Annotated in this window: 48 protein-coding genes (2 of these 48 only partly in view); 26 read left to right on the plus strand and 22 right to left on the minus strand. The window is 71.6% G+C overall.

Going from position 1 to position 57,136, the window contains the following annotated elements; all coding sequences use genetic code 11:
* The 3 genes in view from H181DRAFT_RS16400 to H181DRAFT_RS16410 are tightly spaced (each overlapping or abutting the next) and all read right to left on the minus strand, a layout consistent with a single transcriptional unit that may run on beyond the window.
* Positions 1-314, minus strand: the beginning of a protein-coding gene (locus H181DRAFT_RS16400) for an SDR family oxidoreductase (protein ID WP_045865232.1). Its footprint begins 574 nt before the window's first position; 314 of the gene's 888 nt are visible here — the first part of the coding sequence; the start codon lies at positions 312-314; the stop codon falls past the left edge of the window.
* Positions 311-1,306 carry an alpha/beta fold hydrolase gene (locus H181DRAFT_RS16405; RefSeq protein WP_045865233.1) on the minus strand — a complete coding sequence of 332 codons (996 nt, stop codon included), beginning with the start codon at positions 1,304-1,306 and terminating at the stop codon, positions 311-313. The genes H181DRAFT_RS16400 and H181DRAFT_RS16405 overlap by 4 nt, the downstream gene beginning before the upstream one ends.
* Entirely contained in the window at positions 1,306-2,898 is a 1,593-nt protein-coding gene (locus H181DRAFT_RS16410) for a flavin-containing monooxygenase (protein ID WP_045865234.1), read from the minus strand. The genes H181DRAFT_RS16405 and H181DRAFT_RS16410 overlap by 1 nt, the downstream gene beginning before the upstream one ends.
* 215 nt (positions 2,899-3,113) lie before the next feature.
* On the opposite strand from H181DRAFT_RS16410, the gene H181DRAFT_RS16415 reads away from it, so the two are divergent.
* Positions 3,114-3,983: a MerR family transcriptional regulator gene (locus H181DRAFT_RS16415; protein WP_078895777.1), complete on the plus strand. Its 870-nt coding sequence runs from the start codon at positions 3,114-3,116 to the stop codon at positions 3,981-3,983.
* A 97-nt stretch (positions 3,984-4,080) separates the two neighbouring features.
* On the opposite strand, the gene H181DRAFT_RS16420 is transcribed toward H181DRAFT_RS16415, so the two are convergent.
* Entirely contained in the window at positions 4,081-4,569 is a 489-nt protein-coding gene (locus H181DRAFT_RS16420) for an ATP-binding protein (RefSeq protein ID WP_254666870.1), read from the minus strand.
* Positions 4,570-4,802: 233 nt separating this feature from the next.
* On the opposite strand from H181DRAFT_RS16420, the gene H181DRAFT_RS16425 reads away from it, so the two are divergent.
* On the plus strand, positions 4,803-5,987 hold the full coding sequence (locus H181DRAFT_RS16425) for a helix-turn-helix domain-containing protein (RefSeq protein WP_045865235.1): 1,185 nt from the start codon (positions 4,803-4,805) through the stop codon (positions 5,985-5,987).
* Positions 5,984-6,550, plus strand: coding sequence for a flavoprotein (locus H181DRAFT_RS16430; protein ID WP_045865236.1), 567 nt, complete (start codon positions 5,984-5,986; stop codon positions 6,548-6,550). The genes H181DRAFT_RS16425 and H181DRAFT_RS16430 overlap by 4 nt, the downstream gene beginning before the upstream one ends.
* A gap of 33 nt (positions 6,551-6,583) precedes the next feature.
* On the opposite strand, the gene H181DRAFT_RS16435 is transcribed toward H181DRAFT_RS16430, so the two are convergent.
* Positions 6,584-7,420 (minus strand): exodeoxyribonuclease III, encoded by an 837-nt coding sequence (locus H181DRAFT_RS16435; RefSeq protein ID WP_045865406.1) that lies wholly within the window; start codon positions 7,418-7,420, stop codon positions 6,584-6,586.
* A 23-nt stretch (positions 7,421-7,443) separates the two neighbouring features.
* On the opposite strand from H181DRAFT_RS16435, the gene H181DRAFT_RS16440 reads away from it, so the two are divergent.
* Positions 7,444-7,920, plus strand: a complete 477-nt coding sequence (locus H181DRAFT_RS16440) for a GNAT family N-acetyltransferase (protein ID WP_045865237.1) — start codon at positions 7,444-7,446, stop codon at positions 7,918-7,920.
* Here the strand turns inward: H181DRAFT_RS16440 and H181DRAFT_RS16445 are convergent.
* Positions 7,902-8,924 (minus strand): acyltransferase domain-containing protein, encoded by a 1,023-nt coding sequence (locus H181DRAFT_RS16445; RefSeq protein ID WP_074467899.1) that lies wholly within the window; start codon positions 8,922-8,924, stop codon positions 7,902-7,904. The two genes, H181DRAFT_RS16440 and H181DRAFT_RS16445, sit on opposite strands and share 19 nt — an antisense overlap.
* A 313-nt stretch (positions 8,925-9,237) precedes the next feature.
* On the opposite strand from H181DRAFT_RS16445, the gene H181DRAFT_RS16450 reads away from it, so the two are divergent.
* The 5 genes from H181DRAFT_RS16450 to H181DRAFT_RS16470 all read left to right on the plus strand — a co-directional run bounded on the left by H181DRAFT_RS16450 (position 9,238) and on the right by H181DRAFT_RS16470 (position 13,168).
* Positions 9,238-10,047 (plus strand): SAM-dependent methyltransferase, encoded by an 810-nt coding sequence (locus H181DRAFT_RS16450; protein ID WP_045865238.1) that lies wholly within the window; start codon positions 9,238-9,240, stop codon positions 10,045-10,047.
* A 71-nt stretch (positions 10,048-10,118) separates the two neighbouring features.
* Positions 10,119-10,805: a hypothetical protein gene (locus H181DRAFT_RS16455; protein ID WP_045865239.1), complete on the plus strand. Its 687-nt coding sequence runs from the start codon at positions 10,119-10,121 to the stop codon at positions 10,803-10,805.
* Positions 10,802-11,707, plus strand: coding sequence for a GNAT family N-acetyltransferase (locus H181DRAFT_RS30230; RefSeq protein ID WP_074467900.1), 906 nt, complete (start codon positions 10,802-10,804; stop codon positions 11,705-11,707). Before H181DRAFT_RS16455 ends, H181DRAFT_RS30230 begins: the two co-directional genes overlap by 4 nt.
* Complete coding sequence (locus tag H181DRAFT_RS16465) at positions 11,697-12,194, plus strand: HIT family protein (RefSeq protein WP_254666871.1); 498 nt, start codon at positions 11,697-11,699, stop codon at positions 12,192-12,194. The genes H181DRAFT_RS30230 and H181DRAFT_RS16465 overlap by 11 nt, the downstream gene beginning before the upstream one ends.
* Positions 12,195-12,289: 95 nt before the next feature.
* Positions 12,290-13,168 (plus strand): phosphatidylinositol-specific phospholipase C, encoded by an 879-nt coding sequence (locus H181DRAFT_RS16470; RefSeq protein ID WP_045865240.1) that lies wholly within the window; start codon positions 12,290-12,292, stop codon positions 13,166-13,168.
* Positions 13,169-13,265: 97 nt separating this feature from the next.
* On the opposite strand, the gene H181DRAFT_RS16475 is transcribed toward H181DRAFT_RS16470, so the two are convergent.
* The gene (locus H181DRAFT_RS16475) at positions 13,266-13,568 is read right to left on the minus strand and encodes a hypothetical protein (protein WP_045865241.1); all 303 of its coding nucleotides are present in this window, start codon (positions 13,566-13,568) and stop codon (positions 13,266-13,268) included.
* 238 nt (positions 13,569-13,806) lie between these two features.
* On the opposite strand from H181DRAFT_RS16475, the gene otnK reads away from it, so the two are divergent.
* The 6 genes from otnK (at position 13,807) to H181DRAFT_RS16505 (ending at position 21,217) form a co-directional block, all read left to right on the plus strand.
* The gene (gene otnK, locus H181DRAFT_RS16480) at positions 13,807-15,075 is read left to right on the plus strand and encodes a 3-oxo-tetronate kinase (protein ID WP_368073270.1); all 1,269 of its coding nucleotides are present in this window, start codon (positions 13,807-13,809) and stop codon (positions 15,073-15,075) included.
* A gap of 481 nt (positions 15,076-15,556) precedes the next feature.
* The gene (locus H181DRAFT_RS16485; protein ID WP_045865411.1) at positions 15,557-16,864 is read left to right on the plus strand and encodes an MFS transporter; all 1,308 of its coding nucleotides are present in this window, start codon (positions 15,557-15,559) and stop codon (positions 16,862-16,864) included.
* Positions 16,861-17,832, plus strand: coding sequence for a shikimate dehydrogenase (locus H181DRAFT_RS16490; RefSeq protein WP_045865242.1), 972 nt, complete (start codon positions 16,861-16,863; stop codon positions 17,830-17,832). Before H181DRAFT_RS16485 ends, H181DRAFT_RS16490 begins: the two co-directional genes overlap by 4 nt.
* A gap of 97 nt (positions 17,833-17,929) precedes the next feature.
* On the plus strand, positions 17,930-19,750 hold the full coding sequence (locus tag H181DRAFT_RS16495) for a bifunctional sugar phosphate isomerase/epimerase/4-hydroxyphenylpyruvate dioxygenase family protein (protein WP_045865243.1): 1,821 nt from the start codon (positions 17,930-17,932) through the stop codon (positions 19,748-19,750).
* Between the two features lie 90 nt (positions 19,751-19,840).
* A complete protein-coding gene (locus H181DRAFT_RS16500; protein ID WP_045865244.1) occupies positions 19,841-20,542 on the plus strand; it encodes a TetR/AcrR family transcriptional regulator in 702 nt (233 codons plus the stop codon).
* A 162-nt stretch (positions 20,543-20,704) separates the two neighbouring features.
* Positions 20,705-21,217, plus strand: coding sequence for a hypothetical protein (locus tag H181DRAFT_RS16505; protein ID WP_052708608.1), 513 nt, complete (start codon positions 20,705-20,707; stop codon positions 21,215-21,217).
* Between the two features lie 18 nt (positions 21,218-21,235).
* On the opposite strand, the gene H181DRAFT_RS16510 is transcribed toward H181DRAFT_RS16505, so the two are convergent.
* Both H181DRAFT_RS16510 and H181DRAFT_RS16515 read right to left on the minus strand, forming a co-directional pair.
* Positions 21,236-21,742 (minus strand): metallophosphoesterase family protein, encoded by a 507-nt coding sequence (locus H181DRAFT_RS16510; RefSeq protein WP_045865245.1) that lies wholly within the window; start codon positions 21,740-21,742, stop codon positions 21,236-21,238.
* A gap of 654 nt (positions 21,743-22,396) precedes the next feature.
* On the minus strand, positions 22,397-23,434 hold the full coding sequence (locus H181DRAFT_RS16515) for a GAF domain-containing protein (protein ID WP_045865246.1): 1,038 nt from the start codon (positions 23,432-23,434) through the stop codon (positions 22,397-22,399).
* Between the two features lie 1,140 nt (positions 23,435-24,574).
* On the opposite strand from H181DRAFT_RS16515, the gene H181DRAFT_RS16520 reads away from it, so the two are divergent.
* The 7 genes from H181DRAFT_RS16520 (at position 24,575) to H181DRAFT_RS16550 (ending at position 34,432) form a co-directional block, all read left to right on the plus strand.
* Complete coding sequence (locus tag H181DRAFT_RS16520; protein WP_254666872.1) at positions 24,575-26,572, plus strand: type I polyketide synthase; 1,998 nt, start codon at positions 24,575-24,577, stop codon at positions 26,570-26,572.
* On the plus strand, positions 26,569-28,218 hold the full coding sequence (locus H181DRAFT_RS16525; protein WP_045865247.1) for an amino acid adenylation domain-containing protein: 1,650 nt from the start codon (positions 26,569-26,571) through the stop codon (positions 28,216-28,218). Before H181DRAFT_RS16520 ends, H181DRAFT_RS16525 begins: the two co-directional genes overlap by 4 nt.
* 194 nt (positions 28,219-28,412) lie before the next feature.
* On the plus strand, positions 28,413-29,597 hold the full coding sequence (locus tag H181DRAFT_RS16530) for an NAD(P)/FAD-dependent oxidoreductase (protein WP_045865248.1): 1,185 nt from the start codon (positions 28,413-28,415) through the stop codon (positions 29,595-29,597).
* A gap of 662 nt (positions 29,598-30,259) precedes the next feature.
* A complete protein-coding gene (locus H181DRAFT_RS16535; RefSeq protein WP_158715448.1) occupies positions 30,260-33,028 on the plus strand; it encodes a sensor histidine kinase in 2,769 nt (922 codons plus the stop codon).
* Positions 33,028-33,453, plus strand: coding sequence for a roadblock/LC7 domain-containing protein (locus H181DRAFT_RS16540; RefSeq protein ID WP_045865250.1), 426 nt, complete (start codon positions 33,028-33,030; stop codon positions 33,451-33,453). Before H181DRAFT_RS16535 ends, H181DRAFT_RS16540 begins: the two co-directional genes overlap by 1 nt.
* Before the next feature lie 6 nt (positions 33,454-33,459).
* Positions 33,460-33,840, plus strand: coding sequence for a DUF742 domain-containing protein (locus H181DRAFT_RS16545; RefSeq protein ID WP_045865251.1), 381 nt, complete (start codon positions 33,460-33,462; stop codon positions 33,838-33,840).
* 22 nt (positions 33,841-33,862) lie between these two features.
* Complete coding sequence (locus H181DRAFT_RS16550; protein WP_045865252.1) at positions 33,863-34,432, plus strand: GTP-binding protein; 570 nt, start codon at positions 33,863-33,865, stop codon at positions 34,430-34,432.
* Between the two features lie 28 nt (positions 34,433-34,460).
* On the opposite strand, the gene H181DRAFT_RS16555 is transcribed toward H181DRAFT_RS16550, so the two are convergent.
* A complete protein-coding gene (locus tag H181DRAFT_RS16555; protein ID WP_045865253.1) occupies positions 34,461-35,393 on the minus strand; it encodes a LysR family transcriptional regulator in 933 nt (310 codons plus the stop codon).
* A gap of 396 nt (positions 35,394-35,789) precedes the next feature.
* Between H181DRAFT_RS16555 and H181DRAFT_RS16560 the strand changes: the two genes are divergently transcribed.
* A complete protein-coding gene (locus H181DRAFT_RS16560) occupies positions 35,790-36,416 on the plus strand; it encodes a TOPRIM nucleotidyl transferase/hydrolase domain-containing protein (RefSeq protein WP_045865414.1) in 627 nt (208 codons plus the stop codon).
* 1,506 nt (positions 36,417-37,922) lie between these two features.
* Positions 37,923-38,387 carry a hypothetical protein gene (locus H181DRAFT_RS16570; protein WP_254666873.1) on the plus strand — a complete coding sequence of 155 codons (465 nt, stop codon included), beginning with the start codon at positions 37,923-37,925 and terminating at the stop codon, positions 38,385-38,387.
* A 61-nt stretch (positions 38,388-38,448) separates the two neighbouring features.
* Here the strand turns inward: H181DRAFT_RS16570 and H181DRAFT_RS16575 are convergent, their stop codons facing one another.
* The 3 genes from H181DRAFT_RS16575 to H181DRAFT_RS16585 all read right to left on the minus strand — a co-directional run bounded on the left by H181DRAFT_RS16575 (position 38,449) and on the right by H181DRAFT_RS16585 (position 42,585).
* On the minus strand, positions 38,449-40,731 hold the full coding sequence (locus H181DRAFT_RS16575; protein ID WP_045865254.1) for an FdhF/YdeP family oxidoreductase: 2,283 nt from the start codon (positions 40,729-40,731) through the stop codon (positions 38,449-38,451).
* Positions 40,732-41,109: 378 nt separating this feature from the next.
* Positions 41,110-41,730, minus strand: coding sequence for a hypothetical protein (locus H181DRAFT_RS16580; protein ID WP_045865255.1), 621 nt, complete (start codon positions 41,728-41,730; stop codon positions 41,110-41,112).
* A 6-nt stretch (positions 41,731-41,736) separates the two neighbouring features.
* Positions 41,737-42,585 (minus strand): glycoside hydrolase family 16 protein, encoded by an 849-nt coding sequence (locus H181DRAFT_RS16585; protein WP_052708609.1) that lies wholly within the window; start codon positions 42,583-42,585, stop codon positions 41,737-41,739.
* 577 nt (positions 42,586-43,162) lie between these two features.
* On the opposite strand from H181DRAFT_RS16585, the gene H181DRAFT_RS16590 reads away from it, so the two are divergent.
* The gene (locus H181DRAFT_RS16590) at positions 43,163-47,038 is read left to right on the plus strand and encodes an nSTAND1 domain-containing NTPase (protein ID WP_052708610.1); all 3,876 of its coding nucleotides are present in this window, start codon (positions 43,163-43,165) and stop codon (positions 47,036-47,038) included.
* A 94-nt stretch (positions 47,039-47,132) separates the two neighbouring features.
* On the opposite strand, the gene H181DRAFT_RS16595 is transcribed toward H181DRAFT_RS16590, so the two are convergent.
* The 9 genes from H181DRAFT_RS16595 to H181DRAFT_RS16635 all read right to left on the minus strand — a co-directional run bounded on the left by H181DRAFT_RS16595 (position 47,133) and on the right by H181DRAFT_RS16635 (position 56,314).
* Positions 47,133-48,029: a hypothetical protein gene (locus tag H181DRAFT_RS16595; RefSeq protein WP_045865256.1), complete on the minus strand. Its 897-nt coding sequence runs from the start codon at positions 48,027-48,029 to the stop codon at positions 47,133-47,135.
* Positions 48,030-48,294: 265 nt separating this feature from the next.
* The gene (locus tag H181DRAFT_RS16600) at positions 48,295-48,936 is read right to left on the minus strand and encodes an HAD family hydrolase (RefSeq protein ID WP_045865257.1); all 642 of its coding nucleotides are present in this window, start codon (positions 48,934-48,936) and stop codon (positions 48,295-48,297) included.
* Between the two features lie 319 nt (positions 48,937-49,255).
* Complete coding sequence (locus tag H181DRAFT_RS16605; protein WP_045865258.1) at positions 49,256-50,266, minus strand: ABC transporter substrate-binding protein; 1,011 nt, start codon at positions 50,264-50,266, stop codon at positions 49,256-49,258.
* Positions 50,245-51,057 (minus strand): ABC transporter ATP-binding protein, encoded by an 813-nt coding sequence (locus tag H181DRAFT_RS16610; protein ID WP_045865259.1) that lies wholly within the window; start codon positions 51,055-51,057, stop codon positions 50,245-50,247. The genes H181DRAFT_RS16605 and H181DRAFT_RS16610 overlap by 22 nt, the downstream gene beginning before the upstream one ends.
* Positions 51,057-52,085 carry a FecCD family ABC transporter permease gene (locus H181DRAFT_RS16615; RefSeq protein ID WP_368073271.1) on the minus strand — a complete coding sequence of 343 codons (1,029 nt, stop codon included), beginning with the start codon at positions 52,083-52,085 and terminating at the stop codon, positions 51,057-51,059. Before H181DRAFT_RS16615 ends, H181DRAFT_RS16610 begins: the two co-directional genes overlap by 1 nt.
* 166 nt (positions 52,086-52,251) lie before the next feature.
* The gene (locus H181DRAFT_RS16620; protein WP_045865261.1) at positions 52,252-53,568 is read right to left on the minus strand and encodes an MFS transporter; all 1,317 of its coding nucleotides are present in this window, start codon (positions 53,566-53,568) and stop codon (positions 52,252-52,254) included.
* The gene (locus H181DRAFT_RS16625) at positions 53,565-54,410 is read right to left on the minus strand and encodes a Rossmann-like domain-containing protein (RefSeq protein WP_045865262.1); all 846 of its coding nucleotides are present in this window, start codon (positions 54,408-54,410) and stop codon (positions 53,565-53,567) included. The genes H181DRAFT_RS16620 and H181DRAFT_RS16625 overlap by 4 nt, the downstream gene beginning before the upstream one ends.
* Positions 54,411-54,511: 101 nt before the next feature.
* Positions 54,512-55,519, minus strand: coding sequence for a pyridoxal-phosphate dependent enzyme (locus H181DRAFT_RS16630; RefSeq protein ID WP_045865263.1), 1,008 nt, complete (start codon positions 55,517-55,519; stop codon positions 54,512-54,514).
* Positions 55,520-55,531: 12 nt separating this feature from the next.
* Complete coding sequence (locus H181DRAFT_RS16635; RefSeq protein WP_107068777.1) at positions 55,532-56,314, minus strand: methyltransferase; 783 nt, start codon at positions 56,312-56,314, stop codon at positions 55,532-55,534.
* 608 nt (positions 56,315-56,922) lie between these two features.
* Here H181DRAFT_RS16635 and H181DRAFT_RS16640 point away from each other — a divergent pair.
* A protein-coding gene (locus tag H181DRAFT_RS16640; protein WP_045865264.1) for a GHMP family kinase ATP-binding protein crosses the window boundary here: on the plus strand, positions 56,923-57,136 show its start. 725 nt of this gene lie beyond the right edge of the window; 214 of the gene's 939 nt are visible here — the first part of the coding sequence; it begins with the start codon at positions 56,923-56,925; the stop codon falls past the right edge of the window.

Raw genomic sequence — 57,136 nt, forward strand, 5'->3', positions numbered from 1 at the left:
GACTCCGGGTCGGAGTCGGCCAGGGGGCCGCCGGTCGCGACCCCGGCGTTCGCGACCACGATGTCGACACCGCCGAAGTGCTCCCCGACCTCCGCGGCGACCCGTGCCATCGCCTCGTGGTCCGTGACGTCGGCGTGCCAGTACTCGCACTCGGTGCGCAGGGAGCCGGCGACCCGCTTCAACTCGTCCGGCTCCAGCCCGACCAGCGCGACCTTCGCGCCCCGCGCGGAGAGCTTGCGGGCGAGCAGTTCGCCGACACCGCGGGCGGCGCCGGTGACCACCGCGACCTGTCCGTTCAGACTCCGACGGCTCACTGGGTCTCCTCCTTCGTCGCCGCGGGGGACTCCTGCCCGGCGCTCCGGGCGCCGGGCACCTTCCCCGCTTCCCCGGCGAGGTGCTCCCGCACCGACTCCCGCAGTACGCCGGTGACTTCGCGGGGGCTCTCCAGCGGCGTCATGTGCCCCAGACGCGGCAGCAGGTGCAGGCCCGTGCACTGCGGCAGCGCGTCGGCGATGTCGCGGGAGAGGTCCGGGGGCGTGAGCCTGTCGTGGGTCCCGGTGATGACGGCGGTGGGGCACCGCAGCCGGGAGGCCCTCTCCTGGATGTCCAGTCCGGCGAGGACGGAGCCCCAGGCGCCCCGCACCCGCGGCGGGCAGGCGTGCACGATACGCGCGACCACGGCGACCTGCTCGGCTGTCGCGTCGGGGCCCAGCGTTCCGTACTTCAGGGCCTTCCTGGAGAGCGGGGTGACGGGCCCCAGCGGCAGTTTCGAGAGGAGGAGCAACCGCTGCGCGCGAATGCGGGCGCTCTCGGAGCGGAAGGGGAGCACCCGCGCCTCGGCCAGCAGCCGGTGCGCGCCGGTGCTGCACAGGACCAGGGCCGCGGCGCACTGTGCGAGCTGCGGGCGGTCGGCCGCCGCGATGAGCGTCATCGCGCCCATGGAGTGGCCGCCGAGCACGGCCCGTTCACCGGGGGCGAGCGCCGCGTCCAGTACGGCGCACAGGTCGTCGGCGAGCACCTCGGGGCTGTAGGCCCGGGTGTCGGCCGCGGGTGAACGGCCGTGCCCGCGCTGGTCGTACGCGACGACGCGGTGCCCCGTGGACGTCAGCTCCCGTATGACGGGCGCCCAGAAGTCCGTCTTGCACGTCCAGCCGTGGACGAGGACGACGGCCGGGTCCTCGTCGCGCCCGTGCACCTCCACGTGGAGGCGGGCGCCGTCGGCGGACGTCGCCGTCAACTCCCGTGCCGCGGGCGGCGGATCGTACGGTCCGCGCTCCCTGCCCAGCGATGCCGTGAGACGTGCCATCAGCCCTCCTCCGCCGCGTGGAACGCGGCTGTCGCGGCGCCGCGTCCGTCCGGGACGGCGACGCTCCTCCTCGACGTTCCGCCCGTACCGCCCGAGCCGGGCGGCGCCTGCCGCAGCACCTCGTACTCCTCCAGCCGCAGCTCCCTGGTGACGTTGCGGAACTCGGACGTCGTCCCCGGCCAGACCGTCGTGTTGCGCCCGTTGGCGTCCAGGTACCAGCTGTCGCAGCCCGTGTTCCAGACGCTGCGGCGCATGCGGTCCTGGACGTGGGCGTTCCACGCCTCGACGGCCTCGGGGCGTGCGTCGAGGGCGACCCTGCCGGACTCGCCGCCGAGGGCCTCCAGCTTCCGCACGTAGTCGACCATGTAGTTCAGCTGCGCCTCGATGATGAGGATCATCGAGCTGTTGCCGAGGCCCGTGTTGGGCCCGATGACGGTCATGAAGTTGGGGAAGCCGCTGGCCGAGCAGCCGCGCAGCGCCTCCATGCCCCCGGCCCACTCCTCGGCGAGCGTCGTCCCGCGGGCACCTTTCACGCGGTGCGCGATCGGCATGTCGGTGACGTGGAAGCCGGTGCCGAAGACCACGGCGTCGACCTCGGCCTCCGTGCCGTCCGCCGCCACCAGTGTGCTGCCGCGCACCTCGGCCAGCCCCGAGGCGACCAGGTCCACGTTGGGCCTGGCCAGCGCCGGGTAGTAGCTGTTGGAGAGCAGGATGCGCTTGCATCCGATGCGGTAGTCCGGGGTCAGCTTGCGCCGCAGGTCCCCGTCCTTCACGGCGCGCTTCATGTGCGCGGTGGCCAGCGACTCGATGAGGCCCAGGACGTTCGGGTGCTTGGCGAACGCGGAGACCTGCAACTCCCTGACGGCCCACAGCAGTTGGCGCCGCAGATAGCGCGTCGCGGGCACCTTGCCGTGCAGTTGGCGCTCCAGTTTGCTGATCTTGCGGTCCGCCCTGGGCATCACCCATGCCGGGGTGCGCTGGAAGAGGGTGAGCCGCTCCACCTCGGGCTGGATGGCCGGTACGACCTGGATCGCGGAGGCCCCGGTGCCGATGACGGCGACGCGCTTGCCTCGCAGGTCGTAGTCGTGGTCCCACTGCGCGGTGTGGAAGACCTTGCCGCGGAACCCCTCGATGCCGGGGATGTCGGGGATCTTGGCGTCGGACAGCGGCCCGGTCGCGTTGACGACGAAGTCGGCCGTGTACTGGTGTCCCCGGCCCGTGGTGATCGTCCAGCGCAGCTCGTCCGGGTCCCAGCTCATCAGCTCGACCTCGGAGTTGAAGCGGATGTGCTGCCGCAGCCCGAAGTTGTCGGCGACGCCCTCCAGGTAGTCGCGGATGTGCTCCTGGCCGGAGAAGTTGCGCGGCCAGTCGGGGTTGGGGGCGAAGGAGAAGGAGTACAGGTGCGACGGCACGTCGCACGCGCATCCTGGGTACGTGTTGTCGTGCCAGGTTCCGCCCACCGCTTCCCGGCGCTCGAGGACGACGAAGTCCGTCACTCCGGCGCGGCGCAGCCGGACTGCCGCCCCGAGGCCGCCGAAGCCGGATCCGATCACCGCCACCCGTACATGCTCGTGTTCGCGCTCGGCCGCCATGGCGTCGCCTCCCGGGGGTCTACTGCTGCCGGCTCCTCAACGTGCCAGTAATCACTGGCACAGTTGGAGCGTAGAGCAGAGGCTTACCGATGGGTAGGGGTCGCGCGAGGAAAGTTACCGCCGGTTGCACCTGCCGCCGCCGGCGGGCCCGGACCCCGGAGCCCGTCCCCCGCACCGTCGTCTCCGCTGGTTGAGCCGCTGGTTAAGCTGCGACCGTGACCGACGACAGAAGGCGAGCAGACACCACGGGCCCGGGCGGCACGGACGACCACGACGGCGGCCCCCGCGAATACCGCACCGCCGAGCTGGCCGAACTCGCGGGCATCACCACCCGCACCCTGCGCTTCTACCGCGAACGCAAGCTTCTGCCGCCGCCCCGCCGCGAGGGCCGCATCGCCTGGTACGACGAGCACCACCTGGCCCGCCTGCGCACCATCTCCGGGCTCCTGGCCCGAGGTCACACCCTCGGCGGCATCGCCGATCTGCTGGGCGCGTTCGAGAGCGGACGGGACTCGCACGGCACAGCCGAACTGCTCGGCCTGGAAAGCTCGATGCTCACCTCGCTGTTCGCCGAGGAGACGCCGATCCGACTCACCCCAGAGGAACTGGCCGACTACTTCCAGGGCGAGGTCAGCGTCGAGAATCTGGCGGCCTCACTGGACATCGGCTACATCGCCGTCGACGGCGACGAGTTCGTGCACACCAGCCGGCGCCTCCTGGACGCGTCGTCCGCGCTGGTCGGGAAGGGCATCCCGCTCGCCGCGGTACTGGCCGCCGGACGAGAGCTGCGCACGCAGGCCGAGGCGATCGCCGACGTCTTCACCGAGCTCTTCCGCACCCATCTGCTGCCGAAGGAGCAGGCCGCGACCCCCGAAGGCCTCGACGCCGACCGCCTCGGCGAGCTGCTGACCCAGCTGCGTCCGCTCGCGAAGCAGGTCGTGGAGGCCGAGTTGGGGCTCGCGCTGGACCGGCAGGTACGAGCGGAGGTCGAGCAGTGGATCGGGGGCGGCGACGCGTCCCCGCCCCCGCCCGGGCCTTCGCCAGCGCCCGCCGCGGAAGACGGCGAAGCGGACCGGCGGGACTGAGCGCCCGGGCGAACGGCCGGACGGGGAGCCGGACGTACCGGCGGGCGCACCGGCGGATGTCCGGCCGGAAGTCGGGAGCGGCGCCTCCGCTCCTTCGTCAGCCCGCTCCAGGGGCGGGAGTCACGGGCCGGGCGTCGACTTCCGCCCAGACGGTCTTGCCGGGCTGAGAGGGCGGGTGGGCGAGCACCGCCCAGCGGTCGGCGAGCATGCTGACGATGAGCAGGCCGCGTCCGTTCTCGGCATCGCAGGCGCTGGAGCGCGGCTTGGGACGCCGTTCGCCTCGGGTGTCGGTGACCTCGACACGCAGAGTCGTCGACGACACCGTGAGGCACAGACGGAAGTCGCGTCCGGGCACGTGGCCGTGGCGTACGGCGTTGGCGCACAACTCCGCGGCGATGGAGACCATGGACTGATGCGCGTCGGTGCCGGGTGGATAGTGCCACTGCTCCAGCCGCTTGGCGACCAGCCGCCGCGCGAGACGGGCTCCGCGCGGCGTGGAGCGAAACCGCATGGCGAAGCGCGGTGGCGCCTGCGAGGACGCCGCGCCGGCCACGTTCGAGGGCCCACCGGGTACGGGCAGAGTCATGGCTGCCTTTCAGCTCTCAGTGCAGGGATGACCGTTGCCTGAACTGCGGGCCTCCGCCCCGCAGTTCAGGGGGCATTCGAGGTCCGCGTTCACCATTCGAAAGCGCGGCATCAAGATCGACCGGGTCGGTCGCACAGTCACTCCTTCGTCACGTTCCGTATTTGCCGAGCACCTTAGGGCGAGGTACAACGGACGTGAGCACGCAAAGTGCGTGCATCGGCAGGGGAGTTGGGATGGACACTGGCGTCGGTCGCCGCATCGCCTACTGGCGCGAACTCCGCGGGCTGACGCAGTCCGACTTCGGTCGGCTCATGGGCCAGTCGCGTCGCTGGGTGCAGGACCTGGAAGGCGGGCAGCGGCAGTCCGATCCACGGCTGTCCGTGCTCGCACGGGCGGCCGAATCTCTCCGCGTCCCCCTGGAGCGACTCGTGACCGGCGCCTCCACCACACGCCCCGCAACTGCGCTCCCGCCCAGCGTCGCCGCGCTGGCCGATTCCCTCCACTCCCCGGCTTCCGGCAACGCCGTGACGGTGCGGGAGCTCCAACGCAGAGTCGACTACTGCTGCCGGGCATGGGCCAGCACGCACTACGCTGCCGCGGCACGCGACTTGCCCGACGTCATCGCCGATGCCCACGCCACGGCGACCGGCAGTGGGGAGGCCGGACTGCTGCTGTCCCGCGCCTACCAGCTCACAGCAAGCTTGCTGTTCAAGTACGGTGCGCTCACCCGAGTTCCGGCGGTGCTCGCGGCAGACCGGGCACTCGCCGCTGCCAGCGCCTCGGGGAACCCCGTCGCCATCGGCGCTGCCGCACGCCGCGTTGCCCGCGGCCTCATCCACCAGCAGCGGCCTGCTGCCGCCTCGGAGTACGCCAAGGCGACTGCCACCACTCTTCGCCCCGCCCTTGAACAAGCCGGTGTTGCGGGCCTGTCCACACTCGGCATGCTGTACCTGGTCGCCGCAGTCGGCGTCAGCGGCCACGACCGCTCCCCCGCGACCGTCGCCGACGCGACACAACTACTCGCCCAGGCCGGTGAGATCGCCGAGCGGCAAGGCCCGCACGGCGCGGATTACACCAGTTTCGGCGCCACGAACGTCGCCCTGCACGAAGTCGACGTGCTGCTGCGTCTCGATGACGCGTGGTCGGCGGTCGAGGCCGCGCAGAACATCCCGCCGCAGGCAGTCGGAGCTTTGGGCCGGGAGCGGCAGGCTCGGCACCTGGTCAGCACCGCCCGTGCCCGTGCTCTGACGCGCAGCCGTGAGGCAGCCGTCCGGGATCTGCTGGAGGCCGAGAGGCTCGCACCGGAAGAGGTGCGACGGCCCAGTGTGGCGCAGCTCGTCGATGAGCTTGTCGAGCTCGTTCCCTCGCCCGGCCCGGAGTTGGCCGGTCTGGCACGGCGCTGTGGACTCTCGGCGTGACAGCGCACGTGCTCTATCTCATCGCGACCGCCGCCGGTCCCGCCCAGCACGTCGATGCGGGCGTACGCGCGGCGCAGGACGCGGGCTGGGACGTGTGCCTCATCCTGTCGCCCACGGCTGCGAGTTGGTGGGCGCAAGCACAACGCACCGCCGAACTTGAGGAGTTGACCAGGTACCCGGTGCGCTCCCGCTACACCATGCCCGGAGAGTCGGGCGGGCTCCCGAAAGCCGACGCGATGCTGGTGGCACCGCTGACGACGACATCCGCGTGCAAGTGGGCGGCAGGCATCACGGACACGGTGGCGCTCGGAATCCCCGCTGAGGCCGTCCACCTCGGAGTCCCGGTCGTGGCGATGCCGTTCTGGTCGACAGCGCTCGGCGCGCAACCTGCGGTCGGGCGGGCGGTGGAGACACTACGGCAGCAAGGCGTGAACGTGCTCTTCGGGCCGGGCGAACCCCACCCGCCCAAGCAAGGGAACAGCGTCGCGTTCCCCTGGCACCTGGCACTGGCCGCACTCCGCCTCAGCCTTGGAACACCTCACGTACGCGGGGACCGGCAATAGCTTCCACCGCAGGGCCCGCATGGCCCACGGCACTCACCCGGCGTGGCCCGGGGGCGCCGGGATCGGCCGGGCGTCGAAGTCCACGGTGACCGGCGCGTGGTCGCTCCAGCGCTGGTCGTGGCTCGCGGCGCGTTCGACCACCGCCTTGACGGCCCGCCCGGCCAGTCCGGGCGTGGCCACCGCGTAGTCGATGCGCCAGCCCGAGTCGTTGTCGAAGGCCCGGCCCCGGTAGGACCACCACGAGTACGGTCCGGCGGCCTCCGGGTGCAGCTCCCGTACGACGTCCGCGTAGCCGCCGTCCGAGGGGTCGAAGACCCGGGAGAGCCACTCCCGCTCCTCCGGCAGGAACCCCGAGGAGCGGCGGTTGGCGCGCCAGTTCTTCAGGTCCGCCTCCTGGTGGGCGATGTTCCAGTCCCCGCACACCAGTACCTCCCGTCCGCCGGCCTCCGAACTCTCCCGCAGCTCGCGCAGATAGGGCAGGAACGCGGACATGAAGCGCTCCTTCTGCGCCTGCCGCTCCGTGCCGACGTCCCCGGAGGGCAGGTACAGGCTGGCCACGGTCACGCCGGGCAGGTCGACCTCCGCGTACCGGCCCGAGTCCTCGAACTCCGCCGCCCCGAAGCCGATTCGGACCCGCTCCGGCGCGCGGCGCGTCAGCAGGGCGACCCCGGAACGCCCCTTGTCGGCGGACGGCGCGAAGACGGTGTGCCAGCCCTCGGGGGCCCGTACGTCGTCGGGAAGCTGATGCGGCTCCGCCCGCACCTCCTGGAGGCAGACGACGTCAGCCTCGGTGGCGGCCAGCCACTCCCGGTAGCCCTTCTTCGCCGCCGCGCGCAGCCCGTTCACGTTGACCGTCGTCACCTTCAGCATCCGGGCCACCATACGATGCGGACATGCGAATCGTCCGTGCGCGTTACGACCATCCCGACGCGATGAAGCTCAACGACGCCGTGCAGCAGGAGTACTCCGTGCGCTACGGCGACGGGGGCGACGTGACGCCGCTCGACCCGTCGATGTTCGAGCCCCCGCACGGGCTCTACCTGCTCGCCTACGACGGGGAGGAGCGCCCCGTGGCCTCGGGCGCGTGGCGCGCACAGGACCGCAACGCGGAGGGGTACTCGGACGGGGACGCCGAGATCAAGCGCATGTACGTCGTGCCGGAGGCGCGGGGACGCGGGCTGGCCCGGCGGATCCTGGCGATGCTGGAGGACGACGCGCGCGCGGCCGGACGGACGCGCATGGTCCTGGAGACGGGCACCGCGCAGCCCGAGGCGATCGCGTTGTACACGTCCTCCGGGTACGAGGCCGCGGAGAAGTTCGGCGTCTACCGGTTCGAGCCGCAGAGCCGCTGCTACGCCAAGCCCTTGTAGCCGCCCCACGGATCCTCGCCGCGGCCCTCACCGGACGGGCCCCCGCCCCACGGATCCTCGCCGCCGCCCGCGCGGTCCGCGGAGCGCTCCCCGTGTACGTCCGCGGCACCCCCTGCGTCCCCGGCGCCCCCTCTGTCCGCTGCGGCGCCGGCTCCGTTCCCACCGGCTCCGTTCCCACCGCCCCCGCCGGCCCGGTCGCCCGCGGACGCGCCGGGGCTCGCCGACCGGGCCGACTCCGCGGCGTCCGCCAGGCCGTGCTCCTCGACCGACACGGCCCGCATGCCGGGCACGGCCGCCGCCGTCCGGCTCGTCAGAGCACGTCCGGGCGGCAACTCCACGCAGCAGACCGCCCCTTCGCCCGCCAGCGCCTCGGCGGCCTTCTCCCACTGCACGGGACGCGCCACGGACCGGGCCAGTTCGTCGAACACGGCGTTCGTGTCGCCCCGCAGGCTGCGTCCGTGCACGCCGCTGACGTAAGGCACCTTCTGCGGCCGCCGCTTGACGGTCGCCAGATGCTGCGCGAGGCGGATCGCGACGTCGCCCTCCGGCTCGTCGGCCCGCTCCAGCAGCTCGCCGCGCAGCCGCACCGCCCTCAGCGCCTCCTCCAGGGTCAGCACCTCCGCGATCACGGCTGCCGCATAGGCCCCGACGTCCTCGCCGGCGACGAGCGCGGGCACCACCCCCTCGTCCTCCGCCATGGCCCGCGCGCCCGCCACACCCGCGACCAGCAGCGCGACGTGACAGGCCACCGGCGACTTCTCCAGCGCCTCCGCCGTGTCCAGCTCCGCGATGCCGTCCGCATACTCCCTGCCGGCGGCCTCCCTGCCGGCGGCGCGGGCAGGGAGGCCCGCACCCGCCGCGTCCGATCCCGCCTTGGACGCGAGCCGCCGCAGCGCCCAGTCCGCCTCGGCCAGCACGGTCGCGGACGCCGCCGTGTCGGGCAGCCGGTGCAGCATGCCGGGTCGCTGCGAACCCCGGCCGGGGAAGAGGAAGGCGATGCTCATGGGGGTCAGCCTCGCGCGCACCGCACCCGCCGCGCCACCCGGGTCCGCGCCACCGCCGCGCCGAACTCCCCCCTCAGCACGGCGAATCCCACCGGCGGCCCTCCCGGCAATCACCCGAGCGAGGGACGCCGCGGACAGGACGGGCGTACAACGGCCGTATCGCCTGCGGCGTACGGGCGCGTCCGCGAGCAGACGCAAGGGACGCACCGGCGTACCGGCGTACCGGCACACGCCGGCGGGCCGGACCGGACGATTCGCCCTGCCGCTGCCGAAACCGCCCACGCCCCGGCCGCCGCCGTGTGAAGCTGACCCCATGGATACCCCCGAGGACCCGCGGCTGGCCGAGAAGCTCAAGGCGGACAGGCCCCATTCGGCACGTGTGTGGAACTACCTGCTCGGCGGCCGGGACAACTACAGCGCCGACCGCATGGCCGGGGACATGATCCTCGACACGTTCCCCGACATCGCCCGGATCGCCCGCCTCCAGCGGTACTTCCTCGCCCGTGCGGTCCGCTACCTGGCCGGTGAGGCGGGTATCCGCCAGTTCCTGGACGTGGGGACGGGGCTGCCCACGGTCGACAACACGCACGAGGTGGCGCAGCGGGTCGCGCCGGAGTGCAGGGTCGTCTACGTGGACAACGACCCGCTCGTGCTCGTACACGCCAACGCGCTGCTCACCAGCAGCAGTGCAGGCTCCTGCGACTACATCGACGCCGACGTCCGCGACCCGGAGTCGATCCTCGAAGGAGCGGCCCGCACCCTCGACTTCAGCCGGCCGATCGCCCTCACCCTGCTCGGCACGATGGGGCAGCTGCCCGACTCCGACGACCCCTGGTCGATCGTGGCCCGCCTCATGGACCGCCTGCCGCCCGGCAGCCACCTCGCGCTGAGCGACGGCACCGACACCGACAAGGCGCTCAACGAGGCCATCGCCGCCTACAACGACAACTCCGCCAGCGAGTACCACCTGCGCAGCCGGGAGCGCATCGCCCGCTTCTTCGACGGGCTGGAGCTGCTGGAGCCCGGAGTGGTGCCCACGACCGACTGGCGGCCCGAGCTGGCCGAACCGGACGGCGGCCCGGCCAGCGTGGACGCTCTCTGCGGCATCGCACGCAAGCCGTGACGCCACGCGGGGGCGGGTCCGGCACGCTGCCGGGGCGGGAGCGGGGCGGGGAAGCCGCGGGCCCCCCGTACGTGAGCGGTCCGCATCCGCTGCTGCGGCTCCTCCTCGACGCCGCCGGGGGGCGTTTCCCGCCGGCGGACGGCGGCGTGACCCTGCTCGGCCCGCTCCCCGGCGGACTGGAGTGCTCGGTGGCCTTCACCGGGCACGCCGTGATCGCGACCGCGCTCCCCGGCGACGAGGTCCGCCGCATGGCTCCCGACGGTTACGGCGCCGGTCTCGCTCCGGAGCTGCTGCGCGCCATGGCAGGGCGGGAGGGCTGGATCGGCGTCATCGACGTCACCCTGGCGGCCCGCGGCACCGGCGGCTCGGGGGCAGCGGCCGCGGCAACGCTGCCCGAACGCCCTGATCTGCACGGGCACCCGCGCGTCCGGTACGCGCGTGAACTGCGCAGCCGCGTACGGACGTTCGGCGACGAGCGCGGCCTCGTCACGCTGTCCGACGGTCTCGCCGGGCGCCGCGAGGTGAGCATCGAACTGCACGAGCCGGGCGAGCGGCCCCGCGGCCTCGGACGCTCCCTGCTCCGGGACGTCCTCACCCAAGTGCCCGACGGGGAGCCGGTGTTCGCCGCGGTCTCCCCGGGGAACGCCCGGTCGCTGCGCGCGTTCCTCGCCGCGGGCTTCACGCCGCTGGGCAGCGAGGTGATCGTCCGTCCCGGACAGCGCTCCGGGGACACCGGGCGCGGACGGCGGTCCGGTTGACGGCGCGGGAGCCGGTCCCGGCCGTCCCGGTCCTCCCCACCGAGCGGCTGGTGCTGCGCCCGCTGCGTGCCGCGCACGCGCCGGAGATGGCGGAGGTGCTCTCCGACCCTGAGCTGTACTCCTTCATCGGCGGCGCGCCTCCGTCCGTCCGGACGCTCCGGTCCCGCTACGAGCGCTGGGAGGCGGGGTCCCCCGATCCGGCCGAACTCTGGTGCAACTGGGTGCTGGAGGCGCGCGACGGGAACCGCCTCACGGGCACGGTCCAGGCGACCGTCACCCGCCATGACGACGGGACCCGCACCGCCGAGATCGCCTGGGTGGTCGGAACTCCCTGGCAGGGCCGGGGAATCGCCACCGAGGCCGCCCGTGCCCTGGTCACTTGGCTGCGGGGGCAGCGCGTGACGCGGATCGTCGCCCACGTCCACCCGCGCCACCCCGCGTCGGAGGCCGTCGCGGCGGCGGCGGGGCTCAGCCCCACGGACCACCGCCAGGACGGCGAGATCCGCTGGGAGAGGCAGGTCCGTACCGTGGACCTGGACGAGCTGCGCGACCGGGCACTGCGCGTCCACGATCTCTATGACGAACTGAACCTCCGCACGCGGGGCCGGACTTGGACCTCGGAGGAGTTCATGCTCGGCTTCACGGGAGACGTCGGGGACCTCGCGAAGCTCGTCATGGCGGAGGAGGGGGCGCGTGACGTGCCCGGCGGCCGTGCCGCGCTGGAGCACGAACTGGCCGACTGCCTCTGGTCGGTGCTCATCCTCGCGCACCGGTACGGCATCGACCTCGAAGCCGCCTTCCTTCGCACCACGGACGGTCTGGACGCGGCGATCAGCGCGCGGCTCCGGGGGATGGGGGACGCCGGGGCGGAACAGGGAACGGGAGGCGGGGATGGCCCATGACCGCCGGCCGGTGGACCTCGGCGCCTACGAGACCCGGGCCCGTTCCGGTCCCTGCTTCGTCTGCGCCTTCGTCGCGGGCGACCCCGAATACGCCCACGAGACGGTGTACGAGGACGGCGAGCACGTCGCGTTCCTCGACCGCTGGCCCACGCTGCCCGGCAAGGTCCTCGTCGCCCCGAAGCGCCATGTGGAGCACGCCGTACGCGACCTGGACGAGGCCCGGTACCTGCGCCTGATGGCGGTCGTGCGCAGGGTCGCCCTCGCCGTGGAGGACGTCCTCGCCCCCGAGCGGACCTATCTGCTGTCGCTCGGCAGCCAGCAGGGCAACGCCCATCTCCACTGGCACGTCGCGGGGTTGCCGCCCGGAGTGCCGTACGAGCAGCAGCAGTACCACGCCCTGATGGCGGAGCACGGCGTACTGGCGGCGACGCCGCGGGAGACGGCGGAACTCGCCGCGCGGCTGCGCGAGGCGGTCGCCGCGCGGTGAGTCGGGCGGTGTCCGTCCACGCCGCAGGAGCCCGCTCCGTCCTTCGGAGGCACCCTGTGCCGCCGCGGCGATCCGTGCTTGTCTTGAGCATGACGATGAGACGCCGGCACTTCCTCCAGTCGCTGACCGCGCTGTCGGCCACCGCCGTACTCACCACCGCCGCCTCGGGCACGGCCGCCGCCACCGCCCCCGCCGCGGCCCCCGATTCGTGGATGTCGCAGCTCCCCGACGGCGTGCTCCTGCGCGAACTCACCATCCCGGGGACGCACAACTCCGGTGCCCGCCACGGCGGTCCGTGGACGGAGTGCCAGAACACCGGCATCGACGAGCAACTCACCGCCGGGATCCGCTTCCTCGACGTGCGCTGCCGCCTCTTCGAGGGCTCCTTCACGATCCACCACGGCCCCTACTACCAGCACCTCAACTTCGACGACGTGCTGGGCTCCTGCCGCGACTTCCTCTCCGCGCACCCCTCGGAGACCGTCCTGATGAGGGTCAAGCAGGAGTACTCGGAGGAGAGCGCGGAGAGCTTCCGCGCCATCTTCGACGACTACCTGGACGGGCGCGGCTGGCGCTCCCTGTTCCAACTGGACGCATCGCTGCCCTCGTTGGGCGGAGCGCGGGGGCGGGTCGTGCTGCTCGGCGACTCGGACGGCCTGCCCGGAGTGCGGTACGGCGACGGGTCCGTCTTCGACATCCAGGACGACTACATGGCCGAGCCGGAAGCCAAGTACCCGCTCGTCGAGGCGCACTTCCGCAAGGCCGCCGCCGAGCCGGGCAAGCTGTACGTCAACTACGTGAGCACCGCCGCGCTCCTCCCGCCCCGCTCCAACGCCGACCGCCTCAACCCCCGCGTGCGCGACCTGCTCACGTCGCCGGACGCCGCCTCATGGACCGGGCTCGGCATCGTGCCGATGGACTACCCCGGCGAACACGACGTCATCGGGGCCTTGTTGGCCCGTCAGCCCGCCTGAACGCCCGTCGGCGCGGCCGCGCCCACCGCCTCAGCCGACGCGCGGCGAGGCGGGGCGCGGCCGTCCGCTCCGAACCGTCTCGGACGTCCGGCCGGGGTCAGGCGCGCGCCGGGTCCTCCCGGGCGACCTCCAGGTTGATGAACCGCGGCTCACCGTCGCACAAAGAACGCATCCGCTCCGCGACATGCCGCGTCTCCGGCAGCTCGTTGTTCCTCATCGCCGCCTCGTAGGAGGGGAACTCGACGATGTCGACGTAGTGTCCGGGCTTCTCGCGGTCCCGTGTGTGGAGCTCCTGCAAGACGGTCCGCTTGCCCTCGCTGGCGGCCAGCCACTCGTCGAAGGCGTCCTCCAACTCGTCCGCACGGGACGTCTCGTACTCGATGATCTGGACGAATGTCATCGGACCTGACCTCCTGTCCCAGCCGTGCCTCTGACGTGTCCTCCCGCGCTGATCCGCACGTTCCGCGCCGTGCGGACCCCGCACGTCCATGGTGCTCCTCGGCGGCACGTGGGCCAAAACAGCCCGCGCGGGGAAAGCAGCTCCGACCTGCTTCTTCTCCTCGCCGCACGGCCGTGGCAGCCTGACCCGGGGCGTCCGCGGGCCCCGTGCGCACGGCCACCGGCAGGGAGAGCTGAACGTGAGACTGGGCTGTATCGCCGACGACTTCACAGGCGCCACGGACCTCGCCAACAACCTCGTCAGATCGGGGCTGCGCACCGTGCAGACCGTGGGCGTCCCCGGCGGGCCGCCGCCCTCGGACGCGGACGCGGTGGTGGTCGCCCTCAAGTCCCGTACGATCCCCGCCCGCGAGGCCGTCGAGCAGTCGCTGTCGGCGGCCACGTGGCTCCGGCGGCACGGAGCGGAACAGCTCTACCTCAAGTACTGCTCCACCTTCGACAGCACGGACGAGGGCAACATCGGCCCCGTGACGGAAGCGCTGATGGACCTGACCGGCTGCGACTTCACCGTCGCCGCCCCCGCCTTCCCCGACAACCGGCGGACCGTCTACCAGGGCCACTTGTTCGTCGGGGACCGGCTGCTCCACGAGTCCGGCATGCGGCACCACCCGCTGACGCCGATGACGGACTCCGACCTGGTCCGCGTGCTCCAGGCGCAGTGCCGGCGCGCCGTGGGGCTGATCGGGCACGGCTCCGTCGCCGCCGGGCCCGCGGCGATCGGGGAGCGGATCGGCCGGCTGCGCTCGGAGGGAGTGGGGCTGGCGGTGCTGGACACCGTGTGCAACGAGGACCTCGTGCACGCCGGAGCGGCCCTGCGCGGTCTGCCCCTGGTGACCGGGGGCTCGGGGCTGGGGATCACGCTCGCCCGCAACTGGGGCGTCGAGCCGGACACGGCCGCCGCCCGCCTGCCCGCGCCCGGGGGCGCGGCGGCTGTCGTCGCCGGAAGCTGCTCCGAGGCGACGAACAGGCAGGTCGAGCACTTCACGGCCGCCGGCCTCCCGGCCCTGGGCCTGGATCCGGTGGAGATCGCAGCGGGGGCGGACGTACCGGGCGCCGCCCTGGAGTGGGCGGAACGCCACCTCGGTGAGGGGCCGGTGCTGATCTACTCGACCGCCCGCCCGGAGTCCGTACGGGAGGTGCGGCGCCGGCTGCCGCCGGGCGCGGACGCCGGGGGCATGATCGAGGACGTGCTCGCCCGGATCGTCCGCGGCCTGGTCGCGCACGGCGTGGGGCGGCTCGTCGTGGCGGGCGGCGAGACGAGCGGTGCCTGCGTGCGGGCTCTGGGCGTCAGCCGTCTCCGCACGGGCGCGCAGATCGACCCCGGCGTGCCGTGGTGCCACGCGGTCGCCGAGGACGCGGGCGGCGTGCCCGTGCACATCGCGCTGAAGTCGGGGAACTTCGGGACGGACGACTTCTTCACCAAGGCGTTCGACGTGCTCGGCCGGTGAGACCTTCCCGGCACCGCCCGTGATGCCGGGACGCGCTCCGTGATGCCGCTCGCGGCCCGTCCGACCCCCTCCCGCCTGCTCGCGCGGCCCGTATCGCCTCCGGCCTCAGGCCGGGGTGCGGGAGCTCTTGACATGGGCGGAAGCCCGGCGCACCATCCTCGGAACGTTAATTAACTATCTAGTGCGTTAACTGCTCCGCCGAGCCGGGAGCGAGCCGCCCGGCCGTACGCTCCACAAGAGCAACCGCGAGGGCAGCGCCGCCGTCCCGCACGCCACATCCGGCGTCCGGCCCGCACACCGCATCCCCGCTCCCTCCCGCGTCCCCCGGCGGAACGCGGGACCGTCCCGGAGGAGTCAGTCCGTGTCCTCACATCCGGCCGACCCCGCACCCGCACCACCACCAGGCGACGGCCCCGGCGGCCCGGACTCCCCGTCCGCCGCGCCCCAGGGCAAGCCGCGCAAGGCCGCGGCAGCCGCCTGGATCGGCAGCGCCCTGGAGTACTACGACTTCTTCATCTACGGCAGCGCCGCCGCCCTGGTCTTCCCGAAGGTCTTCTTCTCCCCGGACGACCCCGCCACCGCGACGCTGATCTCCCTGGCGACCTTCGGCGTCGCCTACGCGGCACGCCCCGTCGGCGCGCTGTTCCTCGGGCACTTCGGCGACCGCCTCGGCAGGCGGAAGATCATGGTGCTCACGCTGATCCTGATGGGCCTCTCGACGTTCCTCATCGGCGCCCTGCCCACGTACGCGCAGATCGGCACCACGGCACCGGTGCTGCTGGTGCTGATGCGGATCCTCCAGGGCCTCTCCGCGGCGGGCGAGCAGGCCAGCGCCAACTCCATGACGCTCGAACACGCCCCGGAGCACCGGCGCGGCTACTACGCCAGCTTCACGCTGAACGGCACGCAGGCCGGCCAGATCCTGGCGACGCTCGTCTTCATCCCGGTCGCCGCCCTCCCCGACGACCAGCTCTACACGTGGGGCTGGCGCATCCCGTTCCTGCTGAGCGCGGCCGTCGCCGTCGCCGGGTACGTCATCCGCCGCAAGCTGGAGGAGACGCCGGTCTTCCAGCGGGTGGCGGCCGACAACGAGGTCGCGAAGCTGCCGCTCGTCGAGCTGGTCCGGAACCACTGGGCCGACGTGCTGCGCGTCGTGGCGGCGGCGCTCATCGCGACGGTGAGCACCATCTTCACCGTGTGGGCGCTGTCGTTCGCGACCAGCGACGCCGGCGGGCTGGAGGACTCCTCCATGCTGTGGGTCGGAGTCCTCGCCAACGCGGTGGCCCTGGTGGCGATCCCGCTGTGGGCGAAGCTCTCGGACCGCGTCGGCCGCAAGCCGGTCTTCCTGACCGGGGCGCTCGGCTCCGGCGTGATGATCTTCGTCTACCTGTGGGCGATCTCGACGGGAAGCCTGCCGCTGGTGCTGCTGACCGGCATCGTCTTCTTCGGCGTCGTCTACAGCGCCGCGAACGGCATCTGGCCCTCCCTGTACGGCGAGATGTTCACCGCGCAGGTGCGCCTGTCCGGCATGGCCGTGGGCACCCAGCTCGGCTTCGCCATCGCGGGGTTCGCCGTCGGCTTCGCCGAGCAGATCGCCGGCCCGGGCGGGGACGGCTGGATCGGCGTCGCCGCGTTCACCGCGGCGTTCTGCGGCATCAGCGCCCTGGCGGTCGCGACGGGCCGCGAGACGCACCACGTGCCCACCGCCGCGCTGGGTCTCAAACAGCGGCCCGCCCCGGAGCACGACGCAGGCAGGCCCGCCGGGCGTCCGTCCGGAGCCGCCAGGTGACCTCGACCGCCCCCGGCTCCTACCTGACCGGCCTCGTCGGCTCGGGCATCGGCCCCTCGCTGAGCCCGCCCCTGCACGAGCGCGAGGCCGACCGGCACGGCCTGCGGCTGCTGTACCGCACCATCGATCTCGAAGCGCCGCCGTGGCCGCCGGGGCTGCGGGCCCCCGGCGACGGCACGGGCGATGTCCCCAGTGACGCCCCCGGCGACGGCACGGGCGGGGCCGGGCCCGGTCCCGCCGCGGGCCGGCTGCTGCGCGCCGCGCGGACGGTCGGCTTCGACGGCCTCAACATCACCCACCCCTGCAAGCAGTCGGTCGTCCCGCATCTGGACGAACTGTCGCCCGAAGCAGCCGAGTTGGGGGCCGTCAACACCGTCGTCCTCCGCGCGGGCACGGCCGTCGGGCACAACACTGACGTCACCGGCTTCAGGAAGTCCTTCACCCGGGGACTGCCCGGCGCCCCCCTCCGCCGTGTCGTCCAGCTCGGAGCGGGCGGCGCGGGAGCCGCCGTCTCCCACGCCCTGCTGGGCCTCGGCGCGGACAGGCTCGTCGTCGTCGACACGGACACGGACCGCGCCGGACGCCTCGCCGCCTCGCTCGCCGGCCGCTTCGGCGAGGGCCGCGTGGCGGCCGCGGGGCGGCACGCCCTGGAAGCCGAACTCACGGACGCGGACGGCCTGGTGAACGCCACTCCCGTCGGCATGGCCGCCCATCCGGGGACGCCGGTGCCCGAGGGGTTCCTCCACCCGGGGCTGTGGGTCGCCGAGGTCGTCTACCGGCCGCTGGAGACCGAACTCCTGCGCCGGGCCCGCCGCATCGGGTGCCGCACCCTCGACGGCGGCGCCATGGCCGCCTTCCAGGCGGCGGACGCCTTCCGGCTGTTCACCGGGCTGGAGCCGCACACCGACCGGATGCTCCAGGACCTCGCCGACCTCGTCGGCACCCCCGCCGGGGCGGCGCGGGGGTAGCGGGGCTCGCGGCCGCCGCCGGGTCGTGCCCCCGCCCGGCAGGCGCCCGCGAGGAGTCCGGACGTACGAGAACACCGGCGCATCCGAGGAGAACGCCATGCGCAAGTCCATCGCCACGGTCTCGCTGAGCGGATCGCTCTCCGAGAAGCTGACCGCTGCGGCCGCAGCGGGCTTCGAGGGGGTGGAGATCTTCGAGAACGACCTGATCGCTTCGCCCCTCACGCCCGAGGAGGTACGGGCGCGCGCCGCCGACCTCGGTCTCGCCGTCGACCTGTACCAGCCGTTCCGCGACTTCGAGGCCGTACCGGACGCGCTCCTGGAGCGGAACCTGCGCCGCGCCGAGCGCAAGTTCGAGGTGATGGAGCGGCTGGGCGCGGACACGATGCTCGTGTGCTCCAGCGTCTCGCCGGACGCGATCGACGACGACGCACTCGCCGCGGAGCAGCTGAACCTGCTCGCCGGACGGGCCGCGCGGCACGGCGTCCGCATCGCCTACGAAGCGCTCGCCTGGGGGCGCCACATCAGCACGTACGACCACGCGTGGCGCGTGGTCGAGGAGGCTGACCATCCGGCGCTGGGAACCTGCCTGGACAGCTTCCACATCCTCTCCCGCGCGTCCGACCCCCGCGGCATCGAGGAGATCCCCGGCGAGAAGATCTTCTTCCTGCAGCTCGCCGACGCCCCGCTGATGGCCATGGACGTCCTCCAGTGGAGCCGCCACTACCGGTGCTTCCCCGGTCAGGGCGGTCTGGACGTCGCCGGGCTGCTGGCGCACGCGGTGCGGGCCGGCTACCGGGGGCCGCTCTCCCTGGAGGTCTTCAACGACGTCTTCCGGCAGGCCGACGCGGGGCGTACGGCACTCGACGCGATGCGTTCGCTGCTCGCCCTGGAGGAGTCCGCGGGACTGGCGGCCCTGCCCGGACCCGTCGTGCCGTCCGGCTTCGCCTTCGCCGAACTGACCGCTGCGGACTCCGAACCGCTCATCTCCCTGCTCGGCTCCCTCGGCTTCGCCCGCACCGGACGGCACCGGGGCAAGCCGGTGGAGCTGTGGGAGCAGGGCGAGGCCAGGGTCCTCATCAACACCGCCGGCTCGGACCGGCGTTCGGGCCCGTCGCTGGCCGCCGTGGGACTGGAGTCCGCCGACCCGGGCGCCTCCGTGCGCCGCGCCGAGACCCTGCTCGCCCCCGTGGTGCCGCGCCGCCGCGGTGAGGACGAGGCCCCGCTGGACGCGGTCGCGGGGCCCGACGGGACGGAGCTGTTCTTCTGCCGCACCGGCAGCGCGGGCCATCCGAGCTGGACGGACGACTTCACACCCGCGGGAGCGGCGGGGACGCCCGGAGCACCGGACGACGGCGGCGGCACCGGGCTCGGCTCCATCGACCACGTGGCGCTTCCCCAGCCCTGGCACCACTTCGACGAGGCCGCCCTGTTCTACCGCAGCGTCCTGGGCCTCGAGTCCGACGAGAGCCAGGACCTGGCCGATCCGTACGGTCTCTTCCGCAGCCTCGCCGTCGCCGGTTCCGGCGGCACTCCGCTGCGCATCGCGCTGAACGTCGCACCCAGCCCGGAGGGCGAGGCGACCCGCAGCCAGCACATCGCCCTGGCCACGGACGACATCCTCGCCACCGCGCGGCGGCTGCGCGACCGGGGAACGCCGGTGCTGCCCATCCCGGCGAACTACTACGACGACCTCGGCGCCCGCTACGAACTGCCCGCCGAACAGCTCGCCGCGCTGCGGGAGTTCGGCATCCTCTACGACCGGGACGGCGGCGGCGAGTTCTTCCACTTCTACACGGTCACCGTGGGCAGGGTCTTCTTCGAAGTAGTCCAGCGCACCGGAGGCTACGACGGCTACGGCGCACGCAACGCCACGGTCAGGCTCGCCGCCCAGCACGCCGCCCAGCTCGGCGCCGTATGACGTCCGCACCCGCGAGTCCGTAGCCTGTCGTGACCGGCACTCGCCGGCCCCGCGGAGCACACCGCCGAACTGAACCCGCCGAGGAGCAGCATGTCCGCCGCCGTCTCCGGCCCCTCGCCCTCCCAGCCGCGGCCTTCCGCGCCTTCCCGCCCGGCAAGGCGTACGCGGGACGCCGCCCGCACGCGTGCGGAGATCCTGGAGGTCGCGACCCGGGAGTTCGCGAGGCTGGGCTACGCGGGGGCGAGGGTGGACGAGATCGCCGCGCGCATCCGGACCACGAAGCGGATGATCTACTACTACTTCGGCAGCAAGGAGGGCCTGTTCACCGCGGTGCTGGAGGAGGCCTACGCGGTCATCCGCCGCAAGGAGCAGCAGCTGGACGTCGAGCACTCGGACCCCGTCGCCGCGATCCGGCGCCTGGCCGAGCTGACCTTCGACCACCACGAGGCCCACCCGGACTTCATCCGCCTCGTCGGCATCGAGAACACCCACCAGGCGGAGCACCTCGCCGCTTCCGAGACGCTCGGCTCCCTCAACTCGCCCGCGATCACGGTCATCGAGCGGATCCTGGAGGCCGGCAGGGCGGAGGGCGTCTTCACGGCCGACGTGGACGCCCTGGACCTCCACGCGATGATCAGCTCGTTCTGCTTCTTCCGCGTCGCCAACCGCCACACGTTCCGCGCGATCTTCGGCCGCGACCTCACGGACCCGGACCGGCACGAGCACTACCGGACGATGCTGGGCGACATGGTCATCGCCTATCTCACGTCGGGTAAGCCTCCTTCGGCCTGAGCCCGGCCCTCCGCCGCGCCCCGCCCCCGGGACGTCCGCACGCCGGTCCCGGAACGGTCTCCGCGAAGCGCACACGAAGTTTTCACTCTGATGACAAAGACGGCCCCGCCCCCGGCGACCGTCCTAAAGTCGGAGACTGCTTTCGCCTTCACAGGAGCGCTGATGAGAGACCAGTTGCCAGCGGCCCGGGCCGCTCGTGTCCGGCAGCGCGAGGAGGGGGCTCCGCCGCACGAGGGGGTCCCGTCCCGGCCGGAGACGCCCAGGCGGCACCGCAGGTTCGCCCTTCCCGTCCTCGCCGCCGCCTCGGTCGTGGCGCTGCTCGGCGGGTGCAGCGACTCGGGCGGGGGCACGGCGTCCGTGAGCGCGAAGGGCACGCCGCCCAGCGTGGAGAAGCTCGGCGGCGCCCTGGAGTGCAAGGTGAAGGTCACCAAGAAGGTCGAGGACTACCGGCTGGGCAGCTGCAAGAAGGACAAGACCCTCTTCACGATGGTCACCTTCAAGGACAACAGGGCGAAGCGCGGCTGGCTCGACTACTCCAAGCCCTACGGCGGCACCTACCTGGTCGGCTCCCGCTGGCTCGTACTCGCCGACTCCGACAAGAAGCTCATCCCCGTGCAGGCCAAGTTCGGCGGGACGATCGAGCAGGGCGCGTCCCACGGCCACGGCCGCAGCTGACGCGGCCGGACGGACCGTTCAACGCCGACGAGGCAGCCGATGCAACCGCACTTCGCCCAGCGCACCGCCCTCCGCCCGTGCCGTCATGTAGGTGCAGTAGGGCTGGCGGCGGCGGTCGGTGGGCGAGCCCGGGTTGAGCAGCCGCAGACGCCCGTCTTCCGTCGTGGTGTCCCACGGGATGTGGCTGTGGCCGAAGACCAGCACGTCACGCCCGGAGAATCGTTCCGCGCAGCGGCGCTCGCGGCCCTGCGCGGGGCCGGTCTCGTGCACGACGGAGAAGCGGACTCCCCCCAGTTCCACGTCGGCCCTCTCGCTCAGGCGCTCCCGCAGTCCGGGGCCGTCGTTGTTGCCGTGGACGGCGACGAGCAGCCGGGCGCGCGCCTCGAACAGGTCGAGGGTGGCGGTGTCGACCCAGTCCCCGGCGTGGAAGACGGCGTCGGCGCGGTCGATCTCGTCCAGCAGCGGTCCGGGAATCTGCTTGGCCCGCTTCGGCAGGTGGGTGTCCGAGGTCAGCAGGAGTCGCACATGGCGACCATAACGGACACCGGCGAGAGCCCGGCAAGGGCTTTCGGTCCGGCCGCCGGCACCCCCGCCCACCCGTCGATAAGGGAGAGGCGAGGACGAACAACCCGTTAAGGGGCCTGCGGGGCATTCCTTCGATATGGCCCGAAATCCGGACGGGATTTTCCCCGGGATCTGGCCGATTGTGTTCGAGCACACATTCTAATAGGCGTTTCGGTGGACCGTCGCCAAAGGACCGGCGGGGAAGGAATCCGGCACACCGGTACGCCGTCGCCCTTTCGGTACGAGACGGCACGGCCCCACGGCGCGGTGAGGCGTGCGCACAGGCACGGACGGCCGGTGCCCCATGGCGGCGGAGGAGCCCGCCGCGGCCCGGGGAGAGCACGGGCTTCAGGGGAATATGCAGGTCACGCATGCCGACAACGTAAACGGGCCACCGCGCTCCCCACGGCGGCGACAGTTTTCCGCGGCGCTCCGCCAGTCGGCCGGAAATCAACCGCCCGAGAGGCGCGGGATGTACCTCCGCACCCCGGCTGCCGGCTCGGCCCCGAACACCACATCAGGGGAGCACGGCGGAGCGACCGCGGAAAACCGCGTGGAAACCAGGTTCCCGCCCGCCCGGGCGTCCGGGAACCGTACCGGTCACGGCCCTTCGGCCTATCGGAGGCTGGCTCCGTTCTCACCGTCCTGGCCGGCCGCGGGCCAGCCCTGGCCGATGCGCTCGAACTGGGACGTCAGGTCGGCAGCCAGCTTCTGCTCGCTGCCGCTCGGGGCCTGCCCGGTGATGTTCATCGCCACGGTCAGGACGCCGCTGACGGGGGCCGTCGGCGACAGCCGTACCGGAGTGCAGGTGAAGGTGAAGACCTGCGGCTCCTCGAAGTCGTAGGACGCGATGCGCGCCTCGCCGAGCGTCGCCGTCTGACCCGAACTCAGCGCACGGTCCATGGCCTTGAAGACGCCGACGGAGTCGAGCCCCGGAAGGACCTGCCGGCCCTTGCTGAGCTGCTGGACCCGGCCGAAAGCCGCGCCCTGCTTGGCGTTGGCGTAGCGCAGCACGTGGTCGGGGCCCTCGGTGAGCATGATGGGGAAGGGCGCCCCGTCGAAGATGGCGAACATCTCCTGCTGCTGGGCGAGGAGGCTGTCCCGCAGCTGGAACTCGGAGAGCAGGGTCGAGGCGAGGCTCTGCATGCTCTCCATGTGGTCGGAACTCCACTGGCGGGGCCGCATGTCCGCCACGCACACGGTGCCGAGGATCACGCCGGTGTGGTCCAGGAGCGGGGTGCCGAGGTAGGACCGCACGCCCATCTCGTTCACCAGCGGGTTGCCCTTGAAGCGGGGGTAGTCGAAGACGTCGTCCAGGGCGAGCTGCGACTTGTCGGCGACCACGTGGGGGCAGAAGCCGTAGTCGATGGGGGCTTCGCGGGCGACCTCGGGGAGGTTGCTCAGGTCGAAGGCGATGCCTTCGCTGCCGCCGCCGTCGTCTCCGCTGGGCGGCGTGTACATGCCGCGGAACATCTGGCGCTCGTCGTTGATGAAGTTGACCATCGCCAGGGGCGCTTGGGCGAAGCGGCCGGCGAGCCGGGCCACGCGGTCGAACTTCGCTTCGGGGTCCGAGGTGTTGAGGCCGAGTATTTGCAGCCGCCGCCGGCGCTGCTCGCCCTCTTCCGGGGTGGGGTTGGGTGTCCGGGGTTCCATGAGTGCACATGAAACCAGACCCGGGACCGTACGTACTGTCCCCGAGGCAACTACGGGTACTTCTGGTCACAACTCTCTTACAGCGACGGCCCGTTGACGGTCCGTACAGCAGCGCCGGCCGCTGCCGGCACGGCCTGCGAGGGGCCAGTCTGGCATTCTGTCCAGTTTTCTCCTTCCGAACCGGCCGACGATCACTTCCCGCCATTCCACCGAGCGCTATCGAGCATGAACGGTCTCGCATATGACAATGGGTGCCGCGTGTTTGACGGGTGATCGGAGACACGCGGTTGCCCTTGCGGCGGATGTGACCGGAGAATGCCGGCTCCCGCCGCATGGGCGGGGTGTGACCCCCTCCCGCCGAACAGCGGTGCGAGGGGCCGGACTTGAGCCAAGGCGTGAGGAGGGAGCGAAGCGTGGCGAGCCGCGTACGTCACTCCACGGGGAGCATCGTGCCGCAGGCTTCCGCAGCAGGGCCCTGTCAGTGAAGCGGATATGAGCTATCTCCTAAGAACTCCACGAATTCCTATGAGGCTTGCGGCAACGGTGCGCCTCCCACGCATCAGCCGGATCGGCCCACCCCCACGAACCACCCGCCGCACCGGCACCATCGGCGAGGACGGACACGCCGGCAGCACCGGCAGAACCGGCGCCGAGAGGGCGGCCCCCGCAGGGGCCTCCCGTTTGGATCTCCGCGGGTCCGCGACGACAGCTACGGCACCTGCCTGCGTTGTCGGAGCCGTCCGAGTACGCCCCTGGCCTTCGGCATGGGGGACCCCAGTACGAGGACGACCCTCCGCCTTGCGACGTAGCGCATCCGACGCCGCGGTCCGATCCACGGAGATCCGAACGAGAGACCCATGGCCGTGCCGTGCACGACGCCGCCGTACACGTGCGCCCGAGCGCAGAGAGCGTACGGCGGAGAACCCGGCAAGACACCTGGCCGGGTGTCGCTGACCCGCACGACGTCAGAGTCATTCGCAGAGTGACGAGTTCCTGCCTGCCCGTTCCCGGGACGCCCTCCCCGGCGCGGAGGTTCCGAAGGCGCGTCAGCCGCCTTCCGGGCCCCGTCCCGCCGGGAGCAGCGGCGCAGGTGAGCGCGCCGGCGCAGGGACATCAGGGAAGCATTGAAGGGGTGTACGGGTGAAGAGGTCGAAGGCGGACATCGAGGCACGGTCGGTGGCTGTGATCGGCATGGCGTGCCGGTTCCCGGGCGCGTCCGGAGCCGACGAGCTGTGGGACATACTGAGCGACGGCCGGGACGTCACGAGTGAGACGCCGGCCGACCGCTACGACGTGGACGCCCTGTACTCCCCCGAGGGGAAACCCGGGACGGTGCGCAGCCGCCGCGCGGGATACCTCGAGGACATGGCCGACTTCGACGCCGAGTTCTTCGAGATGTCACGCACCGAGGCCGTCGAACTCGACCCCCAGCACCGGCTGTTGCTGATGACGACCTGGGAGGCGCTGGAGGACGCCGGTCAGCGGCCCGACGCGCTCGCCGGCAGCAGGACGGGCGTGTACGTGGGCAACACCCGCGCCGACTTCCTCGAGACGCGTTTCCGGGAGGGCCTGGAGTCCGTCACGCCCTCCGCGTTCCACAACTTCCGCTCGCTGCTTCCGGCCCGGCTCTCCTGGGTCTACGACCTGCGGGGCCCGAGCGTCACGATCGACACCGCGTGCTCGTCGTCGCTCGCCGCGGTGCACGCGGCCGTGCAGAGCCTGCGCGCCAAGGAGACCCCGCTGGCGATCGCCGCCGGGGTCAACCTCGCGCTCCGTCCGGACGAGACCGTGATGATGACTCAGGCCGGGACCCTCGCGACCGACGGCCGCAGCAAGTTCGGGGACGCGAACGCCGACGGCTACGCACCGAGCGACGGCGTCGGCGTCGTCATCCTCAAGCCGCTCACGGAAGCGCGCGCCGACGGCGACCGCATCCGCGCCGTGATCCGCGGCAGCGCCATCAGCAACGACGGACGCACCAGCGACTCACTGATCACGCCCTCGCTGGCGGGCCAGATCGAGGTGCTCAGATGGGCCTACGAGGACGCCGGCGTCTCCCCGTCGGACGTCGACTTCGTCGAGGCGCACGGCACGGGTTCGCCGGCACTCGACCCGCTCGAACTCTGCGCGCTCGGCCAGGTCCTCGGAGAGGGAAGGCCGCTGGACCGCCGCTGCTACGTCGGTTCGGTGAAGACCAACGTCGGGCACGCGGAGGCGGCGGGCGGCATGGCAGGCCTGATCAAGACGGTCATGTGCCTCGAACACGGCCAGCTGCCGCCGACCCTCCACCACGACTCCCCCAACCCCCTCGTCCCCTGGGAGAACCTGCCGCTGGAGGTCCCCACCAAGCTGCAGGACCTGCCCGACCACGGCAGGCCCGTCCTCGCGGGGATCACCGGACAGGGCGGCTCCTGCCTCAACGCCCACCTGGTGGTCGCTCAGGGCGAGACCACCGCGGGCGGCAACACCCCGCTGCTGCGGCGGCCGCGGCTGACGAGCAGGGCGTACATGCTGCCGCTCTCGGCCCGGACCCCCGCCGCGCTGGAGGCACTCGCCCGCGCCTACATCCGGTACCTGGGACCCGACGGGCAGGGCTCCACCCACCCGCTGCGCGACATCTGCTTCAGCGCCGCGACCCGCCGCCAGCACCACGCGCACCGGATCGCGGTGACGGGCACCTCCCACGACGAGATCGTCACCGCCCTCGAACGCTTCCTGAACGGTGAGGCGCAGGTCGAGGACAAGCGCACCAGGAAGCTGTCCTCCTTCGTCGAGCAGTACCTGGCCGGCCGCCCCGTCGACTCCGACCAGCTCTTCGGCTCCGGCTGCCGGTTCGTGCCGCTGCCGGCCTACCCGTGGCAGACGCAGCGCTACTGGCCCGGCGAGCAGGGCCCCCCGGAGGACAGCGCGGACCTGGCCGCGGCGGTGCTCCGCGAGCACGCGCGCAACCCGCAGACGGAGTTCAGCGACAGCTCGCTCCTGTCGGAGATCGGCATCGACTCCCTGGCGCGGCTCCAGATCACCGTCAAACTGGCGGGCGACCACAACTACGACGTCGACGCGGAGGAGCTGGCCGAGCTGCGCACCGTGGGCGAGCTGCGGCACTGGCTCAACGGGCTGGAGGCGCAGGCCGTATGAGCAGCGGTGACCACCGGGCCGCGGGCGGCGGTCCGCAGACCCTGTACGAGTGGTTCGCTCAGTCCGCTGCCCGGTTCAGCGGTGAACCGGCCCTGGAAGTCGGCCGGTCCGTCCTGACGTACGGACAACTGCGGGCGTCCGCAGAGGTGTTGGCGCGGCAGCTCGTCGACGCCCACGGCGGTACGCCTCCCCGCCGCGTCGGCCTGCTGGCCGGCCGTTCGCTGACCGCCTACGCCGGCTACCTCGCCGCGCTGCGGACCGGCGCCGCGGTCGTGCCCCTCAACCCGAACCCGGAGTTCCCCGTCGCGCGCAACGCCGCGATGGCCGCGGCGGCCGGACTCGACCTGATCGTCACCGACACGCGGCAGTCCGCCGAGACGGCGACGGAGCTGGACGTGCCGCTGCTCACCGTCGATCCGGACCGGTTGGCGGAGACGGCCGGGACCGGAGCCCTCGGCGGGGACGGGGCCGGTGAGCGGGACGCTCTCCCCCCGTGCCCCTCCGCACCGGACGACGTCGCCTACATCATCTTCACGTCGGGATCCACGGGCACCCCCAAGGGGGTTCCGGTACTGCACCGCAACGTCGCCGCGTACCTCTCGCACGTGGTCCCCCGCTACGGTGCGGGCCCCGGCAGCAGGCTCTCCCAGGCCTTCGACCTGACCTTCGACGGCTCCGTCTACGACCTGTTCGTCGCCTGGAGTTCGGGCGGGACGCTCGTCGTGCCGACGCGCGGCCAGCTGGCGTCCCCGGTGAAGTTCATCAACGACCGGCAGATCACCCACTGGTTCTCGGTGCCCTCGCTCGCCTCCTTCGCCTCCGCGCTGAACTCGCTCGGACCGGGCAGCATGCCCACCCTGCGCTGGAGCGTCTTCGGCGGTGAAGCGCTGCCCATGGCACAGGCGTTGGAGTGGCAGGCCGCCGCCCCGCACAGCGCCCTGGAGATCCTCTACGGGCCGACCGAGGTCACCGTCTCCTGCACCGAGTACCTCCTGCCGCGCGACCCGCAGCGGCGGCCCAGCCCGTCCAACGGCACCGTCCCGATCGGGACCTGCTACCCGGCCCTGGAACACGTCGTCCTGGACGAGGACGGCAGACCGGCCGGCGAGGGCGAGTTGTGCGTCCGCGGTCCGCAGCGCTTCCCCGGCTACCTCGACCCCGCCAACAACGCGGGACGCTTCCTCTCCCTCGACCCCGACGGCACCGTCCGGCCCTTCACCGGCGAGACGCCCCTGACGGAGGAGCACTGGTACCGCACAGGTGACCGCGTCGGCCTGCAGGACGGGCAGCTCGTCCACCTCGGACGCGTGGACCACCAGGTGAAGATCCGCGGCTACCGGATCGAGCTCGGGGAGATCGAGGCCGTACTCAGGGAGGAGCCCGGCGTGCGGGACGCCGTGGCCCTGGCGGTGCGGGGCCGCAGCGGGCTCGACGACCTGGAGGCCGCCGTCACCGGAGCCGTCGGCGACCCGGAACGGATGATCAGCGCGCTCAGAACGCGGCTGCCCGGCTACATGGTCCCGCGGAGGATCACCGTCGTCGACGAACTGCCGCTCAACGCGCACGGCAAGACCGACCGCAGAGCCCTCGCGGCGGCGCTCGCCGGCTCCGCCGCGGCAGCCGCCACGACCGCCGCCCCCCGCTGAGACCGCGCCCCGGACCCCGGACGTTTCGGCCGGAAACAGGCTTGCGGCCGACGGGGCCAGGCCAAGCCTGAGCGGGCATGGGGCCATGCTGCCCGGAACCTCGTATATTCCTTCTCTTTCGCGCCGTCCCGCTCGCCCCCGTCCGCCCCCGCTGCCCCGCCCCGTTCCTGCGCGCCGACCTCTGTGAGGACACCATGTTCGATGCGATCGTCGTAGGAGCCCGCTGTGCAGGTTCCCCCACGGCCATGCTGCTGGCCCGCGCGGGCTACCGGGTGCTGATGCTCGACCGGGCGGAGTTCCCGTCCGACACCCTCTCCACGCACCTCGTCCACCAGCCCGGAGTGGCGGCGCTCGCCCGCTGGGGGCTGCTGGACCGGGTGCGCGCCTCGGGGTGCCCGCCGCTGGACCAGGCGGTCTACGAGGTCGCCGACATCCGCCTCGAAGGGTGCAGCCGCGGAGTCGAGGGCCAGCGCTGCGGCTACGCACCGCGCCGCCACGTCCTCGACGCGATCCTCGTGGACGGCGCCGTGGAATCCGGTGTCGAGTTCCGGCCGCACTGCTCCGTCAGCGGGCTGCTGCGCGACGGGTCCGGCCGGGTCACCGGCGTCGAAGGCACGTACGGCGGCAGCCGGTTCACCGAGCACGCGCGCCTCGTCATCGGCGCGGACGGCATGCGCTCCCGGGTCGCGGAGCACTGCGGAGCGGAGTACACCTCGCGGAAGCCGCGCCTGACGTGCGCGTACTACGCGTACTGGGCCGGCGTGCCGGCCGATCTGGAGCTGTACGAGCGGCCCCGCAGCTGGGTGGCGGCCGTGCCGACCAACGACGACGCGACGCTCGTCCTCACCTACTTCCCCCAGGACCGCTTCGAGGAGGTCCGTGCCGACGCGCAGAGCGCCTACCTCGCCCAAGTACGCGACGGGGCCCCCGCGTTGTACGAGCGCCTCCGGGGCAAGGAACGCGTCGAGCGGCTCCGCGGTACCGGCGACCAGCAGAACTTCTTCCGGCAGGCGGCCGGGCCGGGCTGGGCGCTCGTCGGCGACGCCGGGCACCACAAGGACTCCATCACCGCACGCGGCATCAGCGACGCGTTCTTCCAGGCCGAAAGCCTCACCCGGCACATCGGGGACCGGCTCGGCGGCGAACCCGCGCTGCTGGACGCCGCGTTGCGCTCCTACGAACAGGAGCGGGACGCGCAGCTGACGGAGGGCTTCGAGGCGACGCTGTCCGCAGCACAGCTGGAGACGCACGAGAAGCGCCTCGCGCTGCTGCGCGCGGTGCAGGCGGACCCCGAACTCACCACGACGTACTTCGACATCGTCGCCGGTATCAAATCCGTCACGGACCTCTACACACCCCGCCTGCTGGCGCTGCTGTGACACCGGCGTACGGGCGGCCGGGCCCGCCGGTACGGGCCGCGCTGCCGGACGGGCCGGCGTCCGGATACCGGTCAGCGCGCCGCGTCCGCCGGTGATTCTGCCGGGTAAGGGAGCAATTCCCGATTTCCGGCGGACCTCCGACCGGGCCTTCCGAGGTGCCTTCCGGAGAACTCGCGGACACGAAGTCCCGTCCCGCTCAAGCATTTCCGGGACAAACAACCGGAATCGCCGCCTCCCGCCTTTCCCCGGAAACTGATAGAACAGGGGTCCGTGAGAGGGAAGTCCGCCTGGACCGGCAGCCGCAACCGCACGGGAGATCACCGCCGTTCACCGGCGCGCGCCCGCATAGTGCAAGGTCGCGGAGCAAGTGGCCTGCTCACAGCTACAGTTCGCGTTCAGGCTTCGATGCGACCCTGGTACCGTGCACCGGGTCGGTCGGCCGCTGGTGACGCACCCTCAGCTCGTGGGACGGCGCTCGCGGCACACCGCACGGACATTGTGCTCAGCTTCTCCGCACCTCCCATGCACCTCCACCATCGCCACCATCGTTCCGCTGCCGCACAAGGAATCAGATGCCAGGCATACGCGACCGGCACTCAGTGCCCAGGGCCCTCCACCGCAGATCTCTGCGTTACTCGGTGGCCCTGCCCATCGTCATTCCCATGCTCGCTCTCACGGGATTGTGGGGATATGCGGCGAACGGCCTCGTCCAGGAGGCGCTGACATTAAGAGCGGACGCGGAGACCGCCTCCACCGCGGGCAAGCCGGCGATCAGCCTCGCAGCACGGCTGCAGGAGGAACGCCGGCTCACCGCCGCGTGGCAGGCCGCTTCCACGAAGTCCGCGCGGACCGCACTGGACAACGCGCGCAGCGGCACCGACTCGGCGATCGCCGACTTCCGTGAGGCGCGGGTGGGCCTCGGGTCCGCCGACCCTGCGGTCCGGGACCAGGCGGACGACCTGAACGACGCGCTGGGCAAGCTCTCCCAGCAGCGCAGCGCCGTCAACGGCCGCAAGGTCTCCGCACCCGGAGCCCTGCGCGACTACTCCGACACCGTCGCCGAGGCCACCGGCCTGCTGGCGGCGACGGCCCGCACCGACGACGGCGACCTGTCGCGCTCCGCGGCCGCCACGGCGTCCCTGGCCGACTTCACCGAGGTGCTCTCCCGCGAGGAGGCGCAGCTCGCCGGCCCGCGTCCGAAGGTCGCGCCGAACCCGCTCGCGGAGAACCCCTCGGAGGCCGCCGAACGCGCCGAGTTCGGCCGGTACCTCGCGGTGCAGCGGCAGACCCGCGCCGCGTTGCAGCCCGGGAACCTGGCAGGCGAAGCGCCCGGGGCGTACGAGCGGCTGACCGGTACCCAGCAGTGGAAGACGCTGGTGGAGGCGGAGGAGACCGCGTCGTCGCGTCCCTCGTCGCTGACGCAGAAGACCGACGAGTGGCAGGAGTCGGCCGGCGTCGTCGGCAAGGAGCTGCGGCGGATCGGCTCCGACTCCCTGAACGGCGTCGTCTCCGACGGCTCCGGCCGGGCGGACGGGCTCCTGCTGGGCGCGGCGATCGGCACCGTCCTCGTCCTCGGCGTCCTCGCGGGCGGTGCCGTGGTGGCGGTGCGCTTCGCGCGCTCCCTGACGGGCCGCCTCTCCCGCCTGCAACACGCGACCGGCGAGTGGGCGGGCAGCACGTTCCCCCAGCTGATCGCGCAGCTCGACGAGGACGAGAAGTCCGACCCCGCGCCGCAGTCCATGCCGGGCGAGTACGGCAGCGACGAGATCGCCTGGCTCGCCCAGGAGATCCAGCGCCAGTGGCAGACGGTCGTCGAGACGGCGGTCCAGCAGGCGCGTGGCCGTGAGGGCGCGGAGACCGTCTTCCTGGGCCTCGCACGCCGCACCCAGGTCCTCATCAACCGGATGATCCCCAAGCTCGACAAGCTGGAGCGGGAGCACGAGGACTCCAAGCTGCTGAAGGACATCTTCGCCGTCGACCACCTGGCGACGCGTGTACGGCGCCACACCGAGAACCTGCTCATCCTCGGCGGCGCCCTCCCCGGGCGGCGGTGGAGCAAGGCCGTCCCCATCTACGACGTGCTGCGCAGCGCCATATCCGAGACCGAGGACTACAGCAGGGTCGAGGCCCTGCCCGCACCGCCGGTCTCCCTGGTGGGCCAGGCCGTCGCCGACGTGGGCCACCTCCTCGCCGAACTCATCGAGAACGGCACGTCGTTCTCCCCGCCGGACACCCGCGTGTGCGTCAGCGCGGAGAAGGTGGCCAGGGGCCTCGCGCTGGAGGTCGTCGACCGCGGCCTGGGCATGCCCACCGAGCAGTACGACGAGCTGAACCGCATGCTCGCCGACCCGCCGAAGCCCGACATGATGACGCTGGGCGAGGCTCCGCGTCTCGGCCTGTTCGTCGTGGCCCGGCTGGCGAACCGCCACGGCCTCGAAGTCACGCTGCAGAAGTCGGCCTACGGCGGCACGCTCGCCGTCGTGCTCCTTCCCGCCGACCTGCTGGAGGAGACGCAGTCCCTGCTGTCGACTCTCGTGACGGACGCCCGTCAGGAGGCGGAGGAGCAGGAAGAGCTCCCGTCGGCGCCCGCCGCACCGGCCCTCGCCTCCGCGGCGTCGACGCCGGAACTCACCGCGCCCGACACCTCGCACGCGGACCCGGAGCCGTTCCCCGTCGGCGCGACCGCCTGGACGAGCGAGCCCAGCGCCATGCCGGGACGTCCCGCCGAGAGCAACGGCGCCCGCCCGGCGGCCGAGAGGCGATCCAGCCCGGAGGACGCCACTCCGCAGCCGCACCTCGACCAGTACGGCGGCTACCCCGCCTACGCGGGCGCCGGCCTGCTGCCGTCGACCCCGGGGGCCGACTCCCCCGAAACCCTGGGCACCTCCCCGCTGAGCCCCGGAACGCTCAGCGTGCCGGGCCCGGGAATGCTCGACACCTTCGGCCGGGGCATCAGCCTCGGCTCGATGACGATGAGTTCGCCGGGCTCCGGCAGGAGCCCGCACGGCGCGGGGCTCCTCTCGGGGCCCGCTGACACGGAACCCTCTGTGGAGGACGCCCCTATGGCCGCGTCGCGCCCACACCCCCCACACAGCCTCACCGGCGAGGCGGAGCCGCCCGGACCCACCGAGGACCGGGCGCCCCAGGAAACGCGCGACCAGCCCCTGGCGTCTCCCGCGAGGCTGCCCGTCAGAGTGCGGGGCGAGAACCTCGCCGAGCCTCTGCGCCAGTCGTCGCACGGCTTCTCCGTGCCGGAGGACCCCGACGCCGGCATGTCCACACCGGACAGAGCGGGAGCGACGATGGCCGCCATCCAGTCGGGAAGCAAACGCGCCCGCTCCTCCAAGCCTGCAGAGCCCGACGGTGATCCGCAGGCGGAAACGCCCGGTCATGGGACGGGCGCCGATGATTCTGTGTGGAAGGACCTGTGATGACTGACCGGAACCAAACCGACGGCCGCCTGAATTGGCTGCTTGACAAGCTGGTGACCGGGGTCCCCGAGACTCACCACGCCATCGTGCTGTCTCAGGACGGACTGCTGCTCGCGCGTTCCAAGGACCTCAGCCGGGACGACGCCGAGCACCTGTCGGCGGTGGCCTCCGGGCTGCAGAGCCTCTCGCGCGGAGCCGCCCACCGTTTCGAGGGCGGCCAGGTCCGGCAGACGGTCATCGAGATGGAGAACGCGTTCCTCTTCGTCACCAACGCGGGCCAGGGAGCACGGCTCGCCATGCTCGCCTCGTCGGGTGTCGACGCCGGGATGGCGGCGTACGAGATGACCAGGATCGTCCAGCAGGTCGGCGCCTACCTCAGCGCCGCGCCCCGCACGGGCGTCCCGGCCGCCGGGCAGCCGCGGTAAGGGTCTGTGGCCTCGAAGAAGACGTCCTGGTTCGATGAGGGGTCCGGATACCTGATCCGGCCCTACGCCATCACCGGCGGACGTACACAACCCAACGGCGCCGACTTCCCGCTGATCACACAGGTGGCCACTACAGGTTCTGCCAGGAGCAGCGAAGTCCAAGGCGTGCAGCCGGAGTTGGTGGCAATTCTCGATTTATGCCGGGAGCGGCCACTGGCGATCGTGGAGATCGCGGCCCTTCTGGACCTGCCGGCGAGCGTGGTGAAGGTGCTCTGCGGGGACTTGCTCGCCAAGTCCCTGGTCGCCATCAAGACGCCGGGCGAGGAGACGAGCGCCCCCAGCGTGGAACTACTTGAGAGGGTAATCCGTGGTATCCGCAAGCTCTGAGCGGCCGGGTGGCTCCGTCGCCATGCCGACAGCGCTGAAAATCCTGGTCGCGGGTGGTTTCGGGGTGGGCAAGACCACCATGATCAGCTCGGTCAGCGAGGTCCCGCCGCTGGAGACCGACGAGTACATGACGCAGGCCAGCCTCGGCGTCGACGACCTCGCCGGCACCCCGGAGAAGTCGACCACTACCGTCGCCATGGACTTCGGCCGCATCACGCTGGACCTCGACCATGTGCTGTACATGTTCGGGACGCCCGGCCAGGAGCGCTTCTGGTTCATGTGGGACGACCTTGCGCTCGGTTCGCTGGGCGCCGTGGTCCTGGCGGACCCGCGGCGCCTCACCGACAGCTTCGCCTCCGTCGACTTCTTCGAGCAGCGCCAGATCCCCTTCGCCGTCGGCGTCAACTGCTTCTGGGGGCAGTCCGACTTCTCGGCGCAGGAGGTCCAGACGGCCATGAACCTGCGCACCCCCGCCCCGGTCATCATGTGCGACGTGCGGCACCGCGGTTCCAGCAAGCAGGTCCTGCTGGCGCTGCTGGAGTCCGCCAAGGCCCAGGCGGCCCGCCGCCTCTCCCCCTCACCCGGGTACTGACGCGGCGTCACGGGCGCGCGCTGCCCTCTCACGATTCCAGGTGCGCCCTGAGGAGGTCGTCCAGCGCGTCGTGGACTCCCGCTCCGCCCGCGACTTCCAGCAGGGCGCGCGCCATCGCGGAATCGCGTTCGTGCGCCGCGACGACCAGGCCGACGCTGGGGCGGCGCGCCCCCTCCGGATCCCTCAGACGCACGACCCGCATGCCGGCGGGGATGCCGAACATGTGGAGCCAGGCGTGGGAGATAGCGCTCGACCAGCGGCCGGAGGCGAGGTGCGCGTAGAGGGCGTCGACCGTGTCGGTCTCGACGGCGGGTGAGGCCGCCGAACCGTCGGCGGCGAAGAACTCGTCGAGGACGCGGCGGTTGCGCATCCTCCGCGAGAGCAGCACGAGAGGCAGCTCGGCGGCCTGCGCCCAGCCGATCTCCGTCTGCGTGGCGCACGGCCCGTCCACGGGGGTGAGCAGGAGGTACCGCTCCTCGTAGAGGGGGAACTTGCGCACGCCCTGGAGGGCGTCGTCGTCCAGGTAGGTCAGGGCCGCGTCGATCTCGTACTCGGCGAACCTTCGCATGATGTCGCGCGAAGAGAGCGACTCCAGTGCGACCGTCACGTGCTGGTGCTGCTCGCAGAACGGTGTCGTCAGCAGCGACGCGACGGTCATGGCTGTCGGGATGGCCCCCAGCCGCAGGGTCCCGGTCAGCTGGCCGCGCATCTCGGACAGCTCCTGGTGCAGTGCGTCGCGCTCGTGGAGGATGCGCCGGGCCCGGTGCAGGACACGCTCGCCCTCCGGCGTCAGCCCCTCGAAGCGGGCCCCGTGCTGGACGACGGGGACGTTCAGGTCGCTCTCCAGCTTCCGGATGCCCGCCGACAGCGAGGGCTGCGAGACGAAGCACGCCGCGGCGGCACGGGCGAAGTGCCGTTCCCGGGCGAGCGCGACCAGGTATTCCAACTGGCGAAGCAGCATGCCTCAGCATGTGCCCGGCCCCCGATCGCAGTCCAGAGACGGCACCAGGCGCACCGGGACGAGGCCCCGCGTGGTGGTCGACCCGGACGAGAGCCCCGGACTGGTCGCGGAGATCACCCGCAGGCGGCGATGGAGCTCGAACTCGGCGACGGCACCGGCGTGTGGACCAGCGTCAAAGCCACCGAGGTCACGGTCGTCGCTCTCTGAGCACGGCACGGGCACCGGTCCGTCCGCTCCGCGGGCCGTCTGCACCGCCCCGCGGGAAATTGCCTACCGCGGCCGGCGGAAAGGCCGGAGACTCATCCCATGGCAGAGACAGCTCGCACGTCTGACGTCGCGGACACGGCTGACGACAGGGGCGTGGCGGACGTCGCGGACACGGCTGACGACGGGGGCATGGCGGACGTCGCGGACGTGGACTCGTTCCGGGAGGCGGTCATCGACTGGGCAGCGGGCGGCCCGGGCGACCGCGCACGCGAGCTCGCCGCGCGAGCGCCGGTCCGGACAGCCGTACTCCTCGAAGGGCTGAGCGACGCCGCGGCAGTGAACGCACTGGCCGCCTGCCGCAGCCGGAACCTCGCAGCCGAAGGGGTCTGCGTCGTACCGATGGGCGGCGCGATGAGCGTCGGACGCTTCGCCGAGCTCCTCGGCCCACCCGGCCTCGGACTCCGGCTCACGGGCCTGTGCGACGAGGCGGAGCGCCGCTTCTACGCACGCGGCCTCGAGCGGAACGGAGCGGCGGGGCAGCCGTTCTTCGTCTGCGCGGCCGACCTGGAGGACGAACTCATCCGCGCGCTCGGCGTGGCACGCGTCGAGGAACTCATCCGGGCGGAGGGCGACTCGCGCGCCCTGCAGACCTTCCTCCGCCAGCCCGCGCAGCGAGGCCGCACCCCTCAGCAGCAGCTGCGGCGCTTCCTCGGCACGAAGAAGGGGCGGAAGATCCACTACGGGCGCGTCCTCGTCGAGGCCCTCGGCCCGCACACCACGCCCGCCCCGCTCGACGCTCTTCTCACCCACCTCTGACCGCCCCACCTCGGACCACCGACCACAGACCGCAGACCGCAGACCGCAGACCACCGCACGGCCCCAGGCCGGTGGCCGGGACCATGCGCCGCGGCCCCCGGAGCGTGAAGGCGACCCGTCTCACGCACGCAAGCGTGCCTGCCGACTGGGTGTCCGCCGCCTCAAACCACAGTGCTAGCCGTGGGCTTCCGGACTGCTCCACGCATACAGTGAATGATCCTTTGATGAGTGTCGCCTGCCTGGTCCGCTGCTTCGACTCGAACCAAGACATCGTCGACTACTTCCATGGCTCTCCGGCTGAAGATCCCCACGACCCCGGCTTCCTGGGTCGAGCTGGAAAGAGGAAACGCCGGGCCGATATATCGGAGCTCGAAGTCCCTGCCTTGTAGCAGACCCGCTGATACAAGGGCCGATATGGCCTTCTCGCGCGATACCCAGGGCCCTTCCTCGGGCTTATCGACACCGGGCCCGGACTTTAAGCTCAGCCGATATTCAGGAACATTGACCAGTGATGGCGTTGACGCTCCGTTAACCAGCCGGACCATCCATGCATACTCACTTGAGAACTCATCCACCTTGACCACCCCGCCCGTCCACCCCAGCAAAGGGCGCACTACCGAAGCATACTGAGCTCGCGCAAAGACGAGGCCAGCCGCGATGGTCGTAGCGGTCGTCGCAGACTGCGTATCGAGCAATTCAAGCTTCCACGGCCACGACGCACGGATGGAATCCGAAAGATTCGCAGTCAATACTGCCCACAGGAGGAGGGCCGAAGATACAGCGAGGAGCAGGAGAGGAAGTCTGAAGAACAGCACATTCCGACGTATGCGCACTTGCGGCCCGCGTTCCAATTGCCCTCCCAATCCAGACGAACAACAACAACTACTTTCCCCAGAACCCCAACCGAAGAGCCGGTCGACGGAGCACGAGGCCGGGGATCACGACAGTAGGCCCAGGCCGACGGCTACGCCGGCCGAGGTCACAAATGCGGCCTTTTCAACATCGACAACCACGACAGAAGTCCTGATCCTGTCGCCGAATGTTGCGCAACCCGCGTCTCCGCCGGCGAGGCTGCCGGATGTTACAGCGCAGGAGGGTTCTGGTCTCATTGTTTCCGCGGTCCTCTGCACATCCTCTTGGCTCGCCTTGCACTTGACAGACACTTGGCAGAAGCGGCAATACAGGACGCTGGAGGGGAGGACGATGGTGCGATTGACCCGACCGCCTCGTTGCATGAGCCACACCCAGAAGGAGTACGGCCGATTCCCCGTATCACTGACCCAGCCCGTTGGCTCGTCGCGATTGGCCCCCCGGATTAGCCATGCCACGGAGGATAAGGAGTGGTGGCATGTCATGCATGAGGTGCGCTGATACTGACTGGAAAAAGACCACTTCAGGCTCATATCGGGGTATTGACAAGACAGGCCACCTGAGCAGTAATGCGGCTATTGCGAGTAAGGGGGATCAAGCGGCCCCCAGGCCGGTTGTGACGACAGGAGGCCGCCCGTGACGGAGCCGGAACCCGAGCCGCCAATGGCACCGACGCCGTCGCCGGGACCGGACTCGCGACTGACGCCGGCGCCGGACTCGGACGCGGGGCCGTCGCCCGAGCCGGGCTGGGTGCCGGAGGCGTGCACGTTGCCCACCGAGGAGCGGCCGTTGCGGCTCGCCGAGTGGGACGGCCTGTTCGCCACGCAGGTGGCCGCGCCGTCGCGGCCCGTCCCCTCGCGGGTGCGTCTCCGGCTGCCGGGCGGCGCGGAAAGCGCGTCGCGGGTACGGGAGTTGGCGGAGCGTGAGAGCGACTGCTGCTCGTTCTTCGAGTTCGGCGTCACCGCCGACGGGCCGTCGGGGGACGTGCTGCTGACGATCTCGGTGGACCAGGCGCACGAGGGTGTGCTGAACGCCTTGGCGGCGCGAGCGGCGGAGGCGGCCGCTCACCAGGGGCGTGGTGAGCGGCCGCCTCCGGGTTGACGCCGGGAGCGGGAACGGGTCGTGCGCGGCACGGCACGGTTTCCGGTGCGCGCGGGCCCCTTCACCTCCCGGCGGGTTCGAGCCGGCAGACGACGCCCTTCGACGTGGGCGTGTTGCTGATGTCGGCGACGCTGTCCAGCGGCACGAGGACGTTGGTCTCCGGGTAGTACGAGGCGGCGGAGCCCCGGGCCGTCGGGTACGCCACCACGCGGAACCCCTTGGCCCGCCGCTCCACGCCGTCGTGCCAGACGCCGACGAGGTCGACCTCCGAGCGGTCGGCGATGCCCAGCTCGTCCAGGTCGGCGGGGTTGACGAGGACGACCCTGCGGGCGTTGTGGATGCCGCGGTAGCGGTCGTTCATCGCGTACGGGACGGTGTTCCACTGGTCGTGCGAGCGCAGCGTCTGCAGCAGCAGGTGCCCCTCGGGCACCCGGAGCATCGTGAACTCGTTGCGGGTGAAGACCGCTTTGCCGCTCGGGGTGTTGAACTTCCGCTCGTTCACCGGGTTCGGCAGCTTGAAGCCCCCGGGTCGCACCACACGTGCGTTGAAGTCCTCGAAGCCCGGGACGACTCGTGAGATGCGGTCCCTGATCGTGCCGTAGTCGGCCTCGAACTCCTCCCAGGGGACGGGCGTTCCGTCTCCGAGCGTGGCGCGTGCCAGCCTGCTGAGGATGGAGACCTCGCTGAGCAGGTGCGGCGACGCGGGAGCCAGGCGCCCTCGCGAGAGGTGCACTTCACTCATCGAGTCCTCGACGGTGACGAACTGCTCCCCTGCCGCCTGGAAGTCGCGGTCGCTGCGGCCGAGGGTCGGCAGGATCAGCGCCGTCTCCCCGCACACGGTGTGCGAGCGGTTGAGCTTCGTGGAGATGTGCGCCGTCAACCGGCAGCGGCGCAGGGCCTCTTCGGTCGCTTCGCTGTCGGGGCTCGCCCGTACGAAGTTCCCCGCCACGCCGACGAACAGCTTCGCCCGGCCGTCCCTCATGGCCCTGATGGCGTTGACGGAGTCCAGTCCGTGCCGGGCGGGAGGGGTGAAGCCGAACTCGCGCCCCAATGCGTCGAGGAAGGGCTGCGGCATCCTCTCCCAGATCCCCATGGTGCGGTCGCCCTGCACGTTGCTGTGCCCCCGCACGGGGCAGACCCCGGCGCCCGGCCTGCCGATGTTCCCGCGCAGCATCAGGAAGTTGACGATCTCGCGGATCGTCGGCACTCCGTGCTTGTGCTGCGTCAGCCCCATCGCCCAGCACACGACGACCTTCCGGGAGCCCAGGACGCGGGCGTGCACCTCCTCGATCTCCTCGCGGCTCAGCCCCGTCGCCGTGAGCACGTCGTCCCAGCAGACCTGACGCGCGTGCGCGGCGTACTCGGCGAAGCCCGTGCTGTGGGCCTCGATGAAGCCGTGGTCCAGCACGTCCCCCGGTGACTCGTCCTCCGCCTCCAGCAGCAGCCGGTTGAGCGCCTGGAAGAGGGCGAGGTCGCCGCCGGGACGGATCTGCAGGAACTGGTCGGCGATGCCGGTGCCCCGCCCGAGCACGCCCCGCACCTTCTGCGGGTGCTTGAACCGCAGGAGTCCCGCCTCGGGCAGGGGGTTGACCGCCACGACCCGGCCGCCGTTGCGCTTGGTCTCCTCCAGCGCGGAGAGCATCCGCGGATGATTGGTGCCCGGGTTCTGCCCGACGACGAAGACGAGGTCCGCGTCGTGGATGTCCTGCACGCTGACGCTGCCCTTGCCGATGCCGAGCGTCTCCTGCAGCGCCGAACCGCTCGACTCGTGGCACATGTTGGAGCAGTCCGGCAGGTTGTTCGTGCCGTAGGCGCGGGCGAAGAGCTGTAGCAGGAACGCGGCTTCGTTGCTGACGCGTCCGGAGGTGTAGAAGAGCGCCTCGTCGGGGGAGGCGAGGGCCCGCAGTTCGCGAGCGAGCAGGCCGATCGCCTCGTCCCAGCTCACGGGTTCGTAGTGGTCCGACCGGGGGCGCTTGACCATGGGTTCCGTCAGACGGCCTTGCTGGTTGAGCCAGTAGTCCGACTTCTGGTCCAGCTCGGACACGGAGTGCTCGCGGAAGAAGCGGGCGGTCACGCGGCGCGAAGTGGCCTCGTCCGTCACGTGCTTGGCGCCGTTCTCGCAGTACTCGTTCCTGTGCCGCTTCCCCTCCGGCTCCGGCCAGGCGCAGCCCGGGCAGTCGATCCCGCCGGCCTGGTTGACGTTCAGCAGGGTGAGCGCGGTGCGGCGTACCGAGGTCTGGCCGAGCGAGTAGCGGAGGGCGTTGGTCACGCCGGGCACGCCCGTCGCCCATGTCTTGGGCGGGGTGACGGACAGTTCGTCGTCCGGGTCCTCGTTCTGGCGCATCCCCTGCTCGGCCCCTCTCCGGTACGTGCCGCCGACTCCACCCCGCCGGGGCCCACTCGGGGCTCGTACCGCTCCGGCACCCCGCGGCTTCCGCACATGCGGCGCTCGGGCAGGCGGGCGCGAAATCGACTGCCCTGAAAACGACCGCTCTGTCCGCGTAACAACCTGTGTGCGCTGGTTACAGCGTCAGGCCGGCGGGCGGCCGGAGTCAAAGAGCTGTCTTTGATGAGCTGATAGGCGGCGCCTATCGACCGGCTCTCCCACGTTAGTGGCGGGCTTTCCACGTGGCGGCAGGAGCCGTCCCGAGAGGGCGTACCCGCGGCCGCCCTGACTGTGCCGCGGGTACGCCGGTCCTCATCGGGCAGCTCGACGGCGGGGTCAGCGGTTCCTGGACGCCGCGCCGTACACCCCGTCCGGATCGTCCGGGTCGTCGGGATCGTCGAACAGCCAGCCGTCCGGAGGCGTGGCCGAAGCCCTCGCCGGGGCGAGGAACCACTCGCGGGACGTCTCGCCCAGCACAACCCACAGCGCGACGGCGTCGACGAAGAGGACGGGCAGGGCACCGGTGCTGGGCACCCCGGCGCTCGCGGAGACGACGAAGGCCAGCAACTCGGCGACCACGAGGAAGCCGAGCCACACGGCGAACGCCACGCGGATCCAGGGGCGGCGCGTCCGGGCCAGCACGACGCACAGGAGCGTGAACGCCGCCAGCCCCACGCTGACCGCCGCCACGGCCCAGGCCGCGCCCATCGGCATGATCAGTTCCTGACCGTGCTCCTGCTTGCTGTAGTTCTCGTCGACGACCGCCCAGGCGCCGAAGAGCGTCAACACGGCATGCAGGCCGACGATCACGAGTACGGCGACGACCGCCCCGGGCATGCGCTGCTTCACGGGCTCGGTGACGGGACCACCGGACGGACCCGTACCGGCGGCGGAACCGTCACCGGCGGGACTGGACGCGCCGGCTCGACCCGACGAAGGGAACTGGGAACCGGTCATAGCGGATCACCTCGCGCTTTCGTTGTCGGGCAGGTCGTAGACACGGGCCCACGCCACCTCGTAGACGGCGCTCTGCATGTCGGACCCGTGGAAGTTGTCGAGCTGGATCGTCTGGTGCATGGACGGCGCGCACTGGATGCAGTCGCGGTCCTCGTCCGCGCCTCCGGAGAAGCGGAACCACTCCTCGCCGTCGAGAAATCCGCGCAGGTGGTCCGGCGTCCACTCGACGGCGACGTTGTGCCACTGCGTCAGGTCCACACCGCACTTCTGCGCGAACTCCTGCTGCACGGGCACCTCTTCGGGGTGCGGATAGTGCAGGAATGCCTCCGCGCACTGCTCACCCGGCGCGCTGTTCTCCAGGTAGTCGTACTCGCCGTCCCGGGGGTGCTCGTCCGAGTCCGGCCACAGGATCAGCAGCGGGTGGTACTGCCGCCCGTTGTCGGAGGCAGTGGCACGGGAGCGGACGCGGGCCTCCCACCGGCCGTACCGCTGGCCGTACGCCGAGGCCAGCCAGCCGGAGTCGCCGTCGGCCTGCCCCGTCATGCGCAGTACGTGGCCGACGACGCGCGTCCGCTCGTCGCAGCGGCGGCCGTTGCCGCCGTGCCCGGGCCAGCACTCGCCGGGGCCGCCGCCCGCGAGGCGCCACCTGCCGCGGTCCGGCACCGCGGGGTCGGCCTCCGAGCCGTACTCGAACTCGTCCGACCATTCGGGCAGCGGATCGCCCCATCCGTACCGCTCGGCGGCGGTCGCCGGACGCGGCGGAGCGGGCTGCGCCGCTGCTGCCCCCAGCGCCACCGTGAGCGCGACCGCGCCCAGCCCGACGGCCAGGCGCCGTACGCGAGTTCGTCCGTACATGACTCCCCTTCAGCCCGCGCCCCTCGGCGCCGGCTACGGCCTGTCTGACACATCTCGCCTTGCTCGCGACGACTGGTACGCACATCCCCGGCGTTGTCGCATCGACCGAGTAGCCCACTACGAGGGCGATCCTCCGCCTTGCGGCTGCACGCACCATCCGCCGCGAGCACCGCCTGCGGCGGACGGCGCCATGTGCCAGACAGCCCCTATGACCGGCGGGCCGGGCCCCTCCCCCGACGGCGAGGCCCGGATCCGCCGTGGCCTGTTCGGCCACCACAGGCATTCGACCGGCGCCGGTCTTTGTTCGGCAGCCCCTCCTCCGGCACCGAACAACCAGGTGGCACGGGGCGGAGGCGGTCGCGGGCGGCGGCCGGGGGCCGCCCGGCCGGAAGAAGGGCCCGCCCGGAAGCCGGAAGAAGGACGTCGAGGCGAACTCCCCGCGTGCCGCGCGAGGTAGGCCCGGACCGCGGTTGCAGCCGTCGCCCGTCAGTGCCTACCGTGGGCGCCCGGGCAGACGCGCTGGGTGACCCGCGTGGTGATGTCCGGCGGCATGGGGGAACGGGGGCGGGGCGGGGCGGTGTCAGGACGACCAGGGCCGGGGCGCAGCGAGGGCGATCTGGATCCGGACGCAGGGCCGGTCCAGCGGTTCGCCGCGGGACTGCGCGCGCTGCGCGAGTCCGCGGGAAGGCCCACCTACCGGGTGATGGCCGAGCGGGCGAAGTACGGAGTGACCACTCTGTCGCAGGCAGCGGCGGGTAAGCAGCTGCCGACCCGCGCGGTGGCGCTCGCCTACGTCAAGGCGTGCGGCGGGGACGTGGTGGAGTGGGAGCGGCTCTGGGGCGAGGCGTCGGCCGAAGCGGCCGCCGGAAGCGCGGAGAACGACACCGCCCGCGCGCCCTACCGGGGTCTCACCCGGTACGAACCGGGAGACGCCGCGCTCTTCTTCGGCCGCGACCAGCTCGTGGAGCGGCTCGCCGAGCTCAACCGCAAGCACCGCTTCACCGCCGTCTTCGGCCCCTCCGGCAGCGGCAAGTCCTCGCTGCTGCGTGCCGGCCTGATCCCCCGGCTGCGCGCCCCCCGTGACGGGGAGGGCGGCGACAGCGGCACCGCCCCCGCGGCCGTCCGCATCCTCACCCCCGGAGCCGACCCGCTGCGCACGCACGCCGACCGGCTGCTGCCGGTGCCGGACACCGACGCCGACACCTGGCTGATCGTCGACCAGTTCGAGGAGCTGTACACCCTCTGCTCCGCCCCCGCGGACCGGGACGCCTTCACGGACCGCCTCCTCGCCGCCACCGGCGCCGACGGCAGGCTGCGCGTCGTCATCGCCGTACGGGCCGACTTCCTGGGCCGATGCGCCGAACACCCCGGTCTGACGGCCGCGTTGCAGGACGCCACGCTGCTCGTCGGGCCCATGAGCCGCACGGAGCTGCGGGAGGCGATCGTCCGCCCGGCCGCCGCGGACTCCCTGATCGTCGAACGCGCCCTCACCGACCGCCTGCTGGACGAGGTCGAGGGCGCACCCGGCGGGCTGCCGATGATGTCCCACGCCCTGCTGGAGACGTGGCGCCACCGCAGCGGCCGGGCCCTCACCGAGTCGGCGTACGAGGCGGCGGGCGGGCTGCACGGCGCCGTCGTCCGCACGGCCGAGCAGGTCTACGGCGAACTCACCCCGCCCCAGGCCGAGATCGCCCGCCGCATCCTGCTGCGTCTCGTCGCGCCCGGCGATGGCACGCCCGACACGCGCCGTCCCGCCGAGCACGCGGAGCTCGACTTCGGCGACCCCGCCGACACGCGGATCGTGCTGGAGCGCCTGGTCCGCGCCCGGCTCGTCACCTTCGACGACGGCACCGTCGATCTGGCCCACGAAGCGCTCATCAACGCCTGGCCGCGCCTGCGCGCGTGGATCGACGCCGAGCGCGACCGGTTGCGCGTCCACCGGGCCCTCTCGGAGTCGGCGCGCACCTGGCAGGCGCTCGACCGCGAGAACGCCGCGCTGTACGCGGGCAGCCGGCTGGACGCCGCACGCGACGCCTTCATGCCGCGGGACGCCGCGCACCGCACCGCACGTCCCGGAGACGGAGACGACGCCCGCGGCGACGAACTCACCCCGCTGGAGCGGCAGTTCCTCACTGCCTCACTCCGCCGCCGGCATCGCGCCGCGCGTCTGCGGCGTACCGTCGTCGCCGTGCTGGCCGCGCTGGCGCTGCTCGCCGGGGGCACCGCCGTCGCCGCCCTTCAGGCGCGCGCCACCGCGCAGGCCGAGCGGGACGACGTCGTCTTCGGCCGTATCACGGCCGAGGCGGACGGTCTCCGCGAGACACACGCCGGGCTCGCCGCACGGCTCGACACCGCCGCCTACCGCATGCGCTCCACTCCCGACCTGCGGACCCGGCTGGCTTCGGACGCGGGCCGCGTGCTGTCGACGAAGCTGCCCGGCCACCGCGGCGTCGTCAGCTCCGTGGCGTACGCACCCGGCGGGCGCACCCTCGCCAGCGGCGGCCACGACGGCACCGTCCGTCTGTGGGACACCGCCGCCCGGCCCGGCAAGGCCTCCCGTGCGGCCGGCTCGGGCAGCCCGCTGGGCCGGCCGCTGCGTCTGCCTACGGGCCGGGTCAGCTCCGTCGCCTTCTCTCCCTCGGGCCACCTGCTGACGGCCGCGGGCGACGGCGGCACGATCCGCCTGTGGGACGTACGCGACCGGAAGCGGCCCCGCCCCGTCGGCCGGCCGGTGACGAGCCACGACGAGAAGCACGTCGTCTCCACGGCCTTCTCACCCGACGGGAAAGTGCTGGCCACCGCGGGCGACGACGCGACCCTGCGGCTGTGGGACGTGTCCGACCCGGCCCGTCCACAGCCCGTGGGCAAGCCCGTCGAGGCCGACGGATCGGCGAAGCGCAGCGTCCGGGACATCGCGTTCTCCCCCGACGGCGACACCCTGGCCACCGCCGGCTACGACGGGACCGTGCGCATGTGGCGCTACGGCGGAAACGGGGCCGAACCGCTCGGCAAGCCCCGGCGTGAACACACCGAACCCGCCTGGACGCTGGACTTCTCCCCCGACGGCAAGACCCTCGCCAGCGCAGGCTACGACGAGGCCGTACGGCTGTGGGACGCGTCCGACCCGGCCCGGCTCGAACCCCTCGGCGACCCGCTCACCGGACACACCTCGGCGGTCCTCTCCGTCGCCTTCAGCCCCGACGGGAAGGCGCTGGCCACCGCGGGCGAGGACGACTCGCCGATCCTGTGGAACGTGGCCAATCCCGCCTACCCCCAGCAGCTCGGCGAACCGCTGACCGGCCACACCGAGGCGGTGTGGGAAGTGGAGTTCGGCCACGACGGGCGCACCCTCGCCAGCGCGGGCGCCGACCGCGACGTCCGCCTGTGGCACCGGCCCCCGACCGTCCTGACCGACTTCACCAACCCCTTGGCCTCCGTCGACTACACCCCCGACGGCCGCACGCTCGCCACCGCCAGCACCGACGACGCACTGGTCCGCCTGTGGGACGTACGGGAGCCCGGCCGCCCGCGCCGGACCGGCACGCTGACCGGCCACGAGGACGACGTGCGGGCCGTCGCCTTCGCCCCCGACGGCCGCACGGCGGCCAGCGGCTCGGCGGACGGAACGGTGCGCCTGTGGGACGTGTCGGACCCCGAACACCCCACGCCCGCCGGCGAACCGCTGGACGCGCACGACGGCGGCGCCCTCACCGTCGCGTTCGCCCCGGACGGCCGCACGCTCGCGACCGGCGGGAACGACGACACCGTGCGGCTCTGGGACGTACGGCAGCCGGACCGGGCACGCCCGCTCGGCGAACCGCTGCGCGGACATGAGGACGCCGTCGTCTCCGCGGACTTCGCACGCGGCGGCCGCACCCTGGCCACCGGCAGCGAGGACGGCACGGCGCGCCTGTGGGACGTACGGCGGCCCGGCCGCGCACGCCCCGCGGGCAGCGCCCTCACCGGCCACGAACGGACAGTCCACGCAGTGGCCTTCGCCCCGGACGGCGAGACCCTCGCCACCGGCGGGGACGACCGGACGGCCCGGCTGTGGAACGTGCGGCAGCCCAGCCGGGCACGCCCGGTGGGGGACGCGCTGGCCGGGCACCGCGGGCCGGTCCGGACCGTGGCCTTCGCCCCGGACGGCGAGACCCTCGCCACGGGCGGCGGCGACAGCACCGTCCGGCTGTGGGACGTCGCCGACCCCGCCGGTGCCGAGCAGTACGGCCAGGAGCTGGCCGGCCACGTCGACACCGTCACCTCCGTCGCGTTCAGCCCGAAGGGCGGCACCCTCACCTCGGCGAGCTACGACCTGACGGCCCGGGTGTGGACCCTGGACCCGGACCGCGCGGCGTCCTACGTCTGCGACCGCACCGGCGGCGTCCTCACCCGGTCCGACTGGCGCGAGCACCTGCCGCAACTCGGCTACCGGGAGGCCTGCGAGGAACCCTGACCGGCGCGGGGCGCGTGAACGGGAATCCGCCGCGCCGGCATGCCGGGCCGGCGGCCTGTGGAGCGGCGCTGACGGGACGGCGCGGGGGCGGCGCTCAGGGAGCGGCGAACTTCAGCACGGCACCGTCCTTGTTGTGTGCGACGACGGTCACGGCCAGCTCGTCGCCGAACGAGGCAACACCTCCGACGCCGCCCAACTGCATGATCGTGCCGCCCGAACTGAACGTGACGGACTCGTCGGAGACGGAGACGTGCACGCTGATCCCCTTCGCCGTGACGTCCTCCGTCGAGGTCACCAGGATCTCGCACTCGCCGTCCGTGCAGGCGCCGGTCTTCTTGCCGTCCGCCGCCTTCGGCAGGGGGCCTGTGGAGGCGGGCGCCGGAGCGTCCTCCTCCGGGTCGGGCTTCCAGCCGGGGGCGCACTGCTTCGCGCGCTTGTGCGCGGCCTTGAGCTGCGGGTCCTTCTTCATCAGCGCCGGAAGGTCCGGCTCGGGGGACGTGAGGGACTGGACGCGCCCGTCCACGTCCTCGGCGCTGCCCTCCGCGTCGTCGAAGGCGTCACCCGGGGACACGTCGTCCAGCTCGGACACGACGCGCTTCAGCTTCTTCCGCCACGCTTCGAGCAGGCTGTCCGCCCTGGGAACGTCCGAGCTGCCGAACTCCCCCATGTCGCGCTCCACGTCCTCCACGGCCGTGGGCGTCCCCGAGAGGTAGCCGACGGCGAGGACTTCGGCGGACGGACCGGTCTTGTCCGGGTTCCGGATCTCCTTCAGCTGCGCCGCGCTGTCCTTGCGGACCGCCTTGAGCTCCGCCGTCGACTCGCACATGCCGCCGACCCACTCCACCAGCTTCTTCGACGGCGGCCGGGTCGGCGTCGCGTCGGCCGATCCCTTCCCCGACGCGTCCGCCTTCCCTTCCGCGCCGCCCCCGCAGCCGCTCACCACCAGAACCAGCCCGGCGGCCACCACCGCGGCACCAACCCTCTTGAACACCGACGACCCCTCTCCTGCGCATGACCCGTCCGGACGCCCGGCTTTCGGCCGCCCAGAGCAACTCCAGTTCAGGGGCGCATTGTTCGGAAACCCGCTCCGCCGCCGTGAACAACCACCGCCCCCGGCGGGCCCCGACCGTGCCGGAGGCCCACGAGTTCCGCGCCCTCGCCCGGCCGTGAACAGCTGTGGTTCTCCGCCTCAGCGCAGTTGCTCAGGTGCATGAGAGCGTCGCCGGGACGATCCCCGGCCTCGTCGACCCGGGCGTCTACGACGAGGCCGCAGTGGGACAGAACCTGAGCAGGGCCTCGCGCAGGTCAGTGGATTCGCGATAGTGCACCCCCGCCATTCCGAGCCTGGTGGCGGTCTCCACGTTCGCCTCCCGGTCGTCCACGAAGAGGCAGCGGTCGGGGGTGGCCCTTGCTCGCTCTGCGGCGATCTCGTAGATGCGGACGTCCGGCTTGGCGCACCCGACACGGGCGCTGTTCACCACGTCGTCCGCCAGGTCGGCGATACCGAGTCGGGCAAGATCGTCGTCCAGCCACGTGGTCGCGTTGGTCACGAGGACGACCGTGCAGTGCTCTCGGGCCTCGCGGAGGAGGGCGACCGGTATCGGGTCCGCCCAGGCGGGGGTCGTGGTGAAGGCGTCGGCCAGCGCACGGGCGTCGACCTCAGGGATGCGCTCCGCGAGCCCGCGGGCGATCGAGTCCGCCCACTGCTTCTTGGTGATCTTTCCCAGTATCAGGTCCGTGCCGTTCTCCGGGCCGAACGCCACTGCGGCCGTGCTGCCCTCCGGCAACCCGGCATCGCGCTCAAGGCGAATCACCTCGGCATGGTCGAAGAATCGGATCACACCGTCGAGGTCGCACAGGACGGTGTCACAGGGCCGGCGGATGAATGCCTCAGTCATCCGATCTGGATACCACCCCGACGAAAGCCCGGGGTGGTCATGCCGATCTCAGCGCTCACCCCCAGCGATGGAGGGCAGTCACCGCCACCGCTGTCACTGCCCTCCGCTGCGATCCGGCGCGACGGAGCCCCGCCGGATCCCTTCCGTTCCCGTGGTCGTCGCAGTCCACCTCCAGGACCCGCCACGACCCGGCGGCCCCACGCCGCCACCGCGCCTTCCTCAGCCGCCAAGCCACCGACGTGCCTGCTGCCTGTGCAGCCGAAGAGTGCCGGTGCCTGCCTGCCTGCCTGCCTGCCTGCCTGCCTGCCTGCATACACGGTCAGCGCTTCAGTTCACGCAGGTACGTGCCGAACTTCTCCAGGCCGTCGATGTTGCGGGGGCCGCTGATTCCCTCGTTGTAGTCGAGGATGAAGAAGTTGTTCTTCTTCACGGCGGGCAACTCCCGCGTCTGCGGTGACTTCTTGAGGAATTCGATCTTCTTCTTGGCGGGTTTGTCGCCGTAGTCGAGGATGACGACGACCTCGGGCCCGGCCTTGGTGACGCTTTCCCAGCTCACCTGCGTCCAGCGCTGGTCGAGGCCGGAGAAGATGTTCTTCCCGCCGGCCTTCTTGATGATGTCGTCGGGCGGGACCTGGTTCCCTGCCGTGAAGGGCTGGTCCGTGCCCGAGTCGTAGAGGAAGACGGGTACGGGGTCGCCCTTGGGTGCCTTTGCGGAGACGGCCTTCTCACGCTTCCTGAGATCGGCGACGACCTTCTCCGCCTTGTCCTCCACCCTGAAGATCTTTCCGAGGCGCTCCAGGTCGGTGTAGAGGGCTTCGAAGGGCTTCTTCTTCTCAGGGTGCTTCGGGTAGTTGTAGCAGCTCTCGGTGTGCATGAAGCTCTGGATCCTGAGCTTGTCCAGGATCGCGGGTGTGATCCCGCGCTGGTCGCTGAAGCCGGAGTTCCAGCCGGCTACCACGAGGTCGGCTTTCGCGTCGACGACGACTTCCTTGTTGAGGAGGTCGTCGCTGAGTTTCTTCACCTTGGCGTATTCGGACGCCCACGGCGACTCCTTCACGGGCGGGTTCGCCGGCGGCATCACGTAGCCGTACACATGCTCCGTCAGTCCGAGGCTGAAGAGTTTGTCGGCGCTTCCCCCTTCGTAGGCGACCGTACGCTCGGGGGTGGTGTACTCGACCGGCTCGGCACACCTCTTGACGGTGGTCTTCTCGGACTTCTTCCCGTCGGTCGTGACGTCGGCTCCGCATCCCGTGAGCAGGAGGGCGGCAGCCGCGGTCGACCCCATGACGGCGCGTCGCCGTGCGGAGTTCAGTGGCCAGGTGAGGGGCATGATGCGTCTCTTCCGTTCGGTGATGGCGGGGCGAGGGAGTACAGCAGTTGCGGATCACCCGTCAGGGGGTGGCTGACGACGGTGGCGCGGACGCCGAAGACGTCGTGCACCAGTTCCGGCGTCAGGACCTTCCCGGGAGCTCCGGAGGCGACCAGGCGTCCTTGGGAGAGCACGCCGAGAAGGTCGCAGGCCGCGGCGGCGAGGTTGAGGTCGTGCAGGACGACCAAGGTGGTCAGGCCGGCGCCGCGCAGCAAGGAGAGCAACTCCACCTGATGACGTACGTCGAGATGGTTGGTCGGCTCGTCGAGGACGAGGATCTTCGGCTCCTGGACCAACGCGCGGGCGACGAGGACGCGTTGACGCTCACCGCCGGAGAGCGTCAGGACGCCGCGCCGGGCCAGGTGGGAGATGTCGAGCTGTTCCATGGCCCGCTCGCACAGCTCCCGCTCCCTCCCGCTGAGTGCTTGGTTGCCGCGGATGTGGGGCGTACGGCCCAGCGCGACGACCTCCTCCACGGTGAAGTCGAGTTCGACCTCCCCGTCCTGGGCGAGGGCGGCGATCATTCGGGCGCTCCGCCGCATGCTCAGACGGGAGAGTTCCTCCTCGCCGATCCGTACGGTGCCGGAACTGGGGCGCAGGGCGCGGTAGATGCACTTGAGCGCGGTGGACTTGCCGCTTCCGTTGGGTCCGACGAGGCCGACGCATCGGCCGTCCGGCACGTTCAGGGAGAGGTCGCGAAGGAGCTTCTTGCCGTCGGTGACGACGGAGAGCCGGTCGAGGGTGAGATCCATCAGCGGCCTCCGAACATGTAGGCCCTGCGGCGCATCAGGGTGACGAAGACCGGGACGCCGACCAGTGCGGTGATGACGCCGAGGGGCAGTTCCCGCGGGGCGACGAGTGTTCGGGCGGCGAGGTCCACCCAGACCATGAAGACGGCTCCGACCAGGGGGCTGACGGCGAGGACGCGCGCGTGCGTGGACCCGACGACCATGCGCACCAGATGGGGCATGACCAGGCCGACGAAACTGATGGCACCGCTCACGGCGACCATGGCGCCGGTCACGAGCGAGATGAGGACCAGGAGCCGCTTGCGGTGCCGGTCGGGGTCGACGCCCAGGCTCGCCGCCGTTTCGTCGCCGAGCGCCATCACGTCCAGCGCGCGGCTGAAGCGCCTGAGCACGGCCAGGCCGAGCAGCACCGCAGCGGCCACCGCGGGCAGGGCTGCCCACGTGGCGGACCCGAAGCTGCCCATGGTCCAGTACAGGACCGTGCTGGTGGCCTCGCTGTTGGGGACCAGGTAGATGATCATGCTCATCACGGCCTGGAAGCCGAGCGCCATGGCGACGCCGGTCAGGATGAGGCGCAGCGGGGACATCCCGGCCCGGCTCACGGCAGCGGCGTACACCAGGGCGGACGCCGCCAGGGCCCCCAGGAAGGCGCCGGCGGACATGGCGTAGACACCCAGGCCCGCGATCCCGCCGGTGACGGTGACGCTGACGGCACCGACGGACGCGCCGGAGGAGACACCCAGGACGTAGGGGTCGGCCAGCGCGTTGCGCACCATCGCCTGCACGGCGACCCCGATGGTGCTCAGTCCCGCTCCGACGAGGGCGGCCAGGAGCACGCGTGGTGTGCGGATCTCCCAGACGATCTGATACGTCGTGGATTCGCTCGCGCCGATCTTCCCGCCGGTCAGGGCGGCCCACAGGTACCGGGCCGTGTCCCCCGGCGTGATCACCGCGGTTCCGAGGCCGATCGCGACGACGACGGACGCCAGTAGCAGGGCAGCCAGCCCGACGCAGGCCATCGTCAGTCTCATGCGCGAGGCAGAGGACTCGGAGCCCCGGGCACCGGAGGCCCGGCCCACCTTCCCTTCCGGGATGCGGGAATCGCTGCTCACCGTCGGCGCCGGGGATGCTGACGGGCGCATACGTACTCCTTTCCGGAACGGATGGTGGACGACGTGTCCGTCGTGAGGGAGCCGGTCACGGGGTCGTGGACGTGCCGGAGGAACCGGGGTTCTCCGTGCCGTCCTCACCGGTGTGTTCGTCGCCGGAGAGACGCGACACCAGGAAGGCCGCTCCCAGCGCCGACGCCATGAGCGCCCCGAAGACCAACGCGACTCCGGGATAGCCGGCGAGGCCGAGTCCGGCGCCGCCGAGGGAAGCTCCGACGAAGACGCCGAGGCTCATCCCCGCGGCGTTGACGCTCAGCGCCGATCCGCGCAGCGCCCCGCAGCGCCTCACCAGCAGACTCACGGCACACGCGGCGACGACCGCGTGACTGGCCGCGTGGAGCGAGGTGAGCACGAGAGCCAGCGGAAGCCAGTGCGTGAAGTAGAAACCGACGACGGAGGCCAGAGCCGCGACGAGGCCGAGGATCAGCAAGTGCTCCGTACGCACGCGGGGCCCCGCGGAGTTCGTGAGCCGTCCGGTGAGGAGGTTGCTCACGAAGAACGAAGCACCGCTGAGCGTCCACACCAACGAGAAGAGGCCGGGGTCGAGTTGGAAGCGGCTGTCGTAGTACGCGGCCAGATATGCCAGATACCCCATGAACACCGCCGTGCGGAGAAGGGAGATCAGCAGCAGAGGCACGGCACCCCGCACCGCGCCAAGGGCCTTGAAGGAGGCGAGGTAGCTCAACTTCTCCCCGCCGTCAGCCTCTTCCTCTCCCTCGACGCGGGAACGGCTGCGCCGGGAGAGAAGGACCGCCGCGAGCAGCAGCGAGATGGCTGTGACCGCGAGAAGGTCTCCCTCCCATCCCCAGAACGCCGCGGGCAGCGCGATCAGGGGCGCCGCGAGCATCGCCGTCATGGACTGCGTGGCCGTGACCAGCGTCGCCGCTCGGCTCGCTGCCTTCCCGGCACCGAACCGGTCGGCCGCCGCCGCGGTCAGAGCCGGGTTGAGTACGGCTGTCCCAGCCCCGACGAGCAGGCAGAACGCCACCAGGAGGATGTATTCGCCGCTCGCTCCGAGAGCGGCGGAGACGGCCAGCACTCCGAGCCCGCCGGCAGCGGCCCACTCCTTCGGGACGCGGTCGATCAGCGGTGCCAGCGCCGTGCCCACCAGCAGGGCCGCCAACCCGCCGAGCCCGCGGAGCCCGCCCATCGCGGCGACGCTGCTCCCGGACCCGTCCGCGATCGGCACCAGATAGGTGCTGAAGATGGTGAACGGCAGCAGCCCGACCGCCGAGGCCAGCAGGATCGGCCACAGCGTGCGCGTCATCTTCAGGTCGCCCGGAAGCTGCTCGTCGGTGTCCCGGCTGTCGCGCTTCATCGGTGAGGTCCCGGTGCCGGCGCTCACGACGCCTCCTCGAGTTCCGCCGCGGGGCGGTCGGCCCGGTAGCGGTACAGGACCGTCGCGTCCGCGCTGAACTGCGAGAAGGGGAACGCCTCGGCCGAGAGGGCGGTGACGCCGCTGGCCAGGAACGCGCGGGCGACGGCACTCCCGGTCTGTGCGTAGACCACGAGCGGGACGTCGCGGTGCCTGCAGTGTTCGAGAATCAGGTCGAACGTGCCGTTGCCGAGGGTCATTCCGGTGGCCACCACGGCGTCGGCCTGCTCGAGTACTTCGGTCATGTCGTCCGAGACGGGCTCACCCCATCGGGTGGTGCGCAGGTTCAGGTCGCAGGGCAGGCAGACGCCGCCCCGCTCACGTATCGCTTCGATCAGCGGGTTCACCACACCGATCAGAGCCACCTTGGCGCCCGGCTCGATGTCGAGGAGTCCGGCGACGGCGGCGTCCCGTGCCCTCGCCCGTATCTCCGGCGTTCCCGTGGGCAGCGTGACCGGTTCGGCCTCACCGGCCTGCCGGTGCGGCCGGACCCGCGAGAGGTAGGCGTCCAGCGCGGCGATGCGGACGGAAGCGGACTCGCTGCGCAGGAGCGTCTCCAGAGTGAATCCGGAGGCGTTCTCGCAGAAGTCAGGGCTCACCTCGCCCGCTTCGAAGGAGCAGGCTCCGAAGCTGTCTCCCACGCGCAGCAGGAGATAGTGGTTGTGGTACGTGACGTCGCCGCCCGCCAGCCGCGTGGTGTGGTAGAGCCAGAAGGCGCTGGTGACGGTCACGTCCTTCGGATCCGGGCCGTAGGCCCCCTTCAGTATTCCCTCGGTGAGTTCCGCCACGGTGTGCGGCTTCGGGTAGGGCATTCTAAGTTCTCTCGTCGATCGATGGATGTGTCGCCCGCTGCTCTGCGAGCAGGAGGCCGGCCGTCTGTGACGACCCCGGCCGGATTCGTCGCCGGCGGATCTCAGCTGCCGTGCGCCGCCCGGGAGATGTCACGCCAGGAGGCCGCCGACCAGGGGGGTTTCAGTTCGTCGAGGGAGGTGATCTCGTGCGGCCTCAGGGTCTCCATGTCCTTGGCACCCCGGTGCCGGGCGTAGGCGTCCTCGACGTAGCGGTGGCCCGTGTCGGCAGCGATGAAGACGTACGTGCGAGAGCCGTCCCCGCGCCGTTCCCAGAGGGTGGTCAGGTACGCCGCTCCGGCCGAGAGTCCGGCGAATATGCCGGTGCTGCGCAGCAGTTCGACGGACCCCGACAGAGCGCATTCGAAGTTGACCCAGTGGATCCTGTCGTACAGCTCGTGCCTGACGTTCTTGAACTCGATGGCGCTGCCGATACCGGCGATGATCATGTCCGGGTCCGGCACGTGCTCCGATCCGAACGTCACGCTGCCGAAGGGCTGTACGCCCGCGACGGACACGTCCCGGCCGGATTCCCGCAGGTATGTGGCGATGGCGCCCGTCGACGCACCCGATCCGACGCCACCGACCAAGGTGACCGCCCCCGCGGGGACTTCCCGGTCCAGGGCGTCGGCGACCTCGCGGTAGCCGTAGTAGTGGATCTCGTCGTGGTACTGCCGCATCCAGTGGTACGACGGATTCTCCTCGAGGATCTCCGCGATCCGGCGAACCCGCAGTTCCTGGTCCAGGCGCAGGTTCTTCGACGGCTCGACCTGTTCCAGGGTGACGCCGAGGATCTCCAGCTGCACGCGGAGCGTCCGGTCCACGGTCGTGGAGCCCACGATGTGGCACTTGAGCCCGTACCGGTGGCAGGCGAGCGCAAGGGCCTGCGCGTAGATGCCACTTGAGCTGTCGATGAGCGTGTCGCCAGGCTTCACGGCTCCCGAATCGAGCAGGTGGCGAACCGCTCCCAGGGCCGAGTAGACCTTCATCGTCTCGAAGCGCAGGCAGATCAGATCCGGTGCGAGACGGATCAGATCGGGCTGCTTGATCGCTTCCGCTATGTGCGAGTGCATTCCCGGGGCCCGTCAGACCGCTGCGTTTCGGCGCAACTTGAACAGGAAGGTCTGCACCTCGTCCGTGTCCCACGTCTGATGGTGGATCACCTCCGGGAGGAACCCGGATTCGATCGCGTAGGCGATGATGTTCCGCAGTTCGGAGGTGTTGGAGACGATGAAGTAGATCTCGCCGTCGACCGCCAGCAGGTCCCGCTGCACGATCTGGTCGAAGAACTGCCGCACGATGCCGATCCCCACGCACACGTTCCGCACGACGGCCGGGTCCTCGCTCACCGTCTCCCGCACGGCGGGCGGGTTGAAGGTGATGACGTCGAACTGCGCTCCGTCGGGCACGCTCTCGAACAGGTCGGAGACCCAGGGGTGGAAGAGGGTCCCCGGCCGGTCGCCCACGATCCGCTCGTAGGCTTCCGTCATCGCCCGCACGCTCTCGGGGTCGATGTCCACCGCGTGGATCTCCTTCGCCCCGCGGAGTCCGGCGACGACGGCCTCGACCCCCAGGCCGGCCCCCATCGCGGCGTACGACCTGCCGCCGACGGGGATGGTCCCGTCCAGGATGCGGTCGTGGATCATCCGGCTCGTCTCCCCCGGCGTGAAGACGCCGGGAGGCATGTCGAACGTCCAGTCCCGGTAGCCGTACGTGCGCCACGTGTGCAGGTCCGCCTTGGGGGTGTTGAGGGCGATGATGTCGGCTGCGGGAAGCGTGTGCGGAAGGGTCCCGTGAAGATCCCACGCCCTGGCCACTGCCGGGTCGTCGGCGGAGAGTGCTGTCCTCGTACGGTTCTGCTCGCCCATGGCTCCTCCTGCTGGGGTTCTTCCTGCGGGTGCCGACCCCGCCGGCTGCGCCGCTACGTCATGACGCGCACCTCCCGCAGGAGGTGAACTCCGAGGCATCCCGCCGCAGTCCTCGCGGTCCGGAGCGGCTCACACCCCGATACGGCACGACTGAATCCGGGCGGCTGCCTGGTGCCAGCGAGCATCAGACAAATGGAAATGATTGTCAAGAGCGCTTTTGGCCGCACGCCGCCGACAGCGCAGCGAGGCCGCTCGAACCCGAGGACACCCCCACGCGCACAGGCACCGCCGACTTGCCTCATCACGCCCGCATGAGTTAAAACGATTATCAGTTTCGTCTCCACCGTCTACCCGCGGCGTGGGCCCTCGATGCCGACCTCGCCGCAGCCGTCAACCGACCCCGCCCGTACGCGAGAAGCCCCGTCCCCGCATGGCCTTCAGCCGGGTCCGTACGTGGTGTGCGGTCCGCTGAACCCTGAAGCCGCCTTCACCGTGATGTGACATCGAGTCGGCCGTCGGCAGGTACGCGGCGGTTCTCGGCCACACGCGCTCATGCGGTCGCACAGCTGCGGCTACGAGGAGGCGACGCAGGAAGAAGAGAGGAACACGTGAATCGCTCCCACGACGTGACACCGCGACAGGGACTGGCGGGCACGGGCACTGCCTTCGGAACCTTCGGCGAACTGCTGCAGGGCGTGCTGCCGGGGGATGGCGGCGACTTCCTCGTGACCCTGCCGGTCGCCCGGTGGAGCATGGCGACATTCCGTCAGGACCCGGGAGCCGACGGGATCACCGTACGGCCCGAGCACAAGAAGAAGGCCC

Origin of the sequence: Streptomyces sp. WMMB 714, assembly GCF_900090125.1 — a bacterium.
GTDB lineage: Bacteria > Actinomycetota > Actinomycetes > Streptomycetales > Streptomycetaceae > Streptomyces > Streptomyces daqingensis.

Coding starts and splice junctions, on each gene's coding strand:
- H181DRAFT_RS16535 (WP_158715448.1), top strand. CDS start 30,260: ATGCTCGCTCTCACGGGATTGTGGGGATATGCGGCGAACGGCCTCGTC.
- H181DRAFT_RS16585 (WP_052708609.1), bottom strand. CDS start 42,585: ATGTACGGACGAACTCGCGTACGGCGCCTGGCCGTCGGGCTGGGCGCG.
- H181DRAFT_RS16575 (WP_045865254.1), bottom strand. CDS start 40,731: ATGCGCCAGAACGAGGACCCGGACGACGAACTGTCCGTCACCCCGCCC.
- H181DRAFT_RS16605 (WP_045865258.1), bottom strand. CDS start 50,266: ATGCCCCTCACCTGGCCACTGAACTCCGCACGGCGACGCGCCGTCATG.
- H181DRAFT_RS16435 (WP_045865406.1), bottom strand. CDS start 7,420: ATGCTGAAGGTGACGACGGTCAACGTGAACGGGCTGCGCGCGGCGGCG.
- H181DRAFT_RS16550 (WP_045865252.1), top strand. CDS start 33,863: ATGCCGACAGCGCTGAAAATCCTGGTCGCGGGTGGTTTCGGGGTGGGC.
- H181DRAFT_RS16580 (WP_045865255.1), bottom strand. CDS start 41,730: ATGACCGGTTCCCAGTTCCCTTCGTCGGGTCGAGCCGGCGCGTCCAGT.
- H181DRAFT_RS16420 (WP_254666870.1), bottom strand. CDS start 4,569: ATGACTCTGCCCGTACCCGGTGGGCCCTCGAACGTGGCCGGCGCGGCG.
- H181DRAFT_RS16615 (WP_368073271.1), bottom strand. CDS start 52,085: ATGAGACTGACGATGGCCTGCGTCGGGCTGGCTGCCCTGCTACTGGCG.
- H181DRAFT_RS16505 (WP_052708608.1), top strand. CDS start 20,705: ATGAGAGACCAGTTGCCAGCGGCCCGGGCCGCTCGTGTCCGGCAGCGC.
- H181DRAFT_RS16405 (WP_045865233.1), bottom strand. CDS start 1,306: ATGGCACGTCTCACGGCATCGCTGGGCAGGGAGCGCGGACCGTACGAT.
- H181DRAFT_RS16445 (WP_074467899.1), bottom strand. CDS start 8,924: ATGAGCATCGCCTTCCTCTTCCCCGGCCGGGGTTCGCAGCGACCCGGC.
- H181DRAFT_RS16425 (WP_045865235.1), top strand. CDS start 4,803: ATGGACACTGGCGTCGGTCGCCGCATCGCCTACTGGCGCGAACTCCGC.
- H181DRAFT_RS16635 (WP_107068777.1), bottom strand. CDS start 56,314: ATGGGCGAGCAGAACCGTACGAGGACAGCACTCTCCGCCGACGACCCG.
- H181DRAFT_RS16525 (WP_045865247.1), top strand. CDS start 26,569: ATGAGCAGCGGTGACCACCGGGCCGCGGGCGGCGGTCCGCAGACCCTG.
- H181DRAFT_RS16515 (WP_045865246.1), bottom strand. CDS start 23,434: ATGGAACCCCGGACACCCAACCCCACCCCGGAAGAGGGCGAGCAGCGC.
- H181DRAFT_RS16475 (WP_045865241.1), bottom strand. CDS start 13,568: ATGACATTCGTCCAGATCATCGAGTACGAGACGTCCCGTGCGGACGAG.
- H181DRAFT_RS16630 (WP_045865263.1), bottom strand. CDS start 55,519: ATGCACTCGCACATAGCGGAAGCGATCAAGCAGCCCGATCTGATCCGT.
- H181DRAFT_RS16600 (WP_045865257.1), bottom strand. CDS start 48,936: ATGACTGAGGCATTCATCCGCCGGCCCTGTGACACCGTCCTGTGCGAC.
- H181DRAFT_RS16555 (WP_045865253.1), bottom strand. CDS start 35,393: ATGCTGCTTCGCCAGTTGGAATACCTGGTCGCGCTCGCCCGGGAACGG.
- H181DRAFT_RS16625 (WP_045865262.1), bottom strand. CDS start 54,410: ATGCCCTACCCGAAGCCGCACACCGTGGCGGAACTCACCGAGGGAATA.
- H181DRAFT_RS16495 (WP_045865243.1), top strand. CDS start 17,930: ATGCGCAAGTCCATCGCCACGGTCTCGCTGAGCGGATCGCTCTCCGAG.
- H181DRAFT_RS16470 (WP_045865240.1), top strand. CDS start 12,290: ATGAGACGCCGGCACTTCCTCCAGTCGCTGACCGCGCTGTCGGCCACC.
- H181DRAFT_RS16540 (WP_045865250.1), top strand. CDS start 33,028: ATGACTGACCGGAACCAAACCGACGGCCGCCTGAATTGGCTGCTTGAC.
- H181DRAFT_RS16440 (WP_045865237.1), top strand. CDS start 7,444: ATGCGAATCGTCCGTGCGCGTTACGACCATCCCGACGCGATGAAGCTC.
- H181DRAFT_RS16610 (WP_045865259.1), bottom strand. CDS start 51,057: ATGGATCTCACCCTCGACCGGCTCTCCGTCGTCACCGACGGCAAGAAG.
- H181DRAFT_RS16530 (WP_045865248.1), top strand. CDS start 28,413: ATGTTCGATGCGATCGTCGTAGGAGCCCGCTGTGCAGGTTCCCCCACG.
- H181DRAFT_RS16560 (WP_045865414.1), top strand. CDS start 35,790: ATGGCGGACGTCGCGGACGTGGACTCGTTCCGGGAGGCGGTCATCGAC.
- H181DRAFT_RS16500 (WP_045865244.1), top strand. CDS start 19,841: ATGTCCGCCGCCGTCTCCGGCCCCTCGCCCTCCCAGCCGCGGCCTTCC.
- H181DRAFT_RS16465 (WP_254666871.1), top strand. CDS start 11,697: ATGGCCCATGACCGCCGGCCGGTGGACCTCGGCGCCTACGAGACCCGG.
- H181DRAFT_RS16410 (WP_045865234.1), bottom strand. CDS start 2,898: ATGGCGGCCGAGCGCGAACACGAGCATGTACGGGTGGCGGTGATCGGA.
- H181DRAFT_RS16450 (WP_045865238.1), top strand. CDS start 9,238: ATGGATACCCCCGAGGACCCGCGGCTGGCCGAGAAGCTCAAGGCGGAC.